The organism is Psychrobacter sp. AH5, from assembly GCF_040371085.1.
In the GTDB taxonomy this organism is placed as follows: domain Bacteria; phylum Pseudomonadota; class Gammaproteobacteria; order Pseudomonadales; family Moraxellaceae; genus Psychrobacter.
In genome coordinates this window covers 1,787,815-1,845,485 of record NZ_JAMBMT010000001.1, presented here as the reverse complement: position 1 = coordinate 1,845,485, position 57,671 = coordinate 1,787,815, and the positions used below count along the sequence as shown (strand labels likewise).

At 44.0% G+C, this 57,671-nt stretch carries 50 protein-coding genes, 2 tRNA genes, 1 other RNA gene and 1 pseudogene (2 of these 54 only partly in view); 31 read left to right on the top strand and 23 right to left on the bottom strand.

Going from position 1 to position 57,671, the window contains the following annotated elements; genetic code table 11:
- A protein-coding gene (gene mrdA / locus M0N77_RS07790; RefSeq protein ID WP_353104657.1) for a penicillin-binding protein 2 crosses the window boundary here: on the bottom strand, positions 1-30 show its 5' end (the start). 1,983 nt of this gene lie to the left of the window's left edge; 30 of the gene's 2,013 nt are visible here — the first part of the coding sequence; its start codon is at positions 28-30; its stop codon lies off the left edge, out of view.
- Positions 31-477: 447 nt separating this feature from the next.
- Between mrdA and M0N77_RS07785 the strand changes: the two are divergent.
- The 7 genes and pseudogenes from M0N77_RS07785 to adk all read left to right on the top strand — a co-directional run bounded on the left by M0N77_RS07785 (position 478) and on the right by adk (position 8,692).
- Positions 478-1,595, top strand: a pseudogene (locus M0N77_RS07785) (RNA-guided endonuclease InsQ/TnpB family protein).
- Between the two features lie 94 nt (positions 1,596-1,689).
- On the top strand, positions 1,690-3,024 hold the full coding sequence (locus M0N77_RS07780) for a hypothetical protein (RefSeq protein WP_353104655.1): 1,335 nt from the start codon (positions 1,690-1,692) through the stop codon (positions 3,022-3,024).
- 208 nt (positions 3,025-3,232) lie between these two features.
- The gene (locus M0N77_RS07775) at positions 3,233-5,272 is read left to right on the top strand and encodes a heme lyase CcmF/NrfE family subunit (RefSeq protein ID WP_353104654.1); all 2,040 of its coding nucleotides are present in this window, start codon (positions 3,233-3,235) and stop codon (positions 5,270-5,272) included.
- Between the two features lies 1 nt (position 5,273).
- The gene (locus tag M0N77_RS07770; protein ID WP_353104653.1) at positions 5,274-5,867 is read left to right on the top strand and encodes a DsbE family thiol:disulfide interchange protein; all 594 of its coding nucleotides are present in this window, start codon (positions 5,274-5,276) and stop codon (positions 5,865-5,867) included.
- 50 nt (positions 5,868-5,917) lie between these two features.
- Positions 5,918-6,508, top strand: a complete 591-nt coding sequence (locus M0N77_RS07765; protein WP_353105599.1) for a cytochrome c-type biogenesis protein — start codon at positions 5,918-5,920, stop codon at positions 6,506-6,508.
- Positions 6,505-7,785: a c-type cytochrome biogenesis protein CcmI gene (gene ccmI / locus M0N77_RS07760; RefSeq protein WP_353104652.1), complete on the top strand. Its 1,281-nt coding sequence runs from the start codon at positions 6,505-6,507 to the stop codon at positions 7,783-7,785. The genes M0N77_RS07765 and ccmI overlap by 4 nt, the downstream gene beginning before the upstream one ends.
- A 250-nt stretch (positions 7,786-8,035) precedes the next feature.
- Positions 8,036-8,692, top strand: a complete 657-nt coding sequence (gene adk / locus M0N77_RS07755; protein WP_353105598.1) for an adenylate kinase — start codon at positions 8,036-8,038, stop codon at positions 8,690-8,692.
- A gap of 191 nt (positions 8,693-8,883) precedes the next feature.
- Here the strand turns inward: adk and secB are convergent, their stop codons facing one another.
- From secB to rsgA, 4 genes are all read right to left on the bottom strand, one after another.
- Positions 8,884-9,336, bottom strand: a complete 453-nt coding sequence (gene secB, locus M0N77_RS07750; protein ID WP_353104651.1) for a protein-export chaperone SecB — start codon at positions 9,334-9,336, stop codon at positions 8,884-8,886.
- 54 nt (positions 9,337-9,390) lie between these two features.
- Positions 9,391-9,654 carry a glutaredoxin 3 gene (gene grxC, locus M0N77_RS07745; protein WP_353104650.1) on the bottom strand — a complete coding sequence of 88 codons (264 nt, stop codon included), beginning with the start codon at positions 9,652-9,654 and terminating at the stop codon, positions 9,391-9,393.
- A gap of 362 nt (positions 9,655-10,016) precedes the next feature.
- Positions 10,017-10,463, bottom strand: a complete 447-nt coding sequence (locus M0N77_RS07740; RefSeq protein ID WP_353104649.1) for a rhodanese-like domain-containing protein — start codon at positions 10,461-10,463, stop codon at positions 10,017-10,019.
- A gap of 154 nt (positions 10,464-10,617) precedes the next feature.
- On the bottom strand, positions 10,618-11,721 hold the full coding sequence (rsgA, locus tag M0N77_RS07735) for a ribosome small subunit-dependent GTPase A (protein WP_353104648.1): 1,104 nt from the start codon (positions 11,719-11,721) through the stop codon (positions 10,618-10,620).
- Between the two features lie 206 nt (positions 11,722-11,927).
- On the opposite strand from rsgA, the gene orn reads away from it, so the two are divergent.
- Positions 11,928-12,515 (top strand): oligoribonuclease, encoded by a 588-nt coding sequence (gene orn, locus M0N77_RS07730; RefSeq protein WP_353104647.1) that lies wholly within the window; start codon positions 11,928-11,930, stop codon positions 12,513-12,515.
- A 327-nt stretch (positions 12,516-12,842) separates the two neighbouring features.
- Here orn and M0N77_RS07725 read toward each other — a convergent pair whose 3' ends face one another.
- Both M0N77_RS07725 and M0N77_RS07720 read right to left on the bottom strand, forming a co-directional pair.
- Positions 12,843-13,712, bottom strand: coding sequence for a UDP-2,3-diacylglucosamine diphosphatase (locus M0N77_RS07725; protein ID WP_353104646.1), 870 nt, complete (start codon positions 13,710-13,712; stop codon positions 12,843-12,845).
- 138 nt (positions 13,713-13,850) lie between these two features.
- Positions 13,851-14,363: a peptidylprolyl isomerase gene (locus tag M0N77_RS07720; RefSeq protein ID WP_353105597.1), complete on the bottom strand. Its 513-nt coding sequence runs from the start codon at positions 14,361-14,363 to the stop codon at positions 13,851-13,853.
- Between the two features lie 464 nt (positions 14,364-14,827).
- Between M0N77_RS07720 and M0N77_RS07715 the strand changes: the two genes are divergently transcribed.
- The 4 genes from M0N77_RS07715 to M0N77_RS07700 all read left to right on the top strand — a co-directional run bounded on the left by M0N77_RS07715 (position 14,828) and on the right by M0N77_RS07700 (position 19,602).
- On the top strand, positions 14,828-16,567 hold the full coding sequence (locus M0N77_RS07715) for a glutamine--tRNA ligase/YqeY domain fusion protein (RefSeq protein WP_353104645.1): 1,740 nt from the start codon (positions 14,828-14,830) through the stop codon (positions 16,565-16,567).
- A 276-nt stretch (positions 16,568-16,843) separates the two neighbouring features.
- Positions 16,844-17,482, top strand: coding sequence for a peroxiredoxin (locus M0N77_RS07710; RefSeq protein ID WP_353104644.1), 639 nt, complete (start codon positions 16,844-16,846; stop codon positions 17,480-17,482).
- 177 nt (positions 17,483-17,659) lie between these two features.
- Positions 17,660-18,325, top strand: coding sequence for a glutathione S-transferase family protein (locus tag M0N77_RS07705; RefSeq protein WP_353104643.1), 666 nt, complete (start codon positions 17,660-17,662; stop codon positions 18,323-18,325).
- 332 nt (positions 18,326-18,657) lie between these two features.
- Positions 18,658-19,602, top strand: coding sequence for an META domain-containing protein (locus M0N77_RS07700; protein ID WP_353104642.1), 945 nt, complete (start codon positions 18,658-18,660; stop codon positions 19,600-19,602).
- Between the two features lie 47 nt (positions 19,603-19,649).
- Here the strand turns inward: M0N77_RS07700 and ruvC are convergent, their stop codons facing one another.
- The gene (ruvC, locus tag M0N77_RS07695; protein ID WP_353104641.1) at positions 19,650-20,234 is read right to left on the bottom strand and encodes a crossover junction endodeoxyribonuclease RuvC; all 585 of its coding nucleotides are present in this window, start codon (positions 20,232-20,234) and stop codon (positions 19,650-19,652) included.
- A gap of 187 nt (positions 20,235-20,421) precedes the next feature.
- Between ruvC and M0N77_RS07690 the strand changes: the two genes are divergently transcribed.
- On the top strand, positions 20,422-21,051 hold the full coding sequence (locus M0N77_RS07690) for an FxsA family protein (RefSeq protein WP_353104640.1): 630 nt from the start codon (positions 20,422-20,424) through the stop codon (positions 21,049-21,051).
- 125 nt (positions 21,052-21,176) lie between these two features.
- On the opposite strand, the gene ssrS is transcribed toward M0N77_RS07690, so the two are convergent.
- Positions 21,177-21,372, bottom strand: a non-coding RNA gene (gene ssrS, locus M0N77_RS07685) — 6S RNA.
- 413 nt (positions 21,373-21,785) lie between these two features.
- On the opposite strand from ssrS, the gene gpmI reads away from it, so the two are divergent.
- Entirely contained in the window at positions 21,786-23,372 is a 1,587-nt protein-coding gene (gene gpmI / locus M0N77_RS07680; RefSeq protein ID WP_353105596.1) for a 2,3-bisphosphoglycerate-independent phosphoglycerate mutase, read from the top strand.
- Between the two features lie 247 nt (positions 23,373-23,619).
- Here gpmI and M0N77_RS07675 read toward each other — a convergent pair whose 3' ends face one another.
- Positions 23,620-23,751: a hypothetical protein gene (locus M0N77_RS07675; RefSeq protein WP_353104639.1), complete on the bottom strand. Its 132-nt coding sequence runs from the start codon at positions 23,749-23,751 to the stop codon at positions 23,620-23,622.
- Between M0N77_RS07675 and M0N77_RS07670 the strand changes: the two genes are divergently transcribed.
- Complete coding sequence (locus M0N77_RS07670; protein ID WP_353104638.1) at positions 23,750-25,069, top strand: S41 family peptidase; 1,320 nt, start codon at positions 23,750-23,752, stop codon at positions 25,067-25,069. The two genes, M0N77_RS07675 and M0N77_RS07670, sit on opposite strands and share 2 nt — an antisense overlap.
- Positions 25,070-25,093: 24 nt before the next feature.
- Here M0N77_RS07670 and M0N77_RS07665 read toward each other — a convergent pair whose 3' ends face one another.
- The 3 genes from M0N77_RS07665 to M0N77_RS07655 all read right to left on the bottom strand — a co-directional run bounded on the left by M0N77_RS07665 (position 25,094) and on the right by M0N77_RS07655 (position 29,453).
- Positions 25,094-26,869 (bottom strand): sigma 54-interacting transcriptional regulator, encoded by a 1,776-nt coding sequence (locus tag M0N77_RS07665; RefSeq protein ID WP_353104637.1) that lies wholly within the window; start codon positions 26,867-26,869, stop codon positions 25,094-25,096.
- A 133-nt stretch (positions 26,870-27,002) separates the two neighbouring features.
- Complete coding sequence (locus tag M0N77_RS07660; protein WP_353104636.1) at positions 27,003-28,691, bottom strand: ATP-binding protein; 1,689 nt, start codon at positions 28,689-28,691, stop codon at positions 27,003-27,005.
- A gap of 126 nt (positions 28,692-28,817) precedes the next feature.
- A complete protein-coding gene (locus M0N77_RS07655) occupies positions 28,818-29,453 on the bottom strand; it encodes a response regulator (RefSeq protein ID WP_353104635.1) in 636 nt (211 codons plus the stop codon).
- A gap of 391 nt (positions 29,454-29,844) precedes the next feature.
- Here M0N77_RS07655 and M0N77_RS07650 point away from each other — a divergent pair, with 391 nt between their 5' ends.
- Together M0N77_RS07650 and M0N77_RS07645 are read left to right on the top strand one after the other, a co-directional pair.
- Entirely contained in the window at positions 29,845-30,927 is a 1,083-nt protein-coding gene (locus M0N77_RS07650) for a serine hydrolase (protein ID WP_353104634.1), read from the top strand.
- 197 nt (positions 30,928-31,124) lie between these two features.
- Positions 31,125-31,817, top strand: coding sequence for a thiamine phosphate synthase (locus M0N77_RS07645; protein WP_353104633.1), 693 nt, complete (start codon positions 31,125-31,127; stop codon positions 31,815-31,817).
- Between the two features lie 121 nt (positions 31,818-31,938).
- On the opposite strand, the gene M0N77_RS07640 is transcribed toward M0N77_RS07645, so the two are convergent.
- On the bottom strand, positions 31,939-32,268 hold the full coding sequence (locus M0N77_RS07640) for a TraR/DksA family transcriptional regulator (protein ID WP_353104632.1): 330 nt from the start codon (positions 32,266-32,268) through the stop codon (positions 31,939-31,941).
- Between the two features lie 363 nt (positions 32,269-32,631).
- Here M0N77_RS07640 and M0N77_RS07635 point away from each other — a divergent pair, with 363 nt between their 5' ends.
- The 5 genes from M0N77_RS07635 (at position 32,632) to ruvB (ending at position 37,593) form a co-directional block, all read left to right on the top strand.
- Positions 32,632-33,852 (top strand): phosphoglycerate kinase, encoded by a 1,221-nt coding sequence (locus M0N77_RS07635; protein WP_353104631.1) that lies wholly within the window; start codon positions 32,632-32,634, stop codon positions 33,850-33,852.
- A 230-nt stretch (positions 33,853-34,082) separates the two neighbouring features.
- A complete protein-coding gene (locus tag M0N77_RS07630) occupies positions 34,083-34,469 on the top strand; it encodes a hypothetical protein (RefSeq protein WP_353104630.1) in 387 nt (128 codons plus the stop codon).
- A 258-nt stretch (positions 34,470-34,727) separates the two neighbouring features.
- Positions 34,728-35,765: a class II fructose-bisphosphate aldolase gene (gene fba, locus M0N77_RS07625; RefSeq protein WP_353104629.1), complete on the top strand. Its 1,038-nt coding sequence runs from the start codon at positions 34,728-34,730 to the stop codon at positions 35,763-35,765.
- 78 nt (positions 35,766-35,843) lie between these two features.
- Positions 35,844-36,464 (top strand): Holliday junction branch migration protein RuvA, encoded by a 621-nt coding sequence (ruvA, locus tag M0N77_RS07620; protein ID WP_353104628.1) that lies wholly within the window; start codon positions 35,844-35,846, stop codon positions 36,462-36,464.
- A 145-nt stretch (positions 36,465-36,609) separates the two neighbouring features.
- The gene (ruvB, locus tag M0N77_RS07615) at positions 36,610-37,593 is read left to right on the top strand and encodes a Holliday junction branch migration DNA helicase RuvB (protein ID WP_353104627.1); all 984 of its coding nucleotides are present in this window, start codon (positions 36,610-36,612) and stop codon (positions 37,591-37,593) included.
- Positions 37,594-37,703: 110 nt separating this feature from the next.
- Here ruvB and M0N77_RS07610 read toward each other — a convergent pair whose 3' ends face one another.
- The 6 genes from M0N77_RS07610 to M0N77_RS07585 form a co-directional block, all read right to left on the bottom strand.
- Positions 37,704-39,131, bottom strand: coding sequence for an FAD-linked oxidase C-terminal domain-containing protein (locus M0N77_RS07610; protein WP_353105595.1), 1,428 nt, complete (start codon positions 39,129-39,131; stop codon positions 37,704-37,706).
- Between the two features lie 129 nt (positions 39,132-39,260).
- Positions 39,261-40,946 (bottom strand): AarF/UbiB family protein, encoded by a 1,686-nt coding sequence (locus M0N77_RS07605; RefSeq protein ID WP_353104626.1) that lies wholly within the window; start codon positions 40,944-40,946, stop codon positions 39,261-39,263.
- 89 nt (positions 40,947-41,035) lie between these two features.
- Positions 41,036-41,737 (bottom strand): hypothetical protein, encoded by a 702-nt coding sequence (locus M0N77_RS07600; RefSeq protein WP_353104625.1) that lies wholly within the window; start codon positions 41,735-41,737, stop codon positions 41,036-41,038.
- Positions 41,738-41,801: 64 nt separating this feature from the next.
- Positions 41,802-42,785 carry a bifunctional demethylmenaquinone methyltransferase/2-methoxy-6-polyprenyl-1,4-benzoquinol methylase UbiE gene (gene ubiE / locus M0N77_RS07595; RefSeq protein WP_371834225.1) on the bottom strand — a complete coding sequence of 328 codons (984 nt, stop codon included), beginning with the start codon at positions 42,783-42,785 and terminating at the stop codon, positions 41,802-41,804.
- A 255-nt stretch (positions 42,786-43,040) separates the two neighbouring features.
- On the bottom strand, positions 43,041-43,754 hold the full coding sequence (locus M0N77_RS07590) for a hypothetical protein (RefSeq protein WP_353104623.1): 714 nt from the start codon (positions 43,752-43,754) through the stop codon (positions 43,041-43,043).
- Positions 43,755-43,851: 97 nt separating this feature from the next.
- A complete protein-coding gene (locus tag M0N77_RS07585) occupies positions 43,852-44,562 on the bottom strand; it encodes a hypothetical protein (RefSeq protein WP_353104622.1) in 711 nt (236 codons plus the stop codon).
- Between the two features lie 266 nt (positions 44,563-44,828).
- Between M0N77_RS07585 and M0N77_RS07580 the strand changes: the two genes are divergently transcribed.
- A complete protein-coding gene (locus M0N77_RS07580; protein WP_353104621.1) occupies positions 44,829-46,592 on the top strand; it encodes an ATPase in 1,764 nt (587 codons plus the stop codon).
- 450 nt (positions 46,593-47,042) lie between these two features.
- Positions 47,043-48,650: an inorganic phosphate transporter gene (locus M0N77_RS07575; RefSeq protein ID WP_353104620.1), complete on the top strand. Its 1,608-nt coding sequence runs from the start codon at positions 47,043-47,045 to the stop codon at positions 48,648-48,650.
- 158 nt (positions 48,651-48,808) lie between these two features.
- On the opposite strand, the gene M0N77_RS07570 is transcribed toward M0N77_RS07575, so the two are convergent.
- Entirely contained in the window at positions 48,809-50,527 is a 1,719-nt protein-coding gene (locus M0N77_RS07570; RefSeq protein ID WP_353104619.1) for an aminotransferase class I/II-fold pyridoxal phosphate-dependent enzyme, read from the bottom strand.
- Between the two features lie 394 nt (positions 50,528-50,921).
- Between M0N77_RS07570 and msrB the strand changes: the two genes are divergently transcribed.
- The 6 genes from msrB to M0N77_RS07540 all read left to right on the top strand — a co-directional run bounded on the left by msrB (position 50,922) and on the right by M0N77_RS07540 (position 54,815).
- Entirely contained in the window at positions 50,922-51,347 is a 426-nt protein-coding gene (gene msrB, locus M0N77_RS07565) for a peptide-methionine (R)-S-oxide reductase MsrB (RefSeq protein ID WP_353104618.1), read from the top strand.
- A 555-nt stretch (positions 51,348-51,902) separates the two neighbouring features.
- Positions 51,903-51,978: transfer RNA gene (locus M0N77_RS07560), tRNA-Val, on the top strand.
- A gap of 62 nt (positions 51,979-52,040) precedes the next feature.
- Positions 52,041-52,117, top strand: a tRNA-Asp gene (locus M0N77_RS07555).
- Positions 52,118-52,598: 481 nt separating this feature from the next.
- A complete protein-coding gene (locus M0N77_RS07550) occupies positions 52,599-53,126 on the top strand; it encodes a peroxiredoxin (protein ID WP_353104617.1) in 528 nt (175 codons plus the stop codon).
- A gap of 324 nt (positions 53,127-53,450) precedes the next feature.
- A complete protein-coding gene (locus tag M0N77_RS07545) occupies positions 53,451-53,915 on the top strand; it encodes a DUF305 domain-containing protein (RefSeq protein WP_353104616.1) in 465 nt (154 codons plus the stop codon).
- A gap of 165 nt (positions 53,916-54,080) precedes the next feature.
- Positions 54,081-54,815 (top strand): hypothetical protein, encoded by a 735-nt coding sequence (locus tag M0N77_RS07540; protein ID WP_353104615.1) that lies wholly within the window; start codon positions 54,081-54,083, stop codon positions 54,813-54,815.
- Between the two features lie 118 nt (positions 54,816-54,933).
- Here the strand turns inward: M0N77_RS07540 and M0N77_RS07535 are convergent, their stop codons facing one another.
- A complete protein-coding gene (locus tag M0N77_RS07535) occupies positions 54,934-55,860 on the bottom strand; it encodes a c-type cytochrome (RefSeq protein ID WP_353104614.1) in 927 nt (308 codons plus the stop codon).
- Positions 55,860-57,260: a cytochrome c gene (locus tag M0N77_RS07530; protein WP_353104613.1), complete on the bottom strand. Its 1,401-nt coding sequence runs from the start codon at positions 57,258-57,260 to the stop codon at positions 55,860-55,862. The genes M0N77_RS07535 and M0N77_RS07530 overlap by 1 nt, the downstream gene beginning before the upstream one ends.
- A 288-nt stretch (positions 57,261-57,548) precedes the next feature.
- On the opposite strand from M0N77_RS07530, the gene M0N77_RS07525 reads away from it, so the two are divergent.
- On the top strand, positions 57,549-57,671 hold the beginning of the coding sequence (locus M0N77_RS07525; protein ID WP_353104612.1) for a PhnD/SsuA/transferrin family substrate-binding protein. Its footprint extends 2,010 nt past the window's final position; the window shows 123 of its 2,133 coding nt (coding positions 1-123); its start codon is at positions 57,549-57,551; the stop codon falls past the right edge of the window.

Sequence of the window (57,671 nt, the reverse complement as noted above, 5' to 3'; positions counted from 1 at the left end):
TTCGGTGCCAGGAGTGATTTGTTTATTCATGTAGAGTCAGTACCAATAACTAAAAAAGCAAAAAAGAGGACACAGCAGCGTCAACTATGAAAGTGGCGGCAAATATACAGCATAATGGCGATAATTTCAGCAACTTCAATCACATAGCTGTCATTAATTTATTCCACTACCCCGATAAAAAATCATTAGCTGACCACAAATTATAACAGATGCACCTAGCTTAGGTGTAGAGAGTGCGGCGGTATAGTTTCGCCCGTAAGCTTTATCAAAAGTGTCGCTTACGGTCATAACTTGCCTTGCCTATTTGGGTGCTAAAAAGTGGCAAGTATGTTAAAATCAGGCGGCTTTATGGATAGGGTTTATCATCTAGCGCTGTAAAACCACGTCCTTCTAGGGCATGGATATCAGGCGTCAACCCTTGTCACCCAATATTGCGAATACCTTGATAACCAATCGCCTTAAGATCATAATTACCCTATGAAAACGCTCAAACTACGCATTAAAGACAAACACAGCGTTCAGCTAAATATCTTAGCTGGGGCGGTTAATTTTGTTTGGAATTACGTTAATGAGCTTAGTTTCAAACATCTCAAGCGCACAGGCAAATTCTTTTCAGCTTACGACTTGGCCGCTTACACCAAAGGTGCGGGTGACTACCTAAATCTGCACAGTCAAACTTTGCAAGCTATTAGTGAGGTTCACGCTAAATCTCGCAAACAGTTTAAAAAAGCCAAACTGAACTGGCGAACCAATCATCCAAAAGCCAAGCGTAGAAGTTTAGGCTGGATTCCCTTTAAAAAAACGGCCATTAAGCATATCAGCACCAGACAGAGTGGTAAAAAATCTCTAAAGACCACTCTGCAATTTAGTCTGGCTAACAGCCAAAAGCTAATCATTGATTTGTGGGACAGCTATAACCTCTCCCTGTACAGCATTAATACTTGTGAGTTGGTACAAGACAATCGTGGCCACTGGTATGCCTGTGTGACGGTTAAAGAGTTTCCAAAGATTAAGTGCGGTGACGGCCAAGTCGGTATTGATTTAGGCTGTAAGGATGCTGCAGTCAGTAGTGATGGCGACAAGCTACAAACCAAAGTTACTCATCAATACGCTGAAAAACTGGCCATTGCTCAAAGAGCTAAGAATAAAAAGCGGGTTCGTGCCATTCATGCCAGGATTAAAAATACCCGCCAAGATTTAATCCATAAATTTACATCAAGGCTTGTTAAAGCCAACAGCCTAATCGTTGTTGGAAAGATAAACTCAAAATCGTTCACTTCATCCAAACTGGCCAAATCCATCTATGACGCGAGTTGGTTTGAGATTAAGCGACAACTGGATTACAAATGCAAGTATGCAGGTTGTCACTATATCGAAGTGAATGAAGCGTACACCACCCAAACCTGCTCGTGTTGCGGCTGCCGTCAAGACAGTCCGAAAGGTAGAGAAGGTCTTGGTATAAGAGAATGGTTTTGTCGTTCTTGTCAAACGGCCCATAACAGAGATGTTAATGGAGCAAAAAACATTCTCGCGGTCGGGCTTGGCCGTCTTTAGTAGGAATCCCCGTCCTTTTAGGGCAGGGAGGAAGTCAATAGCAGCAAGCCTCTCATTTTCATAGCAGCCACAGTACTCATCTTATGATAAGCCGATAGATTGACGATAACCTTTATTTGAGGGACATGCAGAGTCATGGACGTAACATCAATATGGCAGGCGCTCGCTGAGCATCCAGAATTTATTGCTATGCTGACTATTCCGCCAGTGACCGCTTTTGTCACTTGGGTACACGTCTGGATGGCACTAAAAATGCTGTTTTATCCCATCAAGTTTTGGGGTATTCGCATTCCCAACTTTCCCTTCTTTGGTTTACCGGGGATTGGCTGGCAGGGTATTGTACCGCGTAAAGCGGGCAAGATATCGGGCGTTATTGTGGATCAGACGCTCTCAAAGCTTGGCTCGCTTGATGAGTTTTTTAAGGCGATGGAGCCTGAGCAGATGGCGGTTTTTATCACTGAAAGGGTGGATGAAAATCTAGAGGCGCTGATTGATGAGATTATGCTTGAGCGCTCAGAGACGCTGTGGGGTAATATTCCTTATGCGATTAAGCGCCGTATCTATAATCAGGCGCATATAGCGCTGCCAGAGATTATGCAGTCGCTAGTATTGGATTTGACCAACAATATCGAAGAGTTGGTTGATATGCGGCAGATGATCGTCAATACCATGGAGAATGATCGGCGCTTGATGGTCAATATGTTTTTGAAAGTCGGTCAAAAAGAGATCGATTTTATTTGGCATATCAGTGCCTTGATCGGTTTGGTGTTTGGCCTGATTCAGATGTTTATCTTTTTGGTAGTACCGCAGCATTGGACGGTACCTTTTTTTGCCGCCATTTGGGGCTTTTTGACCAATTGGATTGCTATTTGGATGGTGTTTAATCCGGTAGAGCCGCGCTTTATCCCTTATATAAAGTTTTTTAGACGTAGCAGCCGCTTTCCTTTCTTGATACCGCAGCTACCGCATATCGCACAGTTTCGCTTTCAAGGCGGTTTTATGAAACGCCAAGAGGAGGTTTCTGAGGTGTTTGCCGAGATTGTAGTCAATGATTTGGTGACACTTGAGAACATCATGAATGAGATGATGTATGGCGCGCGCGCTGAGGATACACGCTTATTGATGAAATCGCACTTATATCAGATATTAGATACGCCAGTGGTCAGAACTTCCTTACGAGTGAGTTTGGGTCGCCGCGAGTTTGGTAAGCTCAAAAACACCATTATCGATAAGTCTATTACCGCAACGATGGTGCCGATACGCGATCCTGAGCTTAATGAGAGCCGCGCTAGCAAGATATTTGGGCTATTTCGCGATCGTATTCGCGCCTTGACCCCGCACGAGTTTCAGAATTTATTACGTCCTGCGTTTCGAGAAGATGAGATGACGCTAATTATCCTTGGCGGCCTGACAGGGTTTTTGGCCGGTTGGCTGCATTTGGTATTAGTGTTCTTTCCCGCAGTAGGTTAGTAGGTTAGTTAATTTTAAAGCTACAATAACCGTAACTTAGAGCAAAAAATAAAACGAATAGTAATCGCTGCAGCTGTATAGACAGGTTTTATGCTCGCTGCACCAACGTAAACGATGATGGTATTAGGCAGAGCTTCAATGACAATGAGCCAAATTTAGCTAAATTGCTCACTGAAAGCTCGCCCTAAAATACACAAGGTTTGACCGTATGTTGATCACAGAATTGGGTTATTTTGCCTTGCTTGCCGCTTTTGTATTGGCAATATTGCAGGTGGTATTACCAACTATTGGTGTTATGCGTCATCAAGTCGCTTGGCAGCGCTTGGCTCCAAGTCTAGCTTGGGCACAGTTTGCTGCGATGATAGTGTCGTTTGGCGCGCTGATGGCAGGCTTTTATTATAATGATTTTAGCTTAACCTACGTCGCTCAGCACTCCAATACTTTGCTGCCTTGGTATTACAAATTATCAGCGACCTGGGGCGGGCATGAAGGATCTTTGCTATTGTGGATGACGATTATGGCCACTTGGTGCGCTTTAGTCTCCTACTTTAGCCGCGGTCTACCGCTGTCTATGCGCGCGCGGGTATTGGTAATATTGGCAGGTGTGCAGTTGATGATGCTGGCGATGCTAATCTTTACCTCATCGCCGTTTGAGCGTACTTTACCTAATTTGCCCGTTGATGGCGCTGATCTTAACCCGGTGCTACAGGACTTTGGCTTGATTATCCATCCGCCTATGCTCTATATGGGTTATGTCGGTATGGTGGTGCCTTTTGCTTTTTGTATGGCAGCATTATGGGAGGGGCGCTTGGATGCGGTCTGGACTCGCTGGTCGCGTCCTTGGGCACTGGCGGCTTGGGGCTTTTTGACTATCGGTATCGCGCTTGGCTCTTGGTGGGCTTATTACGAGCTTGGCTGGGGCGGTTGGTGGTTTTGGGATCCGGTAGAAAACGCTTCGCTAATGCCTTGGCTAGTAGGTCTGGCGCTACTGCATTCGCTGGCGGTGACAGAAAAGCGCGGAGTATTCAAGGCATGGACTATTATGCTCGCTATCTTTGCTTTTGCCTTAAGCTTATTAGGCACTTTCTTAGTGCGCTCTGGGGTCATTACCTCAGTGCATTCGTTCGCCGCGGACCCTACGCGCGGCCTAGTTATTTTGGTTATTTTGGGTATTATCATCGGTGGCGGACTATTGATGTTTGCGGTGCGTGGTTGGCGCTTGACGGTCGAGAGCCAATATCAGCTGATATCGCGTGAGTCCTTTTTGGTTATCAATAACGTCATTATTCTAATCTCAACCTTAGTGGTACTTTTAGGTACGCTATATCCGATTATTGCTGACGCTTTTGGTTTAGGTCAAGTATCGGTAGGCCCTCCTTATTTCAATGCATTGTTTGTGCCTCTAACATGGCTGTTATTGCTAGCTATGGGCATGGGCTCCAATATCCGCTGGAAAAAAGACAGCCGGCCATTATTGGGCGTAGGGATGGTCATTGCCATGAGCAGCTTAGTATTAGCGGCAATCATTAGCTACTTTGTGAGCCCTTCTAGTATGCTCAATATCGGCGTGACTTTGGCGGTGAGCTTTTGGGTGCTACTGTGGATGGTTGTTGATTTTAGAGATAAAACCAAAAACGCGCCTAATTCATTCAAAGGATTAAGCCAATTGCGCCTCAGTTATTGGGGCCAGCAAGTGGCTCATATCGGGGTATTAATCGCGGTTATTGGGGTCGCATTCACTTCAAGCTTAAGCATTGAGCGTGATGTGGCGATGAGTAAAGGCGATACCGTCAATGTGCAAGGTTACGACTTTACTGTAACTGATTTTCGCGAGATAAAAGCCAGTAACTTTGACGCGACTCAAGCGCAGGTTATCGTCACTAAAAATGGCCGCGAAGTGGCGAGCCTTACGCCAGAGAAACGCACTTATGTCATCAGCACTATGCCAACCACTGAGGCTGCTATTGACGCAAGCTTGATGCGCGATCTTTATGTCGCGCTTGGTGAGCCTATTGCCGAAGGCAGTAATGAGTGGGCAGTGCGTATCTATGTCAAGCCTTTGATTCGCTGGATTTGGCTTGGCGCTATTATTATGGCTTTAGGCGGCCTTATCAGTATGCTAGATAGACGTTACCGTATCAAAAAGGTCAAATCGTCGCCTTTTGTGTCCGATGTTATGGATACAGATAATAGCGTTGATATGGCAGAGCCGTCGGTGACACTATCAGCAACATCAGGGGAGAGATAAGATGAATAAAAAACAGATGAAAATATGGTTTTTAATTCCGCTTATTGTCTTTTTTGGGCTAGTGGTGATGCTTTATATGCGTCTGGGTGACTCAACTACTATTGTCACTAATACCGCGCTTGAGCGCCCTGTGCCTAGTTTTGAGCTGCCACTATTGTCAGATACTAGCCGGATAATGACCAATGATAATTTTCCCGATCAGCCTTTTTTGATGAACATCTGGGGCTCTTGGTGTCCGACTTGTATCGTTGAGCATCCTTTTTTGATGGAGCTTGAGCAGCGCGGCGTCACTCTCGTCGGTGTCAATTATAAAGATGAGATCGGTAACGCGCTAAGCTACTTAAACCGCGGCGGCGATCCCTTCTTAATGTCCATTCAAGACTTGTCTGGTCAATTTGCTTTAGATCTAGGTCTAACTGGCGCGCCTGAGACCTTTATAGTAGATGGTGATGGCGTCATTCGTCAGCATATCATTGGCGAGATTAATGAAGCCAATTGGCAGGCGCGTATCAGCCCTTGTTTGCAGGTACTTAATGAGGCCAATGATGCTAATACCGTACCAGATGCCAATCAAGTTGCGGAGGTGTGTCAATGATTATGCAATCTACTTCTGTTAAAAGCGTTTTATCAAAAATAGCTGCCGTAATGCTAGCTTGTTTTTTTAGTCTATCGAGCTACGCTGCTATTGATGTCTATGATTTTGACTCGCCGCAACAAGAGGCTCAGTATCGCGGTCTGATTGAGGAGCTGCGTTGCCCAAAATGCCAAAACCAAAACTTGGCAGGCTCAGATGCACCTATTGCGCAAGACTTAAAACAAAAGACTTATGACTTAGTCAAAGACGGTCGTAGTGATGGCGAGATTCGGGTCTATATGCAAGAGCGCTATGGCGATTTTATCAGCTATAAGCCGCCTGTACGTCCTTCAACTTGGATTTTATGGTTCTTCCCGCCGTTACTATTGATTGCTCTGATCGGCGGCTGGTTTTGGCAAAGCAAACGGCGTCAGGCTATCGCTCGCGGCGGTAGCGGGATAAAAAGCGATAGCACCGTAGCCGCTTTGACAGCTACCGAACAAGCGGAATTAGATCGTTTATTATCGCGTGCTAGTACCAATGTTAGTACCAATACTAGTACCAATAATAATACCAATGCTAGTACTGATGCCAGGACCGATAGCGCTGATAGTACTGATAGCACCGATCATGATATCTCCAGCCCAGAGGACAAAAAATGACCCTATTTTCTACTACCGGCTTATTTATTGCCCTAAGCTTATTGGTAGCGCTAGCCTTGGCCATTATCGCTATTATGCCTTGGTTACGCGCTGCGCGTAGTGAGTCAAACTCCGCCGATAACCAGCTATTAGATATCAACGTGGCGGTGTTTCGTGAACGTTTGGCGGAGCTAAAAGCAGATAATGACAGTGCTGTTATTGATGACAGCCACTATCAAAACCAAAAGCTGGAGCTTGAACGTCAGCTGTTAGATGCGCAGCGCGAAGTGACCCCAATGGTTGCCCCTAGTATCAAGAGTCGGCTGATCGTGATGGTTTGGGTGCCTATATTAGCGGCTATGGCGTATCTACTGATCGGTAATCGTACGCCAGTGTTTGAGCTGTGGGTAGCTGAGGATAAAGTTGGTCAAGTGGCTGATGACTTATTGACCGGTAAGCTTGATCAGCCACCTGCATGGGCGGTTGAAGATGGTCGTCAGCTGATTAGCGCGATGCAAACTAACGTCTATCGTCATGCCGATGACCCCAATCGTTGGATGCGCTTATCAGAGCTGTTTTTATCGTTAGAGGCCACGCCCTCAGCGCTAGAGGCGCTATCTCGTGCTTATCGTTTGTCGCCTGATAATGAAGAGATTGCGACCACTTACGCACAGATTAGTTTCTTTGCCAATGAAGGTCAGCTTGATGCCAATAGCCGTAGAGTATTGCAAGATGTGCTTGCCAAAAACCCACAGCATGAAGGCGCGCAGATGCTAATGGCGATGGGCGAGGCGCGTAGCAGTAACTTTGATCAAGCTCAAGCTTGGATTAGCCGCCTGCGTAGTAATATCGCAGCCAAGCCTGGCGATCATAGCCAAGCGCTGGCAAGTCTCGATGAGCTAAGTGCCAATGTAAATGCCCAAAAAGCACAAGCGTCATTGGGTATCGATGTCACTGTGACTATCAATTCAAGCTTATTGCCGCTGGTCAAAGCTGATGATGTCCTTTTTGTCGCGATACGTGACGTTAAAGGTGGGCCACCGTTCGCCGCTAAGCGTTTGCCTATCTCTATTATCAAGCAAGGAGAAGCTAGCATTAGCTTGAGTGATTTGGATGCTATGATGCCTGAGCGTACTTTGGCTTCAGCCCGCGCTGCCAAGACGCAGCTAGCCGTCGTTGCGCGTATTAGTCATAGCGGTAACGCAGTCGCCGAATCAGGAGACTTATCGGGTAACCCGGTAGTCATCAGTAGTGATCAAAATCAGGTTAACGTTGAGATTAATCAGCAAGTACCTTAAGTTAGATTTGTCGTGTTAAGTCTTAACTAATAGCTCAAGCCTTAGATAATAGGCGTGTCGAAGTGTACTCTTTGACACGTCATTGTTTTGTATGAACAGTTAAGTCATCGCAACTTTTGCAATATAAGGCAAAATAACTTGAGCTTTATAAATTCACAAGGTAAGGTATGGCTTGCAATTCACCAATCCCTATGTTTTGTAATTTTTCTACAACCTTAAAAATCCATCTATTTAGGAGAAACGTCTTATGATGCGTATTATTTTGCTAGGTCCACCTGGCGCTGGTAAAGGTACCCAAGCCCAGTTTATCTCTAAAGAGTACGATATCCCGCAAATCTCCACCGGTGATATGTTACGTGCCGCCATCAAAGAAGGCACCGAGCTTGGCAAACAAGCACAAGGCGTGATGAATGCAGGCGGCCTTGTTTCAGATGATCTAATCATTAACCTAGTCAAAGAGCGTATCGCCAAGCCTGATTGTGCTAATGGCTGTATCCTAGACGGTTTTCCGCGTACTATTCCACAAGCTCAAGCCCTTGCTGAGGCAGACGTTGCTATCAATCATGTGATTGAGATCAGCGTACCGGATGACGAAATTGTCAAACGCTTATCGGGTCGTCGCCAACACGCAGACTCGGGTCGTACTTATCACATCGATCATAATCCGCCAAAGGTTGAAGGCATCGATGACGTTACAGGCGAGCCACTTATTCAGCGCCCTGATGATAAAGAAGAAACCATTCGTGAGCGCCTAGCCACTTATCATCAGCAAACCTCAGCGTTGGTTGGTTTTTATCAAGATAAAGCCAAACAAGACGCCGATGCTCCCGCCTATGATAAGTTTGATGGTACCCAAGCCATTGATAAAGTCAAAGAGCAGATTTTAGCAGCTTTAAAAGGCGAGTAATTTTTAGATAGTTTTTAGGCAGCTCTCAGCTACTTTTATTGAGCTAAAGCGCTGCCATATTAAACCTTAACTTAATGAGTTAAGGTTTTTTTTATACTAAAAAAGCCGTCTAACTATAAAGAAAGACGGCCTTTATAACTCACTTATTTCTAACTCATTTTTATCTTAATAAGCAGTTTTTACTTTAAGACTTACGCTTTACCCTCAGCATCAACTTGGTTTTGCTGCTGGCTTTGTGCGTAAGCTTGATCAAAGTTGACTGGCGCTAATAGCAACTGCGGGAAGCTACCACGAGTAACGATGTCGCTGATCACTTCACGCGCATAAGGGAACAAGACGTTAGGACAATAAGCGCCTAAGATTTGACCAATTTGATCTTCTGGAATATCTTTTAATAAGAAAATACCAGCTTGGTGCACCTCAGCGATAAAGGCAGGGGCTTCTGCGTTTTTGGCATTGACGCTAACGGTCAAAGTGACTTGATAATGATCATCATCGAGCTTTTCAGCATTGCTTGATAAATTGATATCAAGCTCTGGGTTCCACTCTTTGGTAAAAACCTCAGCGCCTGGGACTTCAAGTGACATATCTTTGACATAAATACGTTCTAACGCCAATTGTGGTTGTGCTTGTTCTTCAGCCATGGTATTTCCTCAAAATTAAGTTAAATAGTAAAGCAAGGGTGTAAATATAACAGTTTAGCCAGCTAAAAGCTTGTCAAGCTTGCCTTGCTGATTGTACTGATTGAGCTCATCAAAACCACCAATGAAAGTATCACCGATAAAAATCTGCGGCACAGTGCGATAGTTATTGGTTTTTTGCATCAAAGCACGGCGCTCATCACTGCTGATGTCGTGCATACCAATCTCTTCATAATCAACGCCTTTGGATTGTAGTAGTTTTTTGGCGTTAGTGCAGTAAGGGCAAATCGGTGTGGTATAAACTTTGACAGGGACGCTCATAATAGCTCCTTAATTATAATAAATGAGTGATAATAAATGATAGTGCTAAATGTCATGGTAGCTAAGCATTATAAATAGTCATGCTGCTAGCTGCCAATGAGTTAATAACAACGCTAGCTTTAATTATCTTCATTTATAAAGTGGGGCTAAGGGCTATAAATTCAAGCTTATCGCTGCAAATGTAATAAAAGTTCACAATATTAGCGTATCTCTTTTATTTCGAACTGACTATAGCCATAAAACCAACCACAAAAAAAGACATCATAGCGGTATGATGTCTTAAGATTTTAGTTAGTGGTTTTTATTAAGTTGTTAGTTCATGATCATTAAGCTAACAGCTTATTAAGCTAACAGTTAATAGGCTATTTACTTAATTTAGGCTTAGCTTTTTTGGCTTGAGTATCTTTTAATCCTACTAATGGCATGCCAGCACCTTGCCAACCGCCGACACCACCTTCTAGGCGATACACATCATCTTTACCGATCATCTGGATAGCGGCCCCCGCTTGTACTCCCATATCACAAATAATAATCACGGGATGCTCGATAGCGCGAATCTCGTCCAAGCGATCTTTAAGCTCAGTAAATGGGATGTTACGGCTGCCCTGAATGTAGCCCGTCTCAAATTTCTTTTTGGCACGAATATCGATCAATTGCGCGTTTTGGGAATTGACCATCATCCCAAGGGTATTAGGTGATATTTTTCTGCCACTACGTTTATTTTCAATAGCAAAAAACAGTACTGCCAGCACTGCTAAGATACCAAATAAGAACGGGTGATTACCCACAAACTCAAACGCACGATCCAAAACAGACCTCCAAAAATTAGGGTTCTAGCAAACTGCGAATACAGTCTAACCTTATCGAACCAGGCGCTATTATACCGACAAGGCTGTGTTTAGTAAACGGTCGATAAAAGCGAATGTATGGAGTAGATCTCAATAAGGCCCGATATTTTAAATATCAATAAGGTCTAGTATCGGCCTCTTCTCTTAAAGTCACCAAATTCTCCACGCGGCGCTGTAATACCTCACCATCGGCTACCGCTTGCCATAACGCGCAGCCTTTGGAGTTATGAGTATGGCGGCAATCACGGAACTGACAGTAGCCAGCAAGCGGTGCAAGCTCTATAAAGCCTGAGATAATATCCTCAGGGGTCAGATGCCAAATACCGTACTCCCTAATACCAGGAGTATCAACGATACCGCCTGCGCTTAGATCGTCGGGGTTAAAGGGTAATAGTCGACTGGTCGTCGTGGTGTGTTGACCGAGCTGCGAGTTCTCAGAGATGATATTGACGCTTTGCGCTGACTCTGGCAGTAGCGCATTAATCAGGCTACTCTTACCGACGCCGGACTGACCGGCAAAAATAACTAGTTTATTATCGATGTAGTCTTTTAGCTCGCCAAGGCCTATTTGCTCGTCGCTATCGGCGATATTCTCCGGACAATCGACCGAGGTTAGTACGCTCTCATAGCCTAAAGCCGCGTATTGCTTGAGTAGCTCTTTGGTATCAGCGTCGTCCTCCTTGGCTAACAAGTCCGCCTTATTGAGCACTAATAAAGGTTTGACGCCAGCATGATGACAAACCACCAAATAGCGATCAATCAAGGAGGGCGCAGCAGCCGGTAGCGGCGCAAAGACAATCGCTAAAATATCGACATTAGCCGCCACTGGTTTGAGCTTATGATAGCGATCGGGACGCGAAACTAATGAGGTGCGAGGTTTTACCGATTCGATACGGCCAAAGCCAGTATTAGGATCGGCGATCCAGCGCACTTGATCGCCCGCCGCCAGCATCGGCAAATTAGTACGTACATGACAGCGCCAAATATCACCAAGCGCTAATTCCTGCCAAAAAGGCTCAGGATCGTCAGGAGCAATCTCAGGCTGCACAGGAATATCGGCGGGCAGGCTAGTTACTTGTACTTCTAGCTGCTTGCCATAATGCGCCATGACCACGCCATCCATCAAACTATCATCACTATTATCCTGATTAGACAGCTGCTGCTTGTCTATACGGCGAATCTGTTGTTTGGTGAGCTTGCGTTGTCGAATCAATGCCATGGAATATGCCTATGCTGTTTTAGCAACTTTGGAAAATATTGCTAAGTGTAGCGCGAAAATTTGCTAACATACAGCCTTAAGCGCTGCTGCTAGACAGTGATTTTGTAACTTATTATCGCTACAAACTCACCTCTAAGCTTACCTTTAAGCTTAGCAAAAAGCAGACGCTCTCAATAAATAATTATCTAACCCTATTAGGAAAAGTTATGAGTATTGACGACCACCCCAATAAAATCAAGATTAAAAATCAAGGCAAAAAAGGGTTGGTATGGATAGATCTTGAGATGACCGGACTCGATACGCTCAATGACGAGATTATCGAGATTGCCACCGTAGTCACTGATGAGGATTTGAATGTCTTGGCTGAAGGGCCAGTGTTTGCCATTAAAATCTCCGATCAAAGACTCAATCAGATGGATGACTGGAATACCAAACAGCATGGTCAATCAGGACTGGTCGATCGGGTGCGCCGTAGTAAAGTGACTTTGGCAGAGGCGGAGGCGGAAACCATTAAGTTTTTGAATAAGTGGGTCGATAGCGGCAAGTCGCCGATGTGCGGTAACTCCATCTGTCAGGACAGACGCTTTTTGGCACGGCAAATGCCAGAGCTGGAGCGTTTTTTTCATTATCGTAACTTAGATGTCTCCTCAATCAAAGAGCTGTGCTTTCGCTGGCGTCCCGATATTCTCAAGAACTTTGAAAAGGGCGGTAGTCATTTAGCTTTAGACGATATTCGCGATTCTATCCGCGAATTAAAGCATTATCGTCAGCATTTCTTTAAATTGATGGATTAAGATTAATACAAATTTTAAAAGGATAGTAGGGTGGGTTAGCGAAGGCGTGATACGCCTTTTGTTTGAATTGAAACATGAGTTATCGGTAGGGTGCGCCTCGCGCACCAACGCATGAACATGAAATATTAGATCGAAGGCGCTTATCTATAGAAATGCTCACATTTTCAAATCATTCACTTAATTCAAGAATTTAATTTTTAAATGGTGCGCGGGGCGCACCCTACATCACAAGCAAACTTTAGCTCTAAAAGTTTAGCTCAATGCTGGGCTAAAGCCACAGCCTACGACACATCTACTTTGCAAGGTATTGTAAGATATACTCCACAATCACCTGACCAAATACCGAAACTCAAACAAATCAAACTCGGCACTGCTGTGGTCTAAAGGGTCATTATTCAAATTACCGTCTAATGGCTCTGCTGTAATAACCCCAATCACCGCGCTAACCTTTGGCTTACGCGTGTCTTTATCAATAATGCGCCAATCACCTAACACGTAACGCGTTTTGCCCTCATTACTACAATGAGTATCCGGACGATGGGTGTGGCCATGCAGCAACGCGTCAAAATGATAGATGGCTTTATTCACTGAATGCTCATTAACATCCATAATATAAGCGGCTTTTTTGCTATTATTTTGCTGACTTTTTGCGCGGATATTGTCAGCGATAGCTTGACGCTTCTCTAACGATTTATTCAATAAATACCACTTCATTAGACGATGGCGCATCACTTTGCGAAAGATTTGATACTTTTTATCGTCACTACATAAAGCGTCACCGTGCTCTAAGCGAAAATCCTGCTGACCGACTGTGATAGGGTAAGGCTCAGCAATCAGCTCGCCACCAAACAAATTCAAAAAACTTCGATCTAATAAAAAATCACGATTACCATGCATGACCAAAATCTCACAGCCTTGTACTCGCAGCTGTTTTAATTTAGTGATCATCGGTGTCAGCAAATGCGCTGCGCGTGCCTCGTCATCAAGTGATAAATAAAAATCATCGCCAAGCCAAACCTCAAACCAGTCGCCCAAGATAAATAAGCGCTTAAGGCTCGGCAGCGCCAGACAATCATCCAATAGCGCCAAAAAAGCCTGCACAAGGGCAGGCTCATCGAGCGATAAATGCAAATCGCTAATTAGTATTTGCCGCACTTCGTGAGGGCGCGTGGTCATTAGATACTCAAAACTTTGCATCTATCGTAACCTTATTTAGCATTATTTAAATCTTGATAAGCTACCTGTGAGCGACATGCTTAGGTGTAGCTACAAATAGCTTATCATAGTCTTTAGTGTTTATTGAGCCACTGCTGACTGAGCAGCTATTTACATAGATTACTCAGAAACAATTTTGGCTGAATTAATAACCACAGGAGTCTTTGGCACATCAGCGTGCATACCAAAGCGGCCAGTTGGTACGCTGCGCATCTCTTCGATGACGTCCATACCGCTGGTGACTTTACCAAAAACAGTATAACCCCAACCTTGCATGTTTTTGCCCGTGTGGTTTAAGAAGTCGTTGTCTTTGACGTTAATAAAGAATTGGCTAGTCGCTGAATGCGGGTCTTGGGTACGCGCCATAGCGATAGTGCCTTTCTCATTTTTTAGGCCGTTATCTGCTTCGTTTTCGATCGGCGTATTAGTACCTTTCTCATTCATCTCGGCATCCATACCGCCGCCTTGAATCATAAAACCATCAATAATACGATGGAAGATCGTGCCTTCATAATGACCCGATTTGACATAGTTTAAGAAGTTCTCTACCGTTTTTGGTGCTTTTTCTTCGTTAAGCTCGATGGTGATGTTACCCATTGAAGTGTCTAGCTCTACTACTGGCATGTTGCTCATGGTGGTCTCCTGAGTGTTTACGTTGGATGTTAGATTGGGCTGAGAGTAGGAAGCGATGCTACTATTACTAGCACAGCCTAGTATAAATAAAGGGGCAACTAAGCTGGCAAACCCGAATGTTTTGATAGCAGGCATAGATCTTCCTTTTCGCTCATAACCGTCAATTTAAATTTAGTGGCTAGTCTAACGGCTTTTTTGGCGGATGTCATGTATCTGGCTGTTAATAGCTTTGTAAAAGCTGATAGAATAACGCAACTTTCTTTTTCTATAGTATATTGAATACAACAGCAATACAGCGAAGCGGGTATAAATATTTATACCCGTTTGGCGTCACATTACTATATAGCTATTTTAGTACCTATTTTATTTAGTATTTAGCCATATCTTAACTAAGATGCAATTGGCATGATTTCAGTTTTAATTTCAATATCAATCAATTATAGATTGCTTAGGAGCAATGATTAATGAGTGACAACGTAAGCAATAACACGGCAAAAGATGAGCCGAAAAACGACTTTATCCGTAATATTATTCGTGACCATGTCAAAGCCAACAAGTATCAACAAATCGTCACCCGTTTTCCGCCAGAGCCTAATGGCTACTTGCATTTGGGCCATGTCAAATCTATCTGCCTAAACTTTGGGGTGGCCCAAGAGTTCGATGGCCTCTGTCATCTGCGCTACGACGACACCAATCCCACCGCTGAAAAGCAAGACTATATCGACAATATCAAAAAGGATGTGCACTGGTTAGGCTTTGAGTGGGCAGGAGAGGCGCTACATGCGTCCAGCTACTTTGATCAGCTCTATGCATGGGCGCTGCAACTGATCGAACAAGGCGATGCTTATGTTGATCTGCAAACGCCTGAACAAATCCGTGATAACCGCGGCTCTTTCAAAGAGCCTGGCACCCCGTCACCGCAGCGTGATGCAAGCGTCGCTGACAATTTAAAGCTATTTACCGATATGAAAGACGGCAAATTTGCTGATGGCGAAGCGGTACTACGTGCCAAGATCGATATGGCGGATGCCAATATGAATATGCGTGATCCGATTATTTACCGCGTCATGCATCAACAGCATCATCAAACCGGTGATAAATGGTGCATCTATCCGATGTATGATTTTGCTCATCCGTTATCAGATGCGATCGAGGGCATTACTCACTCGCTATGTACGCTTGAATTTGAAGATCATCGCCCTTTTTATGATTGGATCGTCGCCAAGATTGGCTTTGAGCAGCCGCCTCATCAGTACGAGTTCTCACGCTTAAATGTCGATCATACTTTGACTAGTAAGCGTAAGCTTAAGCAGCTGGTCGATGAGGGTATTGTTGATGGCTGGGATGATCCGCGTATGCCGACTATCGCTGGCATGCGTCGCCGTGGCTATACGCCTGAAGGTCTACGCGACTTTTGTGCGCGCGTGGGTATTGCCAAAGCAGACGGTGTTACCGATATGCGCTTGCTAGAATTTAGTATTCGCCAGTCACTTGATAACACCACAGCGCGCGGTATGGCGGTACTCAAACCACTCAAAGTCACTATTACTAATTTCGATGAAGCGATAAGCCAATGGGACACGCTAAAATCCGATAGCGTCAAGGCACGCTTTGATGATGAGACCCAGACGCTTTGGCTTACTCAGCCTAAGCATCCTAACGTTGATATGGGCGAGCGCGAGATTCCATTTACCCAAACGCTTTATATCGATGCAGGCGACTATGAGACCCAGCCGCCAGCGGGTTACAAGCGCTTATCTCCTGAAAAGCCTGAGATCCGTCTGCGTAACACCTATGTAATAGCGGTGACTGAGCATGTATTAGATGATGATGGTAACGTGGTAGAGCTAAAAGCCACTATTGATCCGGCGACTTTAGGTAATAATCCTGAAGGCCGTAAAGTAAAAGGCGTTATTCATTGGGTCTCAGCTAGCCAAGGAGTTGCGGCTACAGTGCGTCTTTATGAGCCATTATTTAGCGTAGCCGATCCTAGTAGTGTCGATGATGTCCATCAAGCGCTCAATCCTAACTCGCTAACCGTACTAAACGCAGTGGTTGAGCCCTCATTAGTAGAAGCTGCTGCTGGTACGCGCTTTCAGTTTGAGCGTGAAGGCTATTTTATCTCAGATGAGAGTGAGCATAGCCGTGAGCAGCCGGTGTTTAATCAGATCGTTAGCTTGCGTGACAGTTATAAGCCCGCTTAGCTGATAGATTAAATAAAAACCAACATTGGTAGTTTGCAAACCCGCCCATCTTAAGTCAGCTTGAGATGGGTTTTTACTGTCAATATTTAATCAAAAACATAATAAACACATTACAATCAATCACACTGTACTGATAAGCAATTTGCTAAGCTGTAGTGGCTTTTTTATGAATAGGCGCTTGATAGAACAATTGTAAAGCAGTATATTAATTAAAATAATAGAGCGCAGACATAAATCGATATGTTGCGCGTAACTTTGAAAAATAAGGACAAAAACATGGCACATTTACGTTTAGGCGATGACGCCCCAAATTTTGATGCAAACACTACTGATGGCGAGATTAATTTTTATGATTGGGCTGGCGACAACTGGGTAGTATTTTTCTCACATCCTGCGGACTTTACCCCAGTCTGTACTACTGAGCTTGGCCGTGCAGCGGCCTTAAATGGCGAGTTCCAAAAGCGCGGTGTTAAGCCGATTTGTATCTCTGTCGACGGTATTGATGATCATCACGCTTGGGCAAAAGATATTGGCGAGACTCAAGGAACCCCGCTTAATTTCCCAATTATCGCTGATCCTAACAAAAAAGTTGCTGAGCTGTACGACATGATGCATCCGAATGCTGATAGTACTCATACCGTACGCAGCGTGTTCATTATTGATCCTAATAAAAAAATCCGTCTAACGCTCACTTATCCTGCTAGCTGTGGCCGTAATTTTGATGAGATCATCCGCGTTATTGACGCTATGCAATTGTCTGATGAGTATAACGTAGCCACCCCTGTTGATTGGAAAGAGGGCGATGACGTTATTATTCCACCAAGCGTGAAAAATGAAGATATTCCTGCTAACTATCCAAAAGGTCATACAGAAATCAAACCATACTTACGTACTACGCCTGCTCCAAATAAATAAGGAGCTGATTTATGGTAGTAAGCTATGGATAGCGAGCTATTTATAATAGCAACCTAACGGCCTCATAACTTAAAGTTGTGGGGCTTCTTAGTATTTTTTTACCCCGTTTTGATAAGGGTTTGCTATGATAATGATAGTCAAGCTACCAAGTCTAAAGCCTATTAAAAGGAATTTATAATGAAAAAATTATACCTCACCCGCACAGCTCCCAATCCACGTAAAGCTATCATTTTATTGGCTTCAAAAGGTATCGATATTGATGATATGGATGATTTGGATGTCGTAGATATCGACTTTGTTGGTAATGAGCAAATGTCAGAGGCTTTTACTAAGATGAATCCTATGCAGACGGTGCCGGTGCTGACTCTAGGCGACGGTACAGTTCTCAATGACTCACAAGCGGTATGCGAGTATTTGGATAGGGTTTATGGCGAGCGTTCAGTGATGGGTAATGATGTGGTTCAGCGCGCTCAGGTCTGTGCTATGCGCCGTATCGCTGAGTTTGAGGTTTTATATAATCTGATGCTAGCTTTTCAGCACAGCCACCCCTCAAAAGCGCATCGTGTGGAGCAAGTTCCAGAGTTTGTGGCCCCTTCTATAGCTCGCGCTATCAAGGCTTTGCCTTACTTTGAGAAGGCATTGACAGGGCGCGACTATTTAGTGACTGACCATCTTACCTTCGCCGACATCGTGCTGTATCTAGGATTGGATTTTGGTAAAGCGCTTAAGGTCAATCCACTGGAGCACGGCGAAAACCTAGCCCGTTTTTATAAGCATATGCATGAGCGCTTTAGCATAAAAGCATTGGCAAAATCTGAATCTAACCCATCAAACAAATACTGAAATAAGTAATTGCTGAAATAAAAATTATTTGAATAAACAAATATTTAAGTTAATTGAATTTACAAGCTAATAAAAACAACGACTAATTAGACGAGTGCTAATTAGTCGTTGTTTTTTATCTTGCTAATACTCAATCATAAAATAATAATGAGTAGCCAATTATTAACAATATTGATATAAATTGAGTGGCTAAACTAAACAATTCGTTACATGAGTCAGAGTAATACCCGTTATAGTTAATTTTTATTCTATGCGACCAAGACTCAAACGTACAAAGCAAGGATGCAAATATTTAGGCTAGTTATGAACTAGTAATAAAAGAGATACCGTCTATGCTAACTAATAAGTTAAATATACCCTCATTATTCTGGCCTAGTATGCTGGCTGTAGCCTTGGCATTAACTGCTTGTAGCGACAACTCGACTAGTAGTGATAGTGATTCTAAAACTACTACCACTGATAATAGCGCCGCTCAACAATCTAGTAATAACGAAGAGGGCGCAAGGAATAAGGGTGCCGATAGTATGGAAGAAGAGTCGGCGCTGCTAGAGCCCAAAAGTGTAGAGCAAGAGAGGATTGATACGCTTAGCAACTACCGCTGGATATTAAGTAAGGCAAGCGATAGTAAAAATCAGCCAGTGAGCGCCCTTAATGAGATTAAGGAGCAAGTGACTCTCAATTTTAATCAACAAGGCAATAACAGCCTTAATTATAGCGTTGGCTGTAATATTATGAGCGCCAATTTTCAGCTACGAGGCGATACGCTGAGCACTGAGGATAGCATGAGTACTAAGATGTCGTGCGGCGAGCTCGATGCCGCTGAAAACTTATTAAATCAGCTCATTCAAGGGGATAGCCAGCTAAAGCTAATTATTAACGAAAATAGCGATGAGCTGCCGACACTGACACAAGTGACCAATGAGGGCAGTACTTTGACTTGGAGGGGTAAGCTTACCGCTCAAGCGAAGTATAACAGCAAAGGCGAAACTATATTTTGGGGAGTAGCTGCCGACTCCAAGCCTTGTCAAGATAACCAGTCGCAACTGTGTTTACAAGTAAAGCCGGTCAGCTATGATGATTCAGGTATCAAAACCAGCACAGGAGACTATGTAGAATTTGCAGGGACTATTGATGGTTATGAGCATGATGGCAAGCACAACGAAGTGCTACGTTTGCAGCGTTACAAAACCAACCATGACACGGTGCTAGTGGATAACATCGATTCAAACTACGCTTATGTATTAGATACCGTTATCGAAAAAGAAGTGGTTAACTAGGCGAAAGGGTTAACTAAGCCTAGTCGTCTAGCGTAAGGGGATTAAGCTTAGCGTAGGTTGCCCAAGTCCTCTTCACTCAAACGCCAGCGTCCTTTTTTCTTAGAAGAGCTACGCCCTCGTAGCGCACTATTGAGGATCAGCTTATTCATCGAATGGCTTGAATGCGCGTGACAAATCGCGCAGGCAAGGCCATCAGCGGCGTCCTGCTGTGGTACTACTTCTAACGCCAAAATACGACAGACCATCTCTTGTACTTGCTCTTTGGCCGCTGCACCATAACCACAGACCGCTTGCTTTATTTGCCGAGCGGTATATTCGGACACTTCCAAATCTAAAGCGACCATCGCTGCGATAGCGGCACCGCGTGCTTGACCTAATTTTAGGGCAGAGTCAGGGTTCTCCGCCATGAACACTTGCTCAATAGCGGTATAAATAGGCTCATCAGCATACTTAAGATGATGTTGAGTGATACGCGTCAAGCCATTAAAAATACGTTTGAGGCGCTCAGGCATCTCTTTAGTATCAGTACGAATCGTTCCGGCATCAATGTAAGTAAGCTTATCGCCCGTTTGCTGAACGATGCCATAACCCGTCATCCGCGAGCCAGGATCAATCCCAATAATAATTGCCATAATTCTCCACTATCTTGCTATTGTCTTGCTATGAATTGCTGTTTTTAGGCAAATAGCGCCTAGATATAAGCTTGCGCTTGATAATCGACTTAAAAAACCTTTACAAGTTTGATAGTATAGCAAGCCATCCCCATATACATCATAAGTTAATATTTAATTTTTAAGTTTATTTTAAGGACGACACGTCATGGGTCAGATAGTTGGGATTGCCATCGTTTGGTTTATTATTGAGATGCTGGTCTGGTATTTAATTGCCCAGTTCACTAGCGGTTGGCTAGTGTTTATGTGGTTTATTATCGCCGCAGTCATTGGTATCTCGCTTATTCGTAAAGGTATGGTTGCCCTCAACCCTATGGCGCAGCAGATGAAAGCTGGTGGGATGATGAATCCGGCTATGCGTCCACAAGAGTCTACTATGCTTAAAAGTGTCGCTATGGCAGTAGCTGGTATCTTATTGTTGATACCAGGCGTCATTAGTGATTTGTTAGCAGTATTAGTAGTGCTACCGCCAGTACAGAAATTTCTCAAAGATAAAGCCAATAATTACGTTATGAATAATCAACAAAAAATGATGGAGATGATGGCTAAGCAAATGGGCGGTGCAGGCGGTATGGGTGGACAAAATCCGTTTGGAGGAATGGGCGGTATGGGCGGACAAAACCCGTTTGGTGGTATGAATAATAACCAAAATCCTTTTGGTCAGCAGCAACAAAACCCTTTTGGGGATGTATTTAAGCAAAATACTACGGTAGATGGCACTGCCAAAAATATCCCAAAAGATGTGAAAAAAATTACGCGCTCTGCCAATGACGAATAACTTATAATGAATAACTTATTACGCTAATTAGATCTGAGTAGTAAATATAAAAAAGCCCCTATCACTATATGATAGGGGCTTTTAAAGTTAGCGAAGACTCTATAAAAGATAGCTGCTAACCGAATTTAACAACCGAAGTGCCGCTGTGGGATGGTGACCCATGAACCGTGAAGTTCAGGGCGGATGTGTCATTGCCTCGGCAGGTTTCCTGATACACTGCAAGCAGTGCAGGCATACACAATGAAGCAATAGGTAGCACATCCTGGTAAAGCATTATCGGCTCAGGGAAATAGCATCCACTCGCCAACACTTCAGAATAGCTTTATCTTAACTAATGAAATAGCTGATTGCAAGTCGGATTTACAGATTGATACTTATGGCAATAAACCGTATTGAATAATTCGTCTAAGTTACTCACTAAGCGCTCATCCTTAACTATGGATAAAGCTAGAAGAGCATTTACCCTTTAGCAAAAGCTATCTCGTCTTCTATACAGAACATAAAAAGTCTATTTTTCAGCAATTTCAAGATATGTGGTAGTATATAGGGTTTTATATTGTCAGATTGCTGCTATTTAGATAGCGAATTTGCGAGCAATCAATAAACGATATCCTATTATTATTTCGATATTTCATTATTTTAGCAGTACAAACGTTCATCCACTTGAGGAGCGGTAAACTATGGCTAGTAAGCAACCACAATCAGAGTCTAGCAATGACAATAACCAGCTAGATATGCAGCAAAATAAAAAAACACCCCATGTATTAATGATTTTGGATGGTTTTGGGCATCGTGAGGAAGACGATGACAACGCTATTGCTGCCGCCAATATGCCAAATTTGGATAAGATTTATCAGCAGTATCCGCATGGACTGATATCTGCATCAGGGGAAGATGTTGGGTTGCCGTCCGGTCAGTTTGGTAACTCAGAAGTTGGCCATATGAATTTGGGGGCCGGACGTATTCTTTATCAAGACTCAACCTTGATCTCAAGCGAATTGGCTAACCGTGAGTTTTATAAAAATGAGGCATTAGTAGGCGCGGTTAAGGCTGCCAATGAGTCAGGCGGTAACGTCCATATTATGGGATTGTTATCGGATGGCGGTGTCCACGCGCATCAAGATCATATTGAAGCTATGTGTCATTCAGCACTAGTGCATGGTGCCAAAAACGTCTTCGTTCATTGTTTTTTAGATGGCCGTGATACGCCGCCAAAGTCAGCTGATAAGTATATCAATCGTCTACGTGAGCACATCAAGAAGTTAAATGCTCACTACGAAGGAGGACGCGTGCAGATAGCAACTATCATTGGTCGCTACTTTGCTATGGATCGCGATAATCGCTGGGATAGAGTACAAAAGGCTTATGAGCTAATTACCGAAGGCAAAGCGGATCGTTTATCCACCCGTGCCGATGGCGCTATTCAAGCGGCCTATAAAGCTCGCGAAACTGATGAGTTTATTAGTCCTACTACTGTCATTGGTCGCGACGAGATCCCTTATACTGTCGATGATAATGACGCGCTTATTTTTATGAATTTTCGCTCTGATCGCGCGCGCGAACTTGCTCAAGCTTTTGTGTTACCCGATCATGAATTCTCAGGATTTGCACGCAATAAGCAGCCGCGATTATCAGCCTTTGTTATGTTAACTAAGTACTCAGATGAGCTGGCGGAGAACCCTAATACTAGTATCGCCTATTATCCTACCTCGCTGACCAATACGCTTGGCGAGTATTTGCAAGATCAAGGCAAAACGCAGCTACGTATCGCTGAGACTGAAAAATATGCGCACGTGACTTTTTTCTTTAGCGGCGGCCGTGAAGAGAAATATCAAGGAGAGCAGCGTATCTTAGTTCCCTCTCCTGATGTAGCGACTTATGATCTGCAGCCAGAGATGAGTGCGCCTGAGGTCACAGATAAGCTTGTTGCCGCTATTGAGTCTGGCAGCTACGATGTACTGATTGTCAATTATGCTAATGGCGATATGGTAGGCCATACCGGTAATTTTGATGCAGCGGTAAAAGCGGTAGAGGCACTTGATGCTTGTATTGGCCGCGTTGAGGCGGCAGTAAGTGCCGCTGGCGGTGATATGCTGATCACAGCGGATCATGGTAACTGTGAGCAGATGCAGGATTATGAGAGTGGGCAGGTACATACTCAGCATACTACTGAGAATGTCCCGCTTATTTATATTGGCAAAAAAGCAGTAAAAGTACGTAGCGGTGGTAAATTGAGCGATGTAGCACCAACGATACTGGCCTTAATGGATTTAGAGGTGCCGAGCGAGATGACGGGTGAGAGTTTGCTGATAAAAGCCTAAAGCAGTGCTTTAAGCTCCAATAGCGATATTTATCTGGCTTGAGCTTGGATAAATGAGCTTAAATAGATAACTATAAACAAGGGAAGAATAGCTATTCTTCCCTTTTTTTCTGCCGATCTTTAATCCGTTTTATTATCTATACTACTGACGAGTATTAGTTACTAATACTAGTTTAAGTGGTTTTTATCTTAGCCTTAAGCTATCTTATAGCTACAAAGCTTTATAAGCTACATTTTGTTTTTATACCTTAGATGAGTCCTGTTATGCCTTTATCTCCCTTTTTCCAGCCGCTACCCTCAACGATAATGGCGACCCCTAAATGCAAGCCTTTTAAAGCTAGGGTTTTTAGCTTTATGCTAGTGACTGGAGGACTTGCCATGGCTAGTATCAGTTTGCCTAGTCAAGCCGCGCCCAATGACAATCCTTCATTGATGATACAGACAAGCATAGAGAGCTCTAATACTAATGATAGCTACGATGATGATATTGACGCTTTAGGCGATACCTTAGGCAATACTCTAGGTGATGAGACTAGTAATCCCTTGGTAGCAGAGTCCGATTATAACTATGATGAGATACCCTCTGAGGTAGCCAATGTCTCCCTCAAAGCTATCTCGCCTGAAACCCTAAAGACTTTTGTAGCGGTGGTAGACTTGGTACGCCGTGAGTACATCGAGGCGGTCAATGATGAGACATTATTCAATAATGCCATGAGCGGTATGCTGACTAAGCTTGATAGCTATGCAGAGTTTTTGGATGCTGAGGCTTATGAGAATCTACGGGCTTTTACCCAAGGCGATGTTGGCGATGTCGGTATCAAAGCAGCTTACCAAGCAGAAGATGCCCATTGGGTGGTCACTGAGGTATTAGCGGATTCGTCTGCGGACAAAAAGGGCATTACAGTAGGGGATTATTTGCACCAAATAGGCGAGTTTAAGCTAGATGATGAGCGTCAGGCCAATGATGTACAGCAGCTATTAACGGGTATCGCAGGCTCGCAGATCGATGTCGTAGTCTCAAAGGCTGGTAGACGTAAGCGCGCTATTACTCTACAGCGAAATAATAGGCAGATGCAAACGATAGAAACGCGCTTGGTTGATGGCATTGCTATTATTAAGTTACCGGCGTTTCAAGAGAATACACGCGAAAAAATAGTACAAAACCTTATCGATTTGCAAGCTCCTATCACCGGCGTATTGATAGATGTACGAGACAATCCAGGCGGCGTATTGACCTCAGCGCTTGACGTTGCTAGCTTATTTATGAGCGATACCGAGGTAGTGCAAGTTAAGGGTCGGCAAGGGGACGCGCGTATCTTGGTGACTAGAGGCAATGCCATACTTGAGCCTTTGCCAGTGGTTATCTTACAAAACCGCTATTCTGCTTCGGCGGCGGAGGTTTTAGCAAGTAGTATGCAAGCCAAAAAGCGCGCCACTATCGTGGGTGAAACCAGCTACGGCAAAGGCTCTGTACAGTCAGTGATAGCCCTCGATGATGAGCAAGCAGTAAAATTAACCGTAGCTCATTATCTAACGGCCAAGGGGGAGAAAATAGATAAGCTTGGGGTACAACCTGATATTCGCTTGACTGGTAGTGAGCGCTTTTGGGAGCAGCAGGCCATAGACACGCTACGCCAGCAAATAAAGACCTCGGGTATTCGTCTGGTTAGAAAAAGTAGCGAACAACCGTCGCAGTAGCTTTACTTAGTAAATAAAGACCAACTAGCCTTCTTGTTCCTCCGCAATTTCTAGCTTTTTCATGCGATAACGCAAAGAGCGAAAGGTGGTGCCTAATAATTCTGCTGCTTGAGTTTTATTCCAGCCTGTTTGTTTTAACGCGGCGATAATAAGTTGTTTTTCTTGCTGCTGAAGATAGGCCTCTAAGCCTTTTTCTGGTAATTCAAGGGCTGTATTTTGGTTAGTAACGCTCTGTTTATTAATATTCTCTTTATTATCGCTACCTTCATCAGCCCTTTTTTCAGTATGATTTTCACCATCGCTAGTAAGCTTATTACGGTCATTGTCTGACAACGAACGAGCAAAGGAGTCATTAGACGAATGAATAGTCTTAGTAGTAAATTGAGGGTGATGATGGCGATAAGGACGATGATAGCTAGTTGCTGAGCTTTCAGTATCGCTATGGTTATTGTTTTGAGTGTCATGTCGAGTATTTTGATGGGCATTGCTTTGAACATTACTTTGAGCGTTGCTTTGGGCATTGCTTTGAGTATCACCTACTAACGGCGGCGCCTCTTTATGAGCGACAAGCTTAGAGGGCGATTGAGCCAGCTCGCTAGAATTACTATTGTCAGCTACAGCTATTAACTCGTTAGGCGACTGCAAACCTAAATGCTCTACATCAATACTATGAGTTTCGGCTAAAGTTATGGCGCGCTCAAGAATATTACGTAACTCACGCACGTTACCTGCAAAATGATGGCCTTTTAGCCGCAAGATAGCTTCATCGCTTAGCTGCGGTGAGAGCTCTAATTGCCACTCTTCACTAATCAATGTCAAAAAATGCTGAGCCAAAACCGAGATATCCTCAAGGCGTTCATTGAGCGTCGGTAGTTTTAGCTCAATAACATTGATGCGGTAGTATAAATCCTGCCTAAAGCTGCCCTCTGTAACCAATTGAGCTAAATCTTTATGAGTGGCCGACAATAGCCGGATATCTACCGCTACCTCTTTAGTGTCGCCAATAGCCCTTACTGTCCTTTCTTGAATAGCGCGCAGGAGCTTAACTTGCATGGCTAAAGGCAGATCTGCAGTCTCATCTAAAAATAGCGTCCCACCGTTAGCTTGTTGAAATAAGCCTTGCTTATCGGCTACCGCGCCGGTGAAGCTACCTTTTTTATGACCAAAAAACTCGGATTCCATTAGCTCAGAGGGTATAGCGCCGCAGTTCACTGGTACAAAGCTGCCATCACGCCGCGGACTTAGATCATGAATGAGACGCGCTACCACCTCTTTACCGGTACCGGAGGCACCCGACAAAAAAACAGGCGCTTGTGAGCGGGCTAATTTCAAAATAGTATTTTTGAGACTGTGCATTATTGGCGTATCGCCGATCAAACGGCTGTCTAATAATTGCTGCTCAGGAGTTTTGGCGTTTTGAGCTTGGGTATCCTCTTGACGAATGACGTTTAGGGCGTTTTCGACTAGTTGCCTTAAGCGTGGTAGCTCTAAAGGCTTATTGACAAAATCAAAAGCGCCAAGCTTGAGCGCTTCAATAGCTAAATCCATACTGCCATGCGCTGTGATTACCGCTACAGGGTCGCTTGAGCTACTACTAATAAGTTTGACTAATTCTAGACCAGAGCCGTCAGGTAATTGCATATCAGTCAGACAAAAATCATAGTCATTGGCTTGCCAGTAGGCTTTTGCCTGCGATAAGTCATAAGCTACGTCACTTTTGATCCCCATTTTAGTTAGGGTAATCTGCATTAAGCGGCACAAGTCTACTTCGTCATCGACGACTAGGGCAGTTGCTGTCATAAATAACCTTTCAAAATTCAATAAAACCATCTAAAAATAGAGTAATAAATTCATGCTTTTTTAAGCAAATCTTAGCTAACTAAACCATGAGCTCGATATATGAGCTCGATATAGTAAAACTTTAAACTTACATTTATGCCGATGAAACGGCAGGAATAATTAGGCGAAAACAGGTTTTTTTGTGTTCAGCGACATAAACGAGACGCGCCTGATTGGCTTCGGTAAAGGCCTGTGATAAATAAAGCCCTAAACCAGTACCAGCCTTGTCAGTAGTAAAAAAAGGCTCAAACAAGTGCTCTATATCGTCTGCTTTTACGCCAGCGCCATTGTCCAAAATGTCGATTATAACATCGTTGAGGCTGGTATAGATCTCCACCTCTACGTAAGCATGAGGATGCGACAAACTACTATAGCGTAACCCATTTTTTATGAGGTTGATTAATATTTGCTCTAGTTGATGAGTATCAAATAAGATAGCAGTCTGCACCGTACCCGATAAAAAAACGTCGTGATCGCTAAAATGATTGGTGATAAATTCTGCTAGCCAATGATCTAGCGCAATACTTTGCTTATTTGGCGGTTGTCGCCTAGATAGTTTTAACACATCCTCAATAATTCTATTAACGCGTTTGGTTTGGGTGAATATCATTTTATAAAGCTCATGGTTGCTAGTATCTACAGGACTTGCCAAACTTGTAAGACTACTGGCTGTATCGTTTTCTAGGCTGAGCGCTTCATCAACTTCTTCGATTAATAGCTGGCTGGCTTGTGAGATTGCCGCTAATGGATTACGAATTTCATGAGCAATACTAGCCGTGAGCTGTCCAAGAGAAGCAAGCTTGAGCTGTTGAGCGCCAGCTTGCTCACGGCGCAAATCTTCTAATATCACCAATTGGCTATTGTCTTTTAGGGGAGTAATCTGCACTCGCAGTCGCGCCACTATTGAGGCATTAATGGTAGTGGGCAGCTCATAGATAAAGGTGCTTGACTCACCGATAGCTACCGCTAAGTAGCGCTTTAAAAGACTGGCATGTAATGTCGAGAGCTGCTGCAAGAAGTATTGTAATGGCTTATTTTCATGCTCAGCGATACCCAACAACTGATAAGCGGCATGATTGGCCAGTACAATCCGTTGCCGATTTAGCACCACGACTCCATTAACCATTTGACTGATTACTTCTTGGTTAATATCGTTTAGCCGCTCTACCTCTTTTGCTTGCTGCGCTGATATTTTCTCAACCTGTAGTAAGCGCTGCGAGACGGTCCAACTCAAAAACCCTACCACCAAAAAACTGGCGGACATCAGTAATGCATCGCCTAGGTTGGCAAGGCTGAGGCTATTAGAGATAGCATAAAAAAACTGCTGATAAATGACAAATATAATTGCCAGCAAGGTGATAACTAACGCTTGCGAGCCGGGTAACAGCATAAAGCTGGCCGCTACTACTACCATGTAGAGCAAAGTTAACTGTAAATCTGGCGCACCGCTACTATAAAGCAGCACACTTAAGATAATGATATCTACCACTAGGCCAAAGCCTAGCTGTCGCTGTGGACGCTTGGGTACGACATAAAAAAGACCCAGCAAAACCAAACTGAGTAATAAGTAAAATATCAAGGCGGTTTGTTGTAGTAAGCTTGGCAACAACGAGGCGCTATCATTACTAAGCGCTGCATAAGCCAATACCAAATAAACCACGTTGATGAGCAGTCGATAACTACTGTATATCAGTCCTAATCTGCGGAGCTGCGATGAAGGCGGCGTATCGTTATGCTGACGATAACTCTTTATAGTGGCAAGTGTTTCGGCAATAACAGTCATATAATAATCATAGAGAAACTATCGTTAAAAATCTAATAAAGATAAGCGGGTAACAAACTTCCTAAACAGCAATGAAGGCTTGTCGTTAGTTTGCTTAGAGATTTGAAGACTGAGTGTACTCTCAACTCAAGGTTGAATTAAACCATGACGGATTGCTAAATGGGTTAATTTTACATCGCTATCGACACCGACTTTTTCGTAGATACGATAACGATAAGTATTGATAGTTTTGACGCTGACAAATAGCTGATCGGCGATTTGTTGTGGACTTTGACAGTTTACTACCATCATAGCCACCTGCTTTTCACGATCGCTTAATAAGTCAAAAGGCGAGTTAGCATTATCTGATAATAGCACTTCTGCCAGCTGATCTGCTACGTCGTGACTAAAGTAGCGCCCTCCTTGATAAACCTTTTTGATCGCTCGTATCATCTCATCTAAGGGCGTGCCCTTGGTAATATAGCCGTTAACTCCTGCCTTTAGCAGCATAGAGGGATAGGGCTGAGTCGCTACACTGCTAACGGCCAAAATCTTGCTACCTATATCAAGCTGTACTAAGCGTTTAGTCGCTTCAAGGCCGCCAATGTTTGGCATATTGACATCAAGTAATATCACATCAGGCTTGAGCTCGCGAGCCAGTTTAATAGCCATATCGCCACCATCCGCTTCTCCTACCACCTCTATATCAGCGCTATCGGCTAACATGCGACTAATACCCATGCGCACCAAATCATGATCATCTACTACTAATACTCGAATCATAGTTATACTCTTAGCTCAAAATTTCATGGAATTATCTAAATTAACTTGTCAGCTTAATGATTAATTAGCCACAAAATCATTATCAATCAAAATCTTATAAAAAAATAGTCAGAAAAAAATCATTAGATAGATAGGATATATTACTGTAATGTTAGTAGATATTGCTACAATCTAAAAACAGTGTAGTAAAGTTTACTTAATCCTTAAAAAGGTTTACGCAGAAGGCAGAGTCGATTACTCTAAAACCTAAACCATGATACACTAAAAGTACAAAAGACTATTCTAGTAATACTTTGTCAGTAATTATGCAGCCATAATCTTCTAACGATATTTATCGGTTGGTCGTCCATTAGAATCGATGACTTACGCCGCACCAACAGCAGGGGGAACCATGAGAAATTTATCATTAACCAAACAGCAGCTAATAGCCGCTATGATCTCGATGAGTTTAGGCGGCGCGGCACAAGCAGCGCTTACTATTAATGGTAATCCCGAATCTAGCGCTCGCATCAGTTGGGGCGGCGGTGATAGTTTGTCCGAAGCACGCAATATTATGTATAGCGCGAAGAGCTCAGCTAGTACCAATGGCTCTGTCATCAAAAAAGTCGATAATGGCTATGGTACCACTAACCTGACTAATACCAATAGTTTTAGTAGCCCAAGCAATAGATACAATACCACTTATCGCGGTAGCTTTGGCAGTAGTGATATGATTCCGATTAGCACTGATTCGCGTAGTGTAGCGGTAATCGACGCTGAAACTGGCGAAACTATCTATGAAAAAGGCGCTGATATCGCCCGTCCTATGGCCAGTATTACCAAAGTGATGACCGCGATGGTGGTGCTAGATAGTGGTCTGGATATGCGTGAAGAGTTGACTCTTGACCCTGAGGATTTTGTTGGTCCTAAGCGTGCCAGCTCACGCCTAAAATCAGGAGATCGTCTCAACCGTGCTGAGATGCTACTTATGGCTTTGATGAAATCAGAAAACCCAGCTGCTAAGAGTCTAGCTCGTAACTATCCGGGCGGTTATGATGCGTTTATGCGCGCTATGAATCGTAAAGCGCAAGATTTAGGCATGACAACAGCCTTCTTTGGCGACCCAACAGGTCTTGATAAGCGTAATGTAGCGTCTTCTAATGACTTGGTAAAAATGGTACGTGCAGCTGGCAACTATGATGTTATTCGCCGCTTCTCTACTACTAAGAGCTACGATTTTTATGTCTCTAATTACTCAAGTGGCAACCGTACCTACTCCGCCAATAACACTAGCAGTTTAGTTCGTGATGGCAGCTATCCTATCGGTATCTCCAAAACAGGCTTTATCAATGAAGCAGGTCGCTGCGTAGTGATGGAAACCCGCGTCAATAATCGTCCGGCTATCATTGTTATCTTAGGCGCCAATAGTTCAGCGACTCGTTGGGGCGATGCCAAAAATATTTTGAACAGTTTGGCAAGTCGTCGTACGGTTTAAGAGGCTAAGCTAATTGAATTTAAAAGTTAAGATAAAACCATAAAGTGGCAAGACTCAACAGGGCTGTTATTTAGTATAACAGCCTTTTTTAGGGCAGTTTTTTAGTACAGCTATTGTATAACAGCTATACTAAACGCAATGACTTTAGCACTAAGAATAATGACTCTATTACCAATAATAATTATAGAGAGTATCAAATGATTGAACAATTCGCTTCTGCTAAACCCTTATCAACAGCAAAACCTGCTCTTCCTAAGCTTTATCTGCTAACCAATGATGATGAGTTTGAGCTATTAATGGCAAAGCTAGAGGTAGCCTTGGCAACTGGCGCTATCAAGCTACTACAAATACGCCGCAAAAAAGTCTTGGCATTATTAGATGGCGCAGCTCAGCTGTATCGAGAAGCTCAGCAAATAGTAGCGCTAGCCAATAAATATCAGGTTGCTGTGGTTATCAATGACGATATCGAGCTGGCACGCAAGCTTGGTGTAGGCGTTCATTTGGGTCAAACTGATGGCAGCATAGCTGAGGCAAAGCGCCAATTAGGGACTGAGCAAATTATTGGCCGAACCTGTCATGATAGTGTCGAGCTAGTCAAAGAAGCGCAAGCTCAGGGCGCAAGCTATGCGGCGATGGGCGCTGTATTTAGCTCTAATACTAAGCCTAATGCTAAAACCGTTAGCCGCACGCAGCTATTAGCAGGCTGTAAGCAAGCTATAGATATTTGTGTCATTGGCGGTTTGAGTGTCGAAAATATCCATCAGCTACGAGGCTTGCCTATCAGTTATATAGCGCTAGTCGGTGATATTATGGAGTTGAGTGTAGATAACATTGCTAGCCGCTGTCAGCAGTGGCAACAGGCTTTGAGTGGTTGGAATGAGTCTGACTAGCTAATGACCAATAAAGCCCTAAACTTTAAGTTATAAAACCTAAAAAGCGTAGCTATTTAGCCACGCTTTAACTATCGGCTCTAACTATCAAGAGTTAGATAGTTTTACTTTTCAATCAGCTTTATTCGGCATGTTCCATACATAATGTAGCATAAGGGACAGCTTTTAGGCGCTGCTCTGGAATAGGCTCACCGCAAACCTCACATTCAGTATAATTACCGTTTTCGATACGGCTTAGCGCTTCGTTGACATAAATAAGGTTTTGTCTAGCTTCTGCAGCAAGTAGCTGGCGCGTATCATTTTGGCGGATAGAGATGGCTTGATCCTCCCAGTCCTTATTGAGCTCATCTTGCGGGTTTTGAATATGATCCTCTATTTTATCAATACGAGTTTGATATTCTTCTTTTAAGTCTAATAAAGTTTTTTTGGCAACATCTAAATCGATACTCATTATATTCTCCTAGTTTTTGATATAACCATGATTGTCTAAGCACGGTTATATAAGTCATTTTTATTGTTGTAAACTTCCTATTAGCATAATGCGGATAGTTAAATAGCGCCACCACGAAATGTTACTAGGCGTTAGTGAGAATTATCAGTTACGTGTGTTTGTTAAGTTTGTGACATCGTTTTTTACTAAAATTATGACCAACTGCTCGTTTGTAGATCATCACTTAGTGAGTTTTATTAATTATTCTCTTGAGCGCTTAAATAGCCTCTATATAGGGTGACAATAGCCAAGCTGTCCGCTAAAATGCGACATCAGAATTCGGGCCAAAACCAATAGCTAAGCGATAAGCGGATAGGAGTAGTAATGAATTTTTTGCGTATGAGTGAGCTGGAATTAACCGATAAAGTAGTGCTAATTCGTGAAGATCTCAATGTGCCGATCAAAGATGGCAAGGTTATGAGTGATGCTCGATTGCAGGCGAGTCTACCTACTATTGAGATGGCTTTAGCTAAGGGCGCTGCAGTGATTGTTTGCTCGCATCTAGGACGCCCCAGCGAAGGGAGCTTTGAAGATAAATACTCATTAGCGCCGGTAGCCGATTATCTAACTGAGAAGCTTGGAGATAAAATAGCTAAGCCTGTTACCTTAAACAACGACTATCTTGAGCAAGCTGTCAATATTGAGGCAAAAGAGGTGGTGCTGCTAGAGAATGTTCGCTTTAATAAAGGTGAAAAAACTAACGATGCAAGCTTGTCACAACGTTACGCTGACTTGTGTGATGTGTTTGTAATGGATGCTTTTGGTACCGCACATCGCGCGCAGGCCTCGACAGAAGGCGTCACTAAAGCGATGCAAAAAGCGGGCAAAACAGCCTGTGCTGGGCCATTATTAGCCGCTGAGCTTGATGCTTTAAGCTTGGCGCTAGAGACCCCAGCGCAGCCAATGTTAGCTATCGTTGGCGGCTCAAAAGTATCCACAAAGCTTGAAGTGCTGCATAGTTTGGCTGAGGTTTGTAGCCAAATCATCGTCGGCGGCGGCATAGCCAATACTTTCTTAGCAGCCAAAGGCTATAGCGTAGGATCCTCGCTCTATGAGGCTGATTTAGTAGATAGCGCGCGTGAGATTATGAGTAAGACGCAGATTTTACTACCAGAGTATGTGGTTACCGCTGATAAAAACGCTATCGATTTTGCTGATTTTAATGGCTCATTGCAGCAAGCCAAAGCTAGCATAAAAGCTGTCAGTGATATCGGTGCCGATGACATGATTTTGGATATCGCTGAAGCTAGCGCTGAGCAATTGGCTGAGGCTATCAAACAAGCCAAAACTATTCTTTGGAATGGCCCTGTTGGCGTCTTTGAAGTGGACGCTTTTGGGACTGGTACTCAAATTATTGCTAAAGCTGTCAAAGCGAGCGCTGGGTTTTCGATAGCCGGCGGCGGCGATACATTAGCGGCTATCGATAAGTATCAAGTGGCTGATGGCGTAAGCTATATGTCCACAGGCGGCGGTGCCTTTTTAGAATTTGTTGAAGGCAAAACCCTGCCAGCAGTAGCGGCCTTGCAAATAGTAGCCGAGCGCTAACAGCGGCAATATTATTAGTAACACTAGAGGTACAAACTTAGTAAATCATCTCAGGTAGTCTATCAATGTATTGTTAAGCGCTATCTTTATATGATGCCAATGAATAGTAGGCTCGCTTAGCGTTTATTATATTGTGAATATACTAAAAATTATGATTGCATGTCTTATTTGCTAGCTATAGAATAGCCAAACCATGTATTTTGACATGCATTATTTACGAGAGGTTTATTATGTTAAAACGTCATTTATTACTTGCCAGCTTACTTGCTGGTACTTTTGCAGTCACTGCATGTAGCCAACAAACCGAAGACAACGCAGAAGCTACTGTTGAGTCTGCTGGTGATGATATCGCTGCCAACACCGATGCTGCTGCCGCTGAAGCTGAAATGGCTGCTGCAGATGCTGAAGCTGCCGCGCAAAACGCTGGTACAGAGATTGCTGAAGGCGCTGAAACTGCTGGTGCTGCTGCCACCGACGCGCTAGCCAATACTGGTGATGCTATTGCTGATGGTACTAATGATGCGGTTGAAGGTACGGCTTCTGCGGTTGCCGATGGCGCTAATACAGTCGCTGACGGTGCTAACGAAGTTGCAGTTGAAGCGGATCAACAGTACTAATTACGGTTTAAACTGCTAAACTAGCTCAAATAAGTCTAATATATCTAAAAAGCTTTGGTTATCGCCAAGGCTTTTTTGTGTTTAAAGAATTTATATAAGACGTTAATAATAGATTGCGGTAGTGGACGGCTTAGATAAATAAATAGCGGCGCAAGCACTACGAGAGTGAGGCATATTTTGCTATAATTGCTGCGCGAAGATTAGCATCAACATTATTATTTTTTAAAATATTTTTTACTATTATATAGAGAGCGTTTTATGGCTTTAATATCCCTACGTCAGCTACTTGATCATGCCGCTGAGCACAGCTATGGCGTTCCTGCCTTCAATGTCAATAATTTAGAGCAGATGCGCGCTATCATGATGGCGGCAGATAGCTGTGATTCACCAGTTATCGTACAAGCTAGTGCAGGGGCACGCACTTACGCAGGATCGGCTTTTTTGCGCCACCTAATTACAGCGGCGATTGAAGAGTGGCCGCATATTCCGGTAGTCATGCATCAAGATCATGGCATGTCACCTGCTATTTGCCAACGCTCTATTCAGCAAGGCTTTTCATCGGTGATGATGGATGGCTCATTGGGAGAAGACGGCAAGACTCCAATGGATTATGACTATAATGCTAGCGTTACGCGTGAGGTGGTCAAGTTCGCTCATGCCTGCGGAGTGTCCGTAGAGGGTGAGATTGGCTGTTTAGGAAGCCTTGAGACCGGTATGGCAGGCGAAGAAGATGGCTCTGGCGCAGAAGGCGTATTGGGTCAAGAGCAGCTACTCACTAGCGCGGATGAAGCTGAGCAGTTCGTCAAAGACACCCAAGTTGATGCGCTAGCGATTGCGATTGGTACTAGTCATGGCGCTTACAAATTCACCCGTCCACCGACTGGTGATATCTTATCTATTGAGCGTGTCAAAGAGATTCACGCGCGCATTCCGAACACTCATCTAGTGATGCACGGCTCGTCCTCTGTGCCGCAGGAGTGGCTAAAAGTCATTAACGATTATGGTGGTGAGATCGGTGAGACTTATGGCGTACCAGTTGAGCAAATCGTTGAAGCGATCAAACATGGGGTACGTAAAGTTAATATCGATACCGATCTGCGTTTGGCCTCAACCGGTGCTATTCGTCAGTTCTTAGCAGAGAACCCTAGTGAATTTGATCCGCGCAAATACTTCAAAGCTTCTATGAAAGCGATGTCAGATATCTGTACCAATCGTTTTGAGGCTTTTGGTTCAGCTGGACAAGCTCATAAGATTCGCCCTATTAGTCTTGAGGGCATGGTTGATTTTTATCAGTAGTCGCTTTATCAATTATTCTTGGTCAAAGTAGCTTGATTTAAGGTAGCTTTTAATATCATCAACGATGGGTAGTGCATTATGATAGGACTGATTACAGGTCAGGTACAGCACTTGATGGCACCAACCGCTTGCATCATGACTGCCTCGGGCGTGGGTTATGATATAGAGCTACCTTTGCCTTCGTTTTGTCAATTACAGCTAGAGCAGCAAGCGAGCATTTGGACGCACTTTCACGTGCGTGAAGATGCGCAGCTGCTGTATGGCTTTATTGATCGTAAAGAGCGTGATGTGTTTCGGCAATTGATAAAAATCAATGGTGTCGGCGCAAAAATGGCTCTGGCGATGCTTTCGGCTATGTCAGCGGCTGAGCTAAAAATGCACGTTGAGCAAGACTCCGAAGTGGCGCTAACTCGTATTCCGGGTATCGGCAAAAAAACCGCGCAAAGGCTACTCATTGAGCTCAAAGATAAGCTAAAAAATATCGAGGTAGATAATAGCTCATTGGAGTTTAGCTTAGAGCCAGTGGTAATCTCTGCTGAGGGTAGTATCATCGCTGAGGTCGAAGGGGCACTGATTAGCCTAGGGTATAAAGAAAAAGAAGCCCAGCAAGCCATCAAAGCGGCTAAGAGTGAAGGGGTAGCTTTTAATGATACCCAAAGCTTACTCAAAGCGACGCTGCAGCAGATGTCAAAATTTTAATAAAAGCTTATACAGCTGGTAATTAAAAATAGGCGACATTAGATGTCGCTTATATTATTGATTCAATGATGTTTTTGCATGACTTATATAGCTACTTTGGTTATGCTATTTGATATCCTAATACTTTTATAAAATGATAAAACCTATGACGCAAGAGCGATTAATTAATCCTTTAGAAGGCGCAGGTGATGCACCTGATGCTAATATTCGTCCGGCACTGCTTGCAGAGTATATTGGACAGCCAGTAGTGCGCGAACAGATGGAGGTATTCATCGGTGCCGCGCGCGCCCGGGATGAAGCGCTAGATCATACCCTTATCTTTGGTCCGCCAGGTTTGGGTAAGACTACGCTGGCTAATATTATCGCCCGCGAGATGGGCGGCAATCTACGCTCAACCTCAGGGCCGGTGCTTGAGCGCGCTGGCGACTTGGCGGCTATGCTGACGAACCTAGAGGCGGGCGATGTATTATTTATCGATGAGATTCACCGCTTAAGCCCGGTTATCGAAGAAATCCTATATCCGGCGATGGAGGATTTTCAGCTTGATATTATGATTGGTGAGGGGCCAGCGGCGCGCTCTATTAAGCTTGATTTGCCGCCCTTTACCTTGGTTGCAGCGACAACACGCGCAGGTTTGTTGACTTCGCCGCTACGAGATCGCTTCGGTATCGTACAGCGCTTAGAGTTTTATAATATTGCTGATCTAACCACTATCGTTAGCCGGGCCGCGCGTTTGATGCGAGTGCCAATGACTGAGGATGGAGCGGTGGAGATTGCCCGCCGTGCGCGTGGTACGCCTAGAATTGCCAATCGCTTGCTGCGCCGAGTGCGCGACTATGCTGAAGTGCGCGGCGATGGTAGTATCAATGGCGTAATAGCGGCAAGCGCGCTTGATATGCTAGCGGTCGATAGACGCGGTCTTGATCACTTAGATAGACGCTATATCGAGATTTTGCTAGAACGTTTCGATGGCGGTCCTGCTGGGGTAGAAGCGGTCGCTGCTGCTATGGCTGAGGATAGAGGGACTTTGGAGGATGTCATTGAGCCTTATCTTATTCAGCAAGGCTACGTATTACGTACCGCGCGCGGAAGGATATTAACGCAGATGGCTATCGATCAGATTGAGTGAGGGGACGACTATTATTAAGCAAAAAAGCGCTAACTTAATAAGTTAGCGCTTTCTGATTTTATCAGTACCGCTGCCTTTTTTTATATCGAACTTACTATATTATTAGCTTACTAATCGTTTATTGACAACGGCTGTGGCCAGATCTTACCAGGATTAAGAATATTATTAGGATCGAGCGCGGCTTTAATAGCTTGCATCATCGCGACGGCATTGCCATGTTCTTGCGCCATATACTTCTGCTTACCTTGGCCAATCCCATGCTCGCCGGTGCAAGTGCCGTCCATCTCGATAGCCCGTACCGCTAGACGACTAATAATAGCGTCCGCTGTAGCTACTTCCTCAGGATTATCGGTATCAACTAGTAGTAGCACATGAAAGTTTCCATCACCGACATGACCAACGATAGGGCCTAACATACCCGACTCTTCAATATCTTTAGCGGTAGCGCTGACGCATTCTGCTAAGCCTGAAATAGGCACGCAAGCATCCGTCGATAAAGCGCTGGCCTCAGGTCGCAACGCTGAGCTGGCATGATAGGCGTTGTGCCGAGCTTGCCACAGACGTTTGCGCTCCGCCTCATTAGTATCCCAAACAAAGTCAGTGCCATTGAATTCTCTAATAATTTCATTAAAGCTCTCCGCCTGTTCGCGTACGCTAGCCTCAGTACCATGGAACTCGACAAACAAAGTTGGCGTTTCAAGCAAGTCTAAATTAGCATAGCGATTGCAGGCTTTAACTTGCAGGCTATCTAACAGCTCAATACGAGCAATGGGCAGACACATCTGAATGGTCAGCATCACTGCCTGACAGGCCTCTTCAATACTTGGAAAATGACAAAGTCCGCTGCCGATACATTCGCTAATACCAAATAGTTTCAGCGTCACTTCGGTAACTATGCCAAGCGTGCCCTCAGAGCCAATCATTAAGCGCGTTAAATCATAACCGGCGGCAGACTTTTTGGCGCGAGTACCGGTACGGATTATCTCACCACTGGCAGTCACTACCTCAAGCGCGAGTACCACATCTTTCATAGTGCCGTAACGAACCGCGTTAGTGCCTGAAGCGCGCGTAGCGACCATACCACCAATGCTAGCATTAGCGCCTGGATCTATCGGGAAGAAAAGCCCGGTATCGCGCAAATAGTGATTGAGCTGTTCGCGAGTGACGCCGGGCTGTACGGTGACGGTCAAATCTTCATTATGAACCTGCAAAATAGCATCCATCGCATGCATATCGATACAGAGACCACCGTACGGCGCATTAAGCTGACCTTCTAAAGAAGAGCCAATACCAAAGGCAATCACCGGCATTTTATGCTTATTACAGATAGCCACAGCAGCGGCGACTTCATGCTTATCATAAGCGGTTAGCACCGCATCAGGCGGCTGATTGGTCAGCCAAGTCATAGTGTGACCGTGCTGCTCACGAATGGTTGCATTGGTACTGAGCTGCTTAGCAAATCTTGCTTTTAGCGCGGCAATGGCAGCGCTATAGTCTGGCTGAACAACTGTTGCTTTATTACTATCGTTTTCTTGCATAGCTTGTTCAGTATTGTCAGCGAGGTCAGTGGTGGACATAAGTAGCTCCTAAGCTATGAATAGCTTTTTAAAATCTAATAGTAGTGCTTTAAATAACAGGATTTTTAAACAAGATAGTTGCAACACGTCCTAAGCTAAAATACGCCAAATCACCGCTAGCACCGCTAAAATATAAAACAGTGGCGCAAGCCAACCGATGACTTGCGTAGCAATGGCGATACTAATGCCAAATCCTGCCAAGGCTAACCAGTCGCGGCGACGATCATTGAGCATATCAGCGCGTATTTGCTGCATCTCACGCAGTTGGCTGTCTTGTCTGGAGCCTTGTGAGGCGAGACTTTGCAGACCCTGATCGAGTAGCTTTGGAATATCGGTACTGGATAATAAAATCTCCGGCAGCTGTTTTCGTAGCTGCTGTAAGTTACGCATAGGATCAAGCTGCTCTTTGATCCAGCCGCTTAAGATCGGCTTAGCTAATGACCAGATATCAAGCTCAGGATACAGGTCGCGGCCTAGACCTTCGACATGCACTAAAGTCTTTAGCAGCAGCGTAAGCTGCGGCGGAATACTCATATGATGGCGACGCGCTATATCTAATATCTGCATCAATACGCCAGCAAAATCAATCTCATTGATTGATTTTTGGAGCATAGGGCCAACGGTACGGCGCATATCTCGTATCAGGGCGTGCTTATCGGTATTAGGCGGTATCCAGCTGGCGCGGCTGACGATATCGACTAAAGCAGTAAAGTTATTATTCATCACCGCAAGTAGCATGCGCGCGACTATCAGCTGATCTTCCTTAGACAACGTACCCATGATGGCGCAGTCAAGACCAATGTATCTTGGCTCATGACCTAAATCGATCGGTCCTGCATTAGCACCCGCATCAGAGCTTGCACTGAGATTAAGCGTCTTAACTGGTGGGGTCTCAACAAAGACATTGCCCGGATGCATATCGGCATGAAAGAAGTTATCACGGAACACTTGCGTAAAAAATATCGTCAGGCCTTTTTTTGCTAAAGCGGCACGGTCGTAGCCAAGCTGATCGAAGATTTCTACTTGCGAGATTGGCACGCCTTGGATGCGCTCCATTATCATCACATTCTTTGAGGCGTCATAGACTTCCGGCACATACATTAATGCTGAGCCCAAAAAGTTATTACGCATCTTAGTGGTATTATCGGCCTCTAGCGTCAAGTCCAGCTCATTGAGCATCACTTGCCGGTAGTCCTCCACAATATCGATGATATGTACTGCACGTGCTGCTTCTATCCGCGCAGATGCCCAGCTCGCAACCTCACGTAGTAGCTCAAAGTCGGCGATAATAGTGTTACGGATATCAGGACGCACTACTTTGACCACCACTTCACGGCCATCTGGCAGGGCGGCGGTATGCACTTGTGCGATGGAGGCAGCGGCTAAAGGCTTGGTATCGAAACGGGCAAATAAACTATCGATAGTTTGACCTAAGCCATGCTTATTATCTTCGATTTGAGCGATAGCGGTATCAACGGCGAAAGGTTTTACTTGGTCTTGTAGTTGTACTAATTGCTCGATAATGCTTGGAGGAACTAAGTCGCGGCGGGTCGAGAGCAGTTGGCCTAACTTCAAAAACAGCGTACCCATATCTTCTAACGCGTATTTGACGGCATTGGGCTGATGTTTTTTACCCCAAGCGGCAGGATGTAGACGCAGTAAACGCGCAATAGGCTGGAGCTGCGGCGCCTCTTCGACGGATAAATGAGTATCAAGACGATAACTGGCGGCAATACGCCAAAGCTCAAGTAAGCGTGCGCGGTGAGATAGTAGCATGGACTATAATTACTCTAGAATAGGGTACAAGGTTAGAACCAGTACGTTAATGACAGTAATAGTGAAATAGCTATTAAGTATGAGACAAATTATTGGTTTTGCCTAAGACGTGCTTGTTCCATTTTTAACGCTAAAAGCTTAGCTTCTTCACGCTCGACATCGGCTCGTAGCTTAAGCAGTTGCTGTTTTAGATCATCGGTTTCTGCTTTGTCGATTGGGTCAGGTTCGCTAGTACCCGCTATGTCATTTGCCCAGTCGGTGACATCGTCAAAGACGCGTTTACCACTGTGACGTAAGCTCCATTTAAGCTGTTTGATAAGCAGTTGCAGCTGGCTTGCTAAAGGTTTGCCAATCAGCGGCTCTAGCTGACCGGCAATATCAGGATCAAAGCCTGCAACTAGCTGCTTGAGCTGCATCAGTACTTTATAGTCGCCTTCAATAGGCAGATTGCCTTTTGGCTCGCGTAGCAGATTGAGTAGCTGCGCTGGATTATCAACATTAATGATACAATCAGGAGCGCTATGACCGATCTGTGCCATATCCAAATCCGCTTGCGCGCGTTCATCTAAGGAATCACCGCCGCGCGTCTCAAACACGCATGGGGTGGTCACAGGCTCAAAACGCAGCCGTTTATGATTGAATATCACATCTAAGTGGATTTCAGGCATCGTCATATTGAGACGTAGCACTTTACCAGCCAAAGGCTCAAGGCCAGCTTGGGTAATCTCATCGCTCATAAGAGCGACATTGATAAGCTTCTCGGCACCTGCCAAAAGTAACACCGTTAGCATAATATTCTCACGTAAATAAGGTTAGATTTTTGAGCTTTAAACTTTGAGCTGTGCAAGCTCAGAGTTAGGCTTTAAAGCCGCGATGCACCGCTACGATACCTGCCGTTAGATTATGATAATCACAATTAACAAAACCCGCTTGCTCCATCATTTGCTTGAGCGTCTGCTGATCGGGATGCATACGGATGGATTCGGCTAGATACTGATAACTCTCAGAGTCATTGGCGACGATTTTACCCATCATCGGTAAAGCGGTGAATGAGTACAAATCATAAGCTTTGGATAATGGCTCAAAGATAGGTTTAGAGAATTCCAATATCAATAAACGACCACCGGGCTTAAGTACGCGGTACATAGAGCGTAGCGCTGCATCTTTATCCGTGACATTACGTAGACCAAAGCTGATGGTCAATAGATCAAAACTCTCGTCATCAAAGGGCGCTAAAGTCTCAGCATTGGCAAGCACAAAATCAACGTTATTGCAGCCAGCATTAATCAGGCGCTCACGGCCAACCTCAAGCATAGCAGCGTTGATATCCGATAACACAACGTGTCCACTACGGCCAACTTCACGGCTAAAGACTTTGGCCAAATCGCCCGTACCACCGGCGATATCAAGGACTTGTTGACCAGCGCGAACACCCGATAAGCTAATAGCAAAGCGCTTCCATAAGCGGTGAATACCGAACGACATCAAATCATTCATAATATCGTATTTTTTGGCGACTGAAGTAAAGACATCGGCTACGCGCGCTTGCTTTTCAGCTTTATTGACGGTTTTATAACCAAAATGGGTCTGCTCTAAGCCATCGGTTTCAGGTGTGTGCGGATTATTGATATCATCACGCTGATTAAATACGCTTTGCTTAGTTGAGGCACTATTAGGCTGAGAGTGAGCTTGAGCCTGCGCTTTATCATTAGTACGAGGGGTTGTATGGTCTTTAGTCATAGTGGTTTGTTGACCTTGCGGGGTGCCAATAGGTAGGCTTTGTACTGATGTAAAGTCGTCATTATTACTGCTAGTAGAGCTTTGATTATTAGTGTTCATAGAAGCTTGATTCTCAATTTTGGGCTCAGAGCTTTGGCGCGCTTGTACTTGAGCGGTGATATTTTGATTATTAGCGATGCTATCTTTGATCAACTTATCTTGTAAGTCGCTATGACTGCTAGATTTTATATCAGTATTGCTGACAGCCGCTGTGTCGATATTATTATCGAGAGTGTAGTTGTTATTGTCAGTCATAAGCTTTTCCTATTTCTTATCCATCATGCGTCAGGCATAAGGACTATTACGCAAATAAAGTTAGGCTACTGCAAACACCGATGCCGCGCTGCTATCAGTATTGGCATGAACTTGGTTGATAATCTCAAGCTCGCGCGCACAAAAGGGGTCGATAAAACCTTTGACACTATCAAGAGGGCGCATCGCGGTAAAGCCGTCGTCAATAAAGTCGTATAATGGCTGGTAATTATGACGATAAGCGGTGCGCTTAGTCATCCCAAAAGCTTTGCGGATCATAAACGAGTTAACATATTTGTCAGCGCGGTAACAAACCTCTTTTAGATTATCCAGCTGCTCGCGGCGTTTATCGCCTTCATCGACCGCGCGATAAGCGCTAAGCATATTTTCCTCATTGACAGGCAACTCTTGTGCCAGTAACCACTGAGCTAAATGAACATCCAACTCCATAGCTAGAACAGAGGCATAAATAGCCATGCTACCGGTTTCTAAAGCGGAGGCAGGCGCAAAACGCTCTACTTTTTTGGCTTTAGGGACGATACGCTGGAGTTGTTCTGCTAGTTTTTTGAATTCATCACCGCCATAGAGCTGGTTCAAAAAATAATTTGCCATAAGCTTATTTTTTGGTTTGCCAAAGGCATCGGCATGAGTTTTTTCAATACGCGCACGCTGCCAAGCTTGGACTTGATCTAATTTAACTTTTAGCGCTTCATTGTCATGATGAGGCAGTTGCCAAAAACGGGCTAAATGGTGCTGTAATTCTGATAATGCAGACATCAAAAAATCCTATATAAAATTTATCCAAACCTGATAGTTAAAAGATAATGAGAGTGGTTATAACAAAACGGCTTATATCTTGCGCTTTTTGGTCTGCCTATGATACATCAAAGCCTCTACTTTTGCCTTTATTAGCCTGGTGTATTTGTTCAATAATCTCAAGCTCACGAGCGCAAAAGGGATCAATAAAGCTGCTAACGCTTTCAAGTGGCTTCATCGCGGCAAACCCTGCTTCCACAAAATCATATAAAGGCTGATAGTTGAGACTATAAGCGGTGCTTTTGGCTAAGGCAAAAGCTTTTTGGAGTAAAAAAGAATTAAAATATTTATCGGTACGATAGCAGACCTCTTTTAGATTACTAAGCTGCTCACGGCGCTCAGCCGATTCATCAAGGACACTATAAGCGAGCATGACGTTTTTTTCATTCACTGGTAAATTACGATCGACTAACCACTGAGCCAAATGCAAATCCATCTCAATCGCTAGTATAGCCGCCTGAATGGACATGCTCGCGGTCTCTAATACTGACTCTTTTACCAAACGCTCAAGTTTTTGTGCCTTTGGCAAAACTCGCGCTAATTGTACTGCCAATAGTTTGAATTTCTCGCCGCCATATAATTGAGTCAAAAAATAATTTGCCATCAATCTATTATTAGGCTGCGAAAATAGCTCTTTATGCGTACGCTGAATGCGAAGACGCTGCCAAGTCTGTACTTCATTTAGCGCGCGATTAAGCGTTTCATCGTCATGATAGGGTAGCGCCCAGTAACGAGTTAGATGTTGTTGCAACTCTAAAAAAGCAGTCATGACAGCTAATCCTATGTAATGTTAGTACAGTTATTTCAATAAAATAATACCAATCCAATCCTAAAAATCTTTTATATCCAATAAAAAAGCTACGCTTATTTATCGCTGTCAATTATCAAGCTATATCAAACAATCATACCACTCTAATAAGAAGTTACCCCTAAATAAAAAACAATACAAATGGCAAACTGTTACACAGCGATATTATCCATCGAGCAAGCGAATGCTATTATCATTCTATAATAACGAAAAAGTGAGTCATTATCATGTCCAAAAATAAATCTAATGCTACTAAGCCTAGTAAAAAACCTAATGATAAACCTGAGGGTAATAAGCGAGAAGCGGTTAGCGATGGTTTAGACCCAGAAGTGGTTAATCGCCGCTTAATACCCAATCCGCTTAGCGAGTTCTCGATGGATGAAGAGGAGCTAAGACTAGCACTTGTCACCGCCCAGTTCGCTCTTAGAGCCACTAGGCAACAAACCCCGCCGCCTGCGAATAAGCCTACAGGTTTATTAGTGCTAGTAAACGGTATGGAGCAAGCGGGCAAGGGGCGCTCGGTCAAGCAGCTGCGTCAATGGGTAGATCCAAGGCTGCTAAAAGTGGAGGCTACCATCGGCTATCCGCCCCTAGCTTATCAGCCGATTTGGCAAGCTCATACCGCCGCTATGCCGCGTCATGGCGATGTGATGGTCTATTTTGGTAACTGGTACGCTGATTTGATTTATAACGTCATGCGTATGATGGCCGCGCAACAAAACCTAGATGAGCCAGATAAAAACGACAGCGATAATAAAAAAGCCAGCTCAGCTATCTATAGTGTGGCTCATGAGTCAAATGCCGTGCAAGCTTTGCCAACGATGGACTGGCGCACTTATCTAAAAAAGCAATTAGAGGATTTGCAAGTTTTTGAGCGCGATTTGGCAGCGAATCAAACCAAAGTACTCAAATGCTGGTTTCATATCGACGCTGATACGCTAAAAGAGCGTCTCAATGATAAAGAAGCCGATCCGCAGTATCTATATCAGATCGACTGGAGCGATGAGAAGGTATTGGCGCAGTTTAATTCAATAGCTGAGACTATTTTGCGCCAGCAAGGCGACTGGGTCATCATCGATGGCAATGACAAATCGCAAGCGACTATTAGCTTTTGTCACGAAGTACTACACGCTATGCAAGAGGCGCTAGTAAGTAGCGAAAGTCCCGTCAAAGCAAACGCACACAATGACACTAAACCCTCGCGCACAGCCTTAAAAAAGAAGAGTGATTTTGCATCAACTGCTTTTAGTGCTACCGACATTCCCAAAGTGCTAACCGATATCAAAGATCATGATCTGGATAAGTCAGATTATAAAGAGGAGCTGGCCGATAAACAGGCAAGGTTTGCAGAACTGATTCGGGCGCGAAAGGGTCGTCATGTGATTTTTGCTTTTGAGGGTATGGATGCCGCGGGCAAGGGCGGCTCTATCAAAAGAATGGTGGCGCCGCTCGATCCACGCGAGTACCAGATATATAACATTGGCGCGCCGATGCTCTATGAGCTACAACACCCTTATCTATGGCGCTTTTGGACTAAGCTGCCTAATGAGCAAACTGATCGTCTTAGTCGTATCGCCATCTTTGATCGAACTTGGTATGGGCGCGTCTTAGTTGAGCGTATTGAGCAATTAGCGCCTCAAAGCGATTGGCAACGCGCTTATGGCGAGATCAATCGCTTTGAGGCTGATTTGCAAGCCGCTGGTACTATTGTCATCAAGTACTGGTTAGCGATTGACAAAAAAGAGCAGTTAAAGCGTTTTGAAGCTAGGCGTGAGACGCCGCATAAGCAGTTCAAACTCACCGATGATGACTGGCGTAACCGTGAGAAATGGTCCGACTATGTGCAAGCGGCCGCGGATATGCTAGCGTATACCCATACTAAAAATGCTCCTTGGTGTATTGTCGCTACTAATGATAAGCGCCGTGCTCGCCTCGATGTGCTTGATCATGCTATCAAGCGACTAGAGAGTTATATACGACCTGCGGACTGAGTCAAGACAAAAGCGCTATACATTAGCAGTTACAAATTTGGCAATTTCATTGTGCATAAGTGCTAAATTTTTAATATAATGGGCGCACATTAACGGAAGCGAGCTTTTACTGCTAATAATTAGTATGGGTTTTTATGGTAAGTTTTGCTTCAATTAGTGTCTCTAAACGGATTAGCCGTTATTTATAATTTAGATAACGGCTAAAGATATAAGCCGCAAGCTGCCTAATTTTTTAGGGACAGTTTTTTGCGGCTTAACTGTATGTCTAATGCTGCTAGGTGCATAGCAAGTTTATAACAGTCACGATATTTTCAATAGTATAGTTCAACACAGATTTGAGACGATTTGAAATCAAGCCATAAAGACGCTACCAGCTTTTGGTCATAGCGTTTTTTGTGGCATCATTCTCAATCAACAATATCTTCAATCTTACGCAGGGCGTATCAATTTATGGGTATTAGCAGCAGCTCTACAGAATCAACCAAGTCGGTTGGCTCTATGAGAATCAATCTATTTTTTGCTATTTTACTGATTGCAATGACCGGCTATTTTTTATGGTGGGGTCTTGATTACACTATGCGTCAGCAGACGACACTGTTTATAGTGGCGACCGCCTTTGGTGTCTTTATGGCATTCAATATCGGTGGCAACGATGTCGCAAACTCCTTTGGCACTTCAGTAGGAGCGGGGACTTTGACTATCCCGCAAGCTTTAGGGGTAGCGGCGATATTTGAGGTGTCAGGCGCGGTGCTCGCAGGCGGAGAGGTCACTGATACCATTCGTAGTGGTATCGTTGACTTGGATGGTTTGGCTGTTACGCCAAATCAGTTCATTTACGTGATGTTATCCGCTTTGATTGCCGCCGCTTTTTGGTTATTGTTTGCCACCAAAAAAGGTTTACCGGTGTCAACAACGCACTCTATCATTGGCGGGGTCGTTGGCAGCTCTATCGTATTAGGTATCTCTTTGGGAGGGACTGAGACGGCGCTATCCACGGTAGACTGGGGCACCATTGGTACTATTGCTATCTCTTGGGTGCTATCGCCTTTATTAGGCGGAATACTAGCCTTCTTTTTATACGGCCATATCAAAAGAAATGTCATCGACTATAATGACAAAGCAGAAGCGCAGATTGCCGAGTTAAAAGCGGATAAAAAGAGCATCAAAAAAGAGCACAAAGAGCGTTTTGATGCGATGACTGAGTCTGAGCAGTTGTCTTACACCTCAGCGATGCTACGCGATCAAGAGATTTATAAAGATGATGATTGTGATGTCGAGGATTTAGAGACTGACTATTATAAGAAGCTATATATCGTTGAGCATCAGCGCGAGAGTCTCGATACGCTAAAAGCGCTGAAGAAGTGGGTGCCTATCTTAGCGGCGATGGGCGGTGTGGTTATGACCTCTTTGGTAGTGTTCAAAGGCCTCAAAAACGTCAACAGTAATATGACCACGCTACAAGGCTTCTTAATCATGGGTATGATAGGAGCGCTGGTTTGGCTGGCGACCTTTATTTATACTAAAAGTATCCGCGGTAAACACAAAGAGGATTTGACCAAAGCGACTTTTATTATGTTTAGCTGGATGCAGGTCTTTACCGCCTCAGCCTTTGCTTTTAGTCATGGTTCTAACGATATCGCTAACGCAGTTGGCCCGTTTGCCGCTATTATGGATGTAATTCGTACCAATAACATCGCCTCAGAAGCGGCAGTACCATCGCCTGTGATGTTGACCTTTGGCGTTGCGCTAATCGTTGGTTTATGGTTCATTGGTAAAGAGGTAATTCAGACCGTTGGCACTAATTTAGCCAAAATGCACCCTGCTTCTGGCTTCTCAGCTGAGCTTGCTGCTGCTGGGGTAGTGATGGGCGCTTCAACCTTGGGCTTACCGGTTTCTAGTACGCATACTTTGGTAGGGGCAGTCTTGGGTATCGGTATCGTCAATAGAAATACCAATTGGGCCTTGATGAAGCCGATCGGCCTTGCTTGGGTGATTACTTTACCAGTAGCCGCTTCATTATCAGCGGTTAGTTTCCTAATTTTAAACCAAATTTTTTAGTTGAATCATAGCTGACTATAGCAGGCTATGCTGAACATTTAGTAGTGCTCAGGTGTGAGTGTTCAACACGCCTTAGATTGAAGCTGCTAAATTAGCGAACAAAAAAGCGCTTATCGACATCATGCCGAGAAGCGCTTTTTTTATTTACCATATGACTTTTAGGCTTCTAATACTTCTTTATTAGCGACTTTTTCTGTACCGTACTGCTGACGCTTTTTGGCAAAGAAGCGATCAAGGCGATCCATAGCATTCTCCAAATCATGAAGATTGGGTAAGAATACTAAACGAAAATGATCGGGAGCATCCCAGTTAAAGCCCGTCCCTTGTACCATCAATACCTTCTCATCTATCAATAAATCCATCATAAACTGCATATCGTCTTTGACAGGATAGACCTCAGGATCCATTTTTGGGAAGCAATAAAACGCTCCTTGCGGCATAGTGCAAGAGATACCCGGGATGGCATTGAGACGAGTGATAGCCATTTCGCGCTGTTTAAATAATCGGCCTTTTTCTGAGGTCAGATCTTTCATACTTTGATAACCGCCCATCGCCGTTTGGATAGCATACTGACCTTGTACGTTAGAGCAAAGACGCATGGAGGCGAGCATATCTAAACCCTCGATGAAGTCAGTAGCATGGCTTTTTTTGCCTGATACCATCAGCCAGCCTGCGCGAAAACCTGCGATACGATGCGACTTAGATAGGCCATTATAAGACAGTACCAGCACTTCGTCAGTTAAGGTGCTCATAGGATGATGGACGACGTCATCATAAAGCACCCGATCATAAATCTCATCGGCCATAATGACAAGATTATGCTCTTTGGCGACTTCAATAATTTGTTTTAGATTCTCAGTAGAGTAGAGCGCTCCAGTAGGATTATTAGGATTAATAACTACTATGCCTTTGGTCTTACTAGTGATTTTTGATTTAATATCTTCGATATCAGGTTGCCAGTTATCCTCTTCATTACAGCGATAATGTACCGCTGTACCGCCAGACAAATTAGCCGCTGCCGTCCATAATGGATAGTCAGGCATTGGAATGAGCACCTCATCTCCATCATTCATCAGCGCCTGCATCGTCATCACAATCAGCTCTGAGACGCCATTACCCAAATAAACATCTCGTACATCGACCGCTGATAGCAGGCCTTTAGATTGATAATACTGCAACACCGCTTTACGCGCCGAAAAGATACCCTGCGAATCTGAATATCCCGTCGCTTCTGGTAGGTTCATCGCCACATCACGCAAAATCTCATGTGGCGCTTCTAAGCCAAAAGGGGCTGGGTTACCGACATTGAGCTTAAGAATACGTTGGCCTTCTGCTTCCATTTTATTGGCTGTTTTTAGGAGCGGGCCACGGATGTCGTAACAAACGTTTTGTAATTTATCAGATTTTTTTAGGTTATTCATAGCGTTGCTTTCCTTTGTTTGCAGCGTTTTAGCTTCCGGTGCTGTTGTATTATCCTTGTTTTTGATTTTATGATCAAAGTGGGTATCTAGCTGTTGCGTGGTTTTTAGTTCAGTTCTTTGTTTAGTTTGAGCGTCTAGCATAGGCTTTGTAGTTACTTGATGAGCGGGCTCACTACTAGCTATCTTATCTTCGGCATAGCCATCATTATTGCCTCGTAGTAGATAGCCTTCTGTACAGCCTAGGAGGCGTGCAAGCGTAGGCAGCTTGGAGGAGACAATACCATTGATACCACGCTCCCAATTAGAGATAGCGCCGCGGCTCACTTTCGCGCCAGCTTTAGTCATTTGCTGGGCTAATTGCTCAGCAGTAAGACCTTTGTCACGGCGCAGCTGCACAAGTCTTTGTGCCTGCTCTAAGCGCTGGGTTTGGGCATAATCATCAGGATTATCGGTCATAGTGCTTTTCATCTCCTAAAAAGTTGCAAATAATCATTAACTAAGACAAATCTTTATGACTTATTATTTGACAGTAATTTGATGAATCAATAGCTAATGCAAGATTTTATTGCATAAATAAGCCAAATGCAAGCTATTAAAATAGTAATGATGCAAGAATAACTTGCATTTAGTTAGAGTGTTTATGACTAAGAAAATAATCAGGGAAACGTGTAGATTTAGTAATTATTAGCGGCTAAATATTGAATAATCGCTGATAACTCCCATATCTTTAGGGTCTAGAAAAATTTTTAGCTCATTACTTACTAAACCTAATGGTTTATAAACCCAATAATTTATAAAATTGGTTATCTATAAAAACACTCTCAAAAAATCTCCATAATAAGGAATAATTATGCAAGACAGTCAACTAACCAAAGAAGAAGTCGCTCAATTAACCGAAGCTGATTGGAAGCAGCGTCTTAGTGATGATGAGTATCATGTGATACGCGAAAAAGGCACTGAGCGTCCTTTTACAGGTGTCTACAACGATGTCAACGATAAGGGTATCTACCGCTGTAAAGCTTGCGGCGCCAAGCTGTTTGACTCAGAAAATAAGTTTGATGCTGGTTGTGGCTGGCCAAGCTTCGATCAAGGCATCGACAACGCCGCTATCGATGAGCATGTCGATAACTCTTTAGGCATGCGCCGCACCGAAGTGACTTGTAGCAATTGTGACGCTCACTTAGGTCATGTTTTCCCAGATGGTCCACGTGAGACCACAGGCATGCGCTACTGCATCAATTCTGTCTCTATCGATTTAGATAAAGCCGAAGACTAATCGGCGGTCAATACTAGCTATTGATTAAATTGATTAATAAGATTTTGATATATAGTAGGGGAGCTTATATAAGCTCCCTTATTTTTTGGGTCGTCTATTAACTGAAGGTATAAAATGGAGCTTTACTAAGTTTTTGATTGACCGTGATGGGTAAGTGCTTGACCGTTATGCGCCAACTACTAAACTTAAAGCCCTTAAAGCGGATATTTAAAATGCCTTGGTAGCTACTATTTAGCTTTGTATTAGTTAGAAAGCAGCTACCAGTAATAAAAATTTTAGTAAATTAATAAAATATAAAGCTAACAAAAACAGCAGCTTGCCAGCGAGTGGTCATAAAAAACAAAAAATAGTGCTAAAGAGAGTGAAAATGTATTTGACAGCCATCGTTAAATCTATATAATACACACCCACAGCAAGGGGCTTTATTGGTTCTGAGTTGTTAGAGGTTATTTATCTTTAGTGTGACAGCTTTGGATCTTATGACTTTTAGAAATCCTATTTAAAGGATTTCTCTTGCAGAGCTAAAAAAGCAGTGCTTTTTTTATACGCTCTTCAGGGTGATTAGCTCAGTTGGTAGAGCGTCTGCCTTACACGCAGAATGTCGGCGGTTCGAATCCGTCATCACCCACCACTTATCAGCAAGTGGGTCTTATCTTCTTATAAAAGAAAAGACAAAATGCTAGTGCGACCTAAGCAGCGGTAGTTCAGTTGGTTAGAATACCGGCCTGTCACGCCGGGGGTCGCGGGTTCGAGTCCCGTCCGCTGCGCCATATTTAAAACTTAGTTTTAATGCAAAAGTTTCAACCTCAAGTATTCGTTTACTTGAGGTTTTTTTGTGCCTGAGTTTCTCTTAAAGCCTTTATCCGTAAGGGTTGGTTATCCTGTCTTTGTTAGCCACTAAGAAGTAATCTACTCTTTAATAATTTATTCTCTATAAGTCTGCGTTTATACAATCTGCCTTTTGGAAATCGGTGACCAACTGCTTGGTGACCAAACGGTGACTATAGTCAGCTCGAAATAAAATCAATACGCTAGCACTGTATCAGTTTTATAATGATATTTTGTGAATAAGAGAGTTAAGATTTGAGACTGTAAACGACCTTTACTTGAGGTTACTTGAAGGTACTCGAAGATATTTTGGTATCTCATATAATATAAGCTCAAAGATTTGCTTATAGACTGCTATAGCTATTATCATATCAACGCAGCATTTTAGAAACTAAAAAACAATAACCCAAACCGGAGTAAACAATGATTACCCATGTACCAGATGTGACTTTTAAAACTCGTGTTCGTGATGAATCTATTGGAGGAGATAACCCATTTACGTGGTATGACTTAACCACAGATGAGTTGTTTGCTAATAAAAAAGTGGTGGTGTTCTCACTACCCGGCGCTTTTACGCCAACGTGTTCGACCAGCCATTTGCCTCGTTATGAAGAGCTGTACGAGGAGTTCAAAGCGTTAGGCATAGATGAGATAGTTTGTGTTTCTGTCAACGATGCTTTCGTCATGTATCAGTGGGGTCTTAAGCAAAACCGTGAAAATGTTTTCTTACTTCCTGATGGCAATGGCGAATTCACCCGTAAAATGGGTATGCTTGTTGATAAAAGCAATCTTGGCTTTGGTATGCGCTCATGGCGTTATTCGATGTATGTCGACGATAAAGCCATCAAAAAGGTATTTAAAGAACCTGATTTTGGCGACAACTGCCCAATAGACCCCTTTGAAGTCTCAGATGCCGACACTATGTTAGAGTATCTAAAAAGTAATGCTTAGTCATATTGGTTGCTGACTGATATTTTTAGGCGTTAATAGATGCTCAAATATATTAAAACTGCGTAGCTCTTAATGATAAGGGCTACGCAGTTTTTTTTGTGGTTTATTGCAAAGTTTTTATCGCTAAGCGCTGTTAGTTTTGAGAGTTATGATTGAATTTAAAGAGTCAAAACCAAGTTAACGCTATTTAGCAAGGATGATACTGACAATAACATGATAAAGAGTTTTAATAAGAAATAGTACTTTAATGGACTGGTTAGAAGCTGAGTCTTTAACCCATGAGAGAGCATCTACAGTACAGGTGTAAGCTTTGGAGAAATAATTATGGATAATAACAAGTCGCAAATGAATCCTTACGTCAAGTTTGGTTTGATGATTCTAACCTCGACTGTCGTCATGTACCTTATGATGTATCTCAATACCTATAAGTGGGATCACGTTTATTTTAGTGAAACCCGTGCTTATATGGCGCTATATATGGGCGCAATGATGGCGATCATTATGCTAGCCTTTATGACCAATATGTACAAAAAAACCAAGGTCAATCTAATGATTTATGGTCTTAGTGTGTTCTTATTTGCCTTTGGTCTATGGGGCGTGCGCTCACAAGCGACCGTTGATCAAGTCGACTGGATGCAAGCGATGATTCCGCATCATTCTATTGCTATTTTGACCAGTACGCGGGCGGATATCGAAGATCCGCGAGTACGCCAATTAGCGGACGATATTATTGAAGCGCAAAAGCGTGAAATCGGCGAGATGGAAGCTTTGGTTGAGGAGCTTAAGTAAGATTTAACCCAAATGAGAGATGGTAAAGCAGCATAAATAGCTTCATAATTAGGCTTTATTACAACTCGATATTGTAGATGACTATAACTAGCACTACCAAATCAATTAGCCCTACAAAATCTTTTTTAGCTCTTAGCGCAAAATATTAAACAAGGAAGCTTAATAATGACTAGCAATCAAAGGATATTCTCAAATTCATTAGTTTTAAAAACCGCTTTAATCAGCGGCTCGCTGCTAGCACTACTAGCCAGCTCAGGCTGCGCCACTAGCTCACTGCTAGATGATAATAGAGTGACCACTACTAGCTCAGTAAAAAGTGTGTTATCGCAAGATCAGATTATCGCCTTTGGTCGTCCCGCTACCACTTTACCGCAAATGCCGATGGCTAGCATGGTCATCGTCGGTAATAAAAACAGCTACGTGCTTAGCGAAGGCGGTAGTGAGATGATAAACCTACTCACCAATCTAACCGCCAAAAATATCCAAGTCGAAAACGATATGAGCTTCAATGTGCCCAATAACGACGGCTACTTTCAAGGGCAAATGAAGCTATCTTATGCCAAACTAAAAGATGAGTTTGATCGTAGCGACTATCAGTTCTTTTTACAAAACGGCGGCGTGGAGTGTAGCTCAGCCAGCGACATGCGCATTAACGCTCAGCGTTTTTGCTTTACCGTACCGGTAAAAGGCGCTATCTACCCGCAGGTCAGCAATATCAGCATGATCCAGTCCAAATATCGCCCGCTGAGCAAGCCTTATACCGTGACGTTCTATGGTCAAAGTCAGCAGACGCAAACCACTAGTGGCGGCACCAGCACGGCGGGCAAGTTAGTATTACTGCCCTTTGCTTTAGCCTTCGATGTCGTGACACTACCTATTCAGATTTTGGATAGTTTATAAGTTAACAATTTATTGCGTTATCGGTGCAAGCAATGATTATGCTTAACTAAAAAACCTCAAGCGCTACGATGCGTTTGAGGTTTTATTTTATAAGACTATGAGAGGAAGCTATCTATGGTTAGTAACGAGCATCTTTGGGTTTTTTGGCGGTTGGCCAATCATTAACCTTGCCAGCAAAGTCAGGGCGCGGTTTATGGGTGAAAAACTCAGCCACATCGACTGCGTCTTGATCGGAGAGTACGTTGCCATGACCCCAAAGCCCTTGAGTTTGGATACCCATGGGCATATTGTACTTCACAAAAGCTGCTGCTTTGTAAGTTCGCGCCATACCCGCGCCGATGTTAAAGGACTCATCGCCCCATAGTGGCGGGAAGACAATATCGCCGCGAGCATCTTTGATACCTTCGCCGTTGTCCCCATGACAGGTCGCGCACTGTGCGTAGTAGATTTTCTCACCGCGCACAGGGTCGCCCACCAGTGTGGTATCGACCTCACCGGCATTATTGATATCGACTTTTTGATCTTTTGGGGTGTTTTGCGCTAGCCACTTCATATAAGCCATCATAGCTTTCATCTCAGGAGACTCACGATCGAGTGGTTTACCATTCATTGAGCGCTTAAAGCAGCCATTGATACGGGCCTCTAAATCTACTTCTTTACCGGCTCGCGGCATTACCCGTGGATAAAAGTTATAACTGTTAATATATGGATCGCCTAATGGGATTTTGCCTTGCGCGATATGACAGCTATTACAGTTCATTTGCGCGCCGACATGCTCAGGCAGTAGCCGTTTGGTCTCGTTTAATAAACGCTTACCATAGATGATCTCCTCAGCGTTTGGCTCATCCAAGATAGCGGTATCCTGCGGCATGACATAAGTACCGATACCTTCGTTAGCGTCATCAGCGGTCACAAGCTTATATTCTGCTGCGTTTAGATCGACAGGTTCTGGCTGACTACAGCCGCTAACGCTAATGGCAAGGACGGCTGCAGTTAGGATAGCAATAGCGGGAGTCGGGTTCATTTTCAATGAGGATATAGTCATTATTTTGCTCCTTTTGCTGTCAGGTTATCGCTATCAAGACTGAGATCGGGGGCGATGTCAGTGCCCGTTTTGGGTTTTTTAGCCAAGAAGGCGCGCATTTTTACCACATCTTTGACGGTAATCTCTGGCGCTTGGTTGGTCCAGCTATTACGTACATAGTTGACCACTTCAGCGATATCAGCATCCGCCAAGTTGGTAAACTCAGGCATAGTAAAGGCCATGCGATCATGCGGAGTCTCTGGCATGCGCCCGCCGCCTAAGGTAATCTGTAAGACCGAGTCGGCATTTTTGGCGTAGACGGCGCTATTACCATCGAGAGCTGGGAAGATACGTGGTACGCCTTTACCATCAGTGCGGTGACAGACGGTGCAGTACTCTACATAGAGCAGCGCGCCACGTGAATCATAATTACCGGCTAGTAAATTCTCAGTAGTAACGTCTTTTTTGACCGGTAGCGTGACTTCTTTATTAGGGGCAGGCGATAAGGTTTTTAGATAGGAGGACATGGCGTTGATATCATCCTCAGTCATATATTGCGTACTATGCTCAACCACTTCTGCCATAGCGCCAAAAGCAGCAGTCGTATCAGTACGACCAGTTTTGAAGAAGTCGTTCAGCTCAGCGACGTTCCATGTGCCAAGGCCGCGATGCTCACCGCGAATACTCTTTGCGCGCCAGCCATCGATGACCGCACCGCTTAAGTATTCCTCAGAGTCCGCGTTAGTCAGCGCAATCTCTTGATAGCCAATGCCGCGCTCAGTATGACAAGAGCCGCAGTGACCAGGCCCTTCGACTAGGTATTGTCCACGAGCTAAAACCGCATCATCACTCTCAGGGACAAACTCGCGCTTGGGTGCAAATAAGGCTTGCCAATACGCCAGCGGCCAGCGCCAATTGGCAACGGGTGGCAGCTCGCTTTTAACGTTGGCTTGCTTGACTGGCTCTACCGCCGACATAAAGTAGGCGTACATCGCTGCCATATCCTCGTCAGGCATGATTTGATAAGAAGGATAGGGCATCGCTGGATACAGAGCTTTGTTTCCTGGCGCTACGCCATGCTTTACCACATTTTTGAAATCAGTAAAGCTATAATTACCAATACCGGTATCTTTATCAGGAGTAATATTAGTCGAATAAATCGCGCCAAGCGGGGTTAGCATTGGCAGGCCACCGGCGTAAGTCTCACCACCAAGGGTAGTATGACAGGCGACACAGTCGCCGGTGCGCGCGACATATTCGCCTTTTTTTATTAAGGCAGGATCGGTGATATTGACCTCAAGACTGCTATCGCTAGTACGCAGACTAGGCAGTAGCTGACCGATAATAAAGGCCAGCGCCAATCCAATGATAGCGGCGATAAGGATAATCACTGGCCATTTTCTCATAAGCTCAGTTCTCATAAGCTTATCCTCCATAATAGGGTTACTAAATCGGTTGCGGATGCTCTAGCATAAATCGACATACCGCTTAATATTTTTATAAATAGGAGCTTGCGGCTCTAAAAAGTTACAAGCTTACTATTAAGTATAGGGCAAGCCTTAATCTTGCGATATTGTGGAAAACCACATTATTTATAAGGTTATAATTTTAGCTATGCGATAAGCTATACTTCATCCACTGTTTTAAGAGAGTGAAAGCTTTAAGATGACCAAAGCAATATTCATTAGCTATATAGAAGAGTGCAGACCTTGATAAGTGCTATCTTGCCCATTCTTGACTCAATAGCAGTGCTGCAAAGAGCGCTAGGGCAAAAGTTGCTTTTGGCTTACGCTGTTGCTTTGTTGCTGGTATTGATAGCGCAAAATACTCAG

Excerpts from the sequence above, each read along its gene's own strand:
- M0N77_RS07780 (WP_353104655.1), top strand. The coding sequence starts at position 1,690 with ATGGACGTAACATCAATATGGCAGGCGCTCGCTGAGCATCCAGAATTT.
- M0N77_RS07775 (WP_353104654.1), top strand. The coding sequence starts at position 3,233 with ATGTTGATCACAGAATTGGGTTATTTTGCCTTGCTTGCCGCTTTTGTA.
- M0N77_RS07770 (WP_353104653.1), top strand. The coding sequence starts at position 5,274 with ATGAATAAAAAACAGATGAAAATATGGTTTTTAATTCCGCTTATTGTC.
- M0N77_RS07765 (WP_353105599.1), top strand. The coding sequence starts at position 5,918 with ATGCTAGCTTGTTTTTTTAGTCTATCGAGCTACGCTGCTATTGATGTC.
- ccmI (WP_353104652.1), top strand. The coding sequence starts at position 6,505 with ATGACCCTATTTTCTACTACCGGCTTATTTATTGCCCTAAGCTTATTG.
- adk (WP_353105598.1), top strand. The coding sequence starts at position 8,036 with ATGCGTATTATTTTGCTAGGTCCACCTGGCGCTGGTAAAGGTACCCAA.
- secB (WP_353104651.1), bottom strand. The coding sequence starts at position 9,336 with ATGGCTGAAGAACAAGCACAACCACAATTGGCGTTAGAACGTATTTAT.
- grxC (WP_353104650.1), bottom strand. The coding sequence starts at position 9,654 with ATGAGCGTCCCTGTCAAAGTTTATACCACACCGATTTGCCCTTACTGC.
- rsgA (WP_353104648.1), bottom strand. The coding sequence starts at position 11,721 with ATGGCATTGATTCGACAACGCAAGCTCACCAAACAACAGATTCGCCGT.
- orn (WP_353104647.1), top strand. The coding sequence starts at position 11,928 with ATGAGTATTGACGACCACCCCAATAAAATCAAGATTAAAAATCAAGGC.
- M0N77_RS07725 (WP_353104646.1), bottom strand. The coding sequence starts at position 13,712 with ATGCAAAGTTTTGAGTATCTAATGACCACGCGCCCTCACGAAGTGCGG.
- M0N77_RS07720 (WP_353105597.1), bottom strand. The coding sequence starts at position 14,363 with ATGAGCAACATGCCAGTAGTAGAGCTAGACACTTCAATGGGTAACATC.
- M0N77_RS07715 (WP_353104645.1), top strand. The coding sequence starts at position 14,828 with ATGAGTGACAACGTAAGCAATAACACGGCAAAAGATGAGCCGAAAAAC.
- M0N77_RS07710 (WP_353104644.1), top strand. The coding sequence starts at position 16,844 with ATGGCACATTTACGTTTAGGCGATGACGCCCCAAATTTTGATGCAAAC.
- M0N77_RS07705 (WP_353104643.1), top strand. The coding sequence starts at position 17,660 with ATGAAAAAATTATACCTCACCCGCACAGCTCCCAATCCACGTAAAGCT.
- M0N77_RS07700 (WP_353104642.1), top strand. The coding sequence starts at position 18,658 with ATGCTAACTAATAAGTTAAATATACCCTCATTATTCTGGCCTAGTATG.
- ruvC (WP_353104641.1), bottom strand. The coding sequence starts at position 20,234 with ATGGCAATTATTATTGGGATTGATCCTGGCTCGCGGATGACGGGTTAT.
- M0N77_RS07690 (WP_353104640.1), top strand. The coding sequence starts at position 20,422 with ATGGGTCAGATAGTTGGGATTGCCATCGTTTGGTTTATTATTGAGATG.
- gpmI (WP_353105596.1), top strand. The coding sequence starts at position 21,786 with ATGCAGCAAAATAAAAAAACACCCCATGTATTAATGATTTTGGATGGT.
- M0N77_RS07670 (WP_353104638.1), top strand. The coding sequence starts at position 23,750 with ATGGCTAGTATCAGTTTGCCTAGTCAAGCCGCGCCCAATGACAATCCT.
- M0N77_RS07675 (WP_353104639.1), bottom strand. The coding sequence starts at position 23,751 with ATGGCAAGTCCTCCAGTCACTAGCATAAAGCTAAAAACCCTAGCTTTA.
- M0N77_RS07665 (WP_353104637.1), bottom strand. The coding sequence starts at position 26,869 with ATGACAGCAACTGCCCTAGTCGTCGATGACGAAGTAGACTTGTGCCGC.
- M0N77_RS07660 (WP_353104636.1), bottom strand. The coding sequence starts at position 28,691 with ATGACTGTTATTGCCGAAACACTTGCCACTATAAAGAGTTATCGTCAG.
- M0N77_RS07655 (WP_353104635.1), bottom strand. The coding sequence starts at position 29,453 with ATGATTCGAGTATTAGTAGTAGATGATCATGATTTGGTGCGCATGGGT.
- M0N77_RS07650 (WP_353104634.1), top strand. The coding sequence starts at position 29,845 with ATGAGAAATTTATCATTAACCAAACAGCAGCTAATAGCCGCTATGATC.
- M0N77_RS07645 (WP_353104633.1), top strand. The coding sequence starts at position 31,125 with ATGATTGAACAATTCGCTTCTGCTAAACCCTTATCAACAGCAAAACCT.
- M0N77_RS07640 (WP_353104632.1), bottom strand. The coding sequence starts at position 32,268 with ATGAGTATCGATTTAGATGTTGCCAAAAAAACTTTATTAGACTTAAAA.
- M0N77_RS07635 (WP_353104631.1), top strand. The coding sequence starts at position 32,632 with ATGAATTTTTTGCGTATGAGTGAGCTGGAATTAACCGATAAAGTAGTG.
- M0N77_RS07630 (WP_353104630.1), top strand. The coding sequence starts at position 34,083 with ATGTTAAAACGTCATTTATTACTTGCCAGCTTACTTGCTGGTACTTTT.
- fba (WP_353104629.1), top strand. The coding sequence starts at position 34,728 with ATGGCTTTAATATCCCTACGTCAGCTACTTGATCATGCCGCTGAGCAC.
- ruvA (WP_353104628.1), top strand. The coding sequence starts at position 35,844 with ATGATAGGACTGATTACAGGTCAGGTACAGCACTTGATGGCACCAACC.
- ruvB (WP_353104627.1), top strand. The coding sequence starts at position 36,610 with ATGACGCAAGAGCGATTAATTAATCCTTTAGAAGGCGCAGGTGATGCA.
- M0N77_RS07610 (WP_353105595.1), bottom strand. The coding sequence starts at position 39,131 with ATGCAAGAAAACGATAGTAATAAAGCAACAGTTGTTCAGCCAGACTAT.
- M0N77_RS07605 (WP_353104626.1), bottom strand. The coding sequence starts at position 40,946 with ATGCTACTATCTCACCGCGCACGCTTACTTGAGCTTTGGCGTATTGCC.
- M0N77_RS07600 (WP_353104625.1), bottom strand. The coding sequence starts at position 41,737 with ATGCTAACGGTGTTACTTTTGGCAGGTGCCGAGAAGCTTATCAATGTC.
- ubiE (WP_371834225.1), bottom strand. The coding sequence starts at position 42,785 with ATGAACACTAATAATCAAAGCTCTACTAGCAGTAATAATGACGACTTT.
- M0N77_RS07590 (WP_353104623.1), bottom strand. The coding sequence starts at position 43,754 with ATGTCTGCATTATCAGAATTACAGCACCATTTAGCCCGTTTTTGGCAA.
- M0N77_RS07585 (WP_353104622.1), bottom strand. The coding sequence starts at position 44,562 with ATGACTGCTTTTTTAGAGTTGCAACAACATCTAACTCGTTACTGGGCG.
- M0N77_RS07580 (WP_353104621.1), top strand. The coding sequence starts at position 44,829 with ATGTCCAAAAATAAATCTAATGCTACTAAGCCTAGTAAAAAACCTAAT.
- M0N77_RS07575 (WP_353104620.1), top strand. The coding sequence starts at position 47,043 with ATGGGTATTAGCAGCAGCTCTACAGAATCAACCAAGTCGGTTGGCTCT.
- M0N77_RS07570 (WP_353104619.1), bottom strand. The coding sequence starts at position 50,527 with ATGACCGATAATCCTGATGATTATGCCCAAACCCAGCGCTTAGAGCAG.
- msrB (WP_353104618.1), top strand. The coding sequence starts at position 50,922 with ATGCAAGACAGTCAACTAACCAAAGAAGAAGTCGCTCAATTAACCGAA.
- M0N77_RS07550 (WP_353104617.1), top strand. The coding sequence starts at position 52,599 with ATGATTACCCATGTACCAGATGTGACTTTTAAAACTCGTGTTCGTGAT.
- M0N77_RS07545 (WP_353104616.1), top strand. The coding sequence starts at position 53,451 with ATGGATAATAACAAGTCGCAAATGAATCCTTACGTCAAGTTTGGTTTG.
- M0N77_RS07540 (WP_353104615.1), top strand. The coding sequence starts at position 54,081 with ATGACTAGCAATCAAAGGATATTCTCAAATTCATTAGTTTTAAAAACC.
- M0N77_RS07535 (WP_353104614.1), bottom strand. The coding sequence starts at position 55,860 with ATGACTATATCCTCATTGAAAATGAACCCGACTCCCGCTATTGCTATC.
- M0N77_RS07530 (WP_353104613.1), bottom strand. The coding sequence starts at position 57,260 with ATGAGAACTGAGCTTATGAGAAAATGGCCAGTGATTATCCTTATCGCC.